This window comes from Azospirillum brasilense, assembly GCF_003349955.1.
In the GTDB taxonomy this organism is placed as follows: Bacteria; Pseudomonadota; Alphaproteobacteria; order Azospirillales; family Azospirillaceae; genus Azospirillum; species Azospirillum brasilense_B.
This window is the reverse complement of sequence record NZ_QLKQ01000007.1, coordinates 1-56,571: the sequence shown is the minus strand read 5'-3', so window position 1 is coordinate 56,571 and position 56,571 is coordinate 1. Positions and strand designations below refer to the sequence as shown.

Genomic DNA, 56,571 nt, shown 5'->3' with positions numbered 1-56,571 from the left:
CGCGCCTGCTGATGGGCGCCCTGGAGGTCGCCGGGACGATCATCGCGCTTCAGTCCGGCCTGTCGAACGCCCAGATGTTCAACCCGGCCATGGCGTCTCAGGGTTCGCTGCCCGGCGCCCTGCTGGGGTGGCTGGGTCTGCTGCTGATCTTCATCACCGACCTGCACCATCTGCTGATCATGGCTGTGGTGGACAGCTATCTGACTTTCGCGCCGGGAGCGGCGATCCCCATCGACGACATGGCGAACGTGGTCGGGCAGCTGGTCGGCAAGTCCTTCGTGCTGGGCGTGCAGATGGCGGCGCCGTTCCTGATCTCGGGCATGCTGTTCGCGCTGGCGCTGGGTTTGCTGAACAAGCTGGCGCCGCAGATCCAGGTGTTCTTCCTCTTCACCTCGCTCCAGGTTGCGCTGGGGCTGTTCATGTTCGCCCTGACGCTGGCGGCGATGATGATGTTCTGGCTGACCCATTTCGAGGCCGCCTTCGTCGATTTCCTGAGACCGGGCTGAGCGGGGAGAGATCCGGTGTCCGAAGACGCGGATGAATCATCCAAAACAGAAGATCCGACGCAAAAGAAGCTCGACGAGGCACACAAGCAGGGCCAGTACGCGATGACCCAGGAAATCGGCAACTGGCTGATGATCGCCGCGGCGCTGGTGATCCTGGTGACGATCCTGCCCGGAACGCTGAAGGGCATGGTGCCCCGCCTGAATTTCTTCTTCGAGAACCTGGACCAGATCCCCATGGACCAGGGCGGGGTCGGCGCGGTGCTGATGCGGGTGATGAAGGACATCCTGTGGGCGTTGTGGCTGCCCATCCTGTTCCTGCTGTTCGCCGGGGTGATCGGCACCATCGGGCAGAAGGGCTTCAACGTCTCCTGGCAGTTGATCGCGCCGAAATTCAGCAAGCTGAACCCGATTTCCGGCATCGCCAACCTGTTCAGCGCCCAGAAGGGCGTCGATCTGCTGAAGAGCCTGGCCAAGGTCGCGGTGGTCGGCGTCGTCGCCTACATCGCGCTCCAGCCGATGATGCTCACCATCGGGCATTTCATCGGCATCGACATGATGCTGCTTCTGCGCGAGATGGACGGCCTGACCTTCCGGCTGCTGGCCGGCGTGCTGGCCATCCTGACCCTGATCGCCGGGGCCGACCTGTTCTGGCAGCGCCACAGCTTCGACAAGAAGATGCGCATGACCAAGCAGGAGGTGAAGGACGAGCACAAGCAGGCCGAAGGCGACCCGCATGTGAAGGGCCGCATCCGCCAGTTGCGGTTCGAGCGGGCGCGCAAGCGCATGATGGCGGCGGTGCCCAGCGCCGACGTGGTGGTGACCAACCCGACCCACTTCGCCGTCGCGCTGAAATACGACGCCCAGACCATGGGGGCGCCGATGGTGGTGGCGAAGGGCGCCGACGCCGTCGCCTTCAAGATCCGTGAGATCGCCGAGGAGAATGGCGTGCCGGTGATGGAAAATCCGCCCCTCGCCCGTGCGCTCTATGCCGCATGCGATATCGACGAGGAGGTTCCGTCCGAGCACTATCGCGCGGTGGCGGAAGTCATTACCTATGTCTTCAAGCTGAAAGGACGCGCGGTGCGGAACTGAGGACCGTTCCCGGACCTTTCCTAGCGGTGAACGGCGCGGCGAACGGCTGACCTGGAGTTCCGGTGGACGACACGACCTCTTCCTTTGCCGACAGCGCTCCCGCCGGACGGCGCACCGATGGTGCCGCAGGGGTGGGGGAACGGCCGGGCGGCGCCTTCGCCACCGGAATTCTGGCGGTCCTTCTTCTGGCCGGTCTGGTCGCGGCCGGGGCCGGGGTGGTTCTGGACCGCGACCCGCTGGCCTGGGCCGGCCTGACCACCGCGGGCGCGGGGGCTCTGGCCCTGGCGATCCGCATGGTCCGCTCGCGGCGGCGGGTGGCCCGCGTCGGTTCCCTGCTGGGTAGCGCGCTTGAGGGGCTTCCGTCGGGCCAGCTCGTCTGCGATGGGGGCGGGCATGTGGTGTTCGTCAACAGCACCTTCCGCTCGCTGACCGGCTGGAGCGAAGGGGAGCCGCCGTTGCGCGCGCTCGAACGCCAGTTCGCCGACGATCCGGACAGCGCCGACGCCTTCCGCCGCCTGTGCGAGCGGGTGAAGGGCGGCTATTCCGGCTCCATCGAACTCGCCATCCGCCAGCAGGGGCGCGCCGCCGAATGGCGCCGCATCCAGGGCCAGCCCATCGACGGGCACGCCGGGGCGGTGATGTGGCGTGTCGAGGACATCACGGCGCGGCGCGAGCTGGAGCAGGTGACCCGGCGCGAGCAGACCCAACTCGTCGATTTCATGGACCACGCGCCGATCGGCTTTTTCTCGGTGGACCAGGACGGGCACTTCCAGTTCGTCAACGCGACCCTGGCGAAGTGGCTGGGCTGCACGCCGGAGGATCTGGTCGAGGGCGGGCGCCGCCTTCACGACGTGCTGGCCCATCCGCCCGCCGCCGCCGCTCCCTACGACCTCCTGGAGGGCGGCGGGCTGGAGCAGCGCGGCGAGATCGCCATGGACGGGCTCCAGGGCCGCCGCTTCCAGGCCTATGTCGCGCAGAGCGTGGTGAGGGGCGAGGACGGGCGGATTTCGCACACCCGCTCCGTCGTGCGCGACCTGACGCCGGAACGCGAGTGGCAGGAGGCCCTGCGCCTGTCCGAGCAGCGCTTCCAGCGCTTCTTCGAGGACGCGCCCATCGGCATCGCCCTGGTGGACGAGGGCGGGCGGCTGGCCGAGTGCAACCAGGCCTTCCTGGCGCTGATCGGCAGCGAGGCCGGCAACGTTCTCGGGCGGGGCATGGCCGACCTGATCGTCCCGGCGGAACGGGCCATGGTGACCGAACGGCTGACCGCCGTGCAGGGCGGCTCCGACCCCGCGGCCCCGCTGGAGGTGCGGCTGACCGGCGGGCGCGAGCTGGTGGCCCAGCTCTACGCGCGGCGGCTCGGCGGGGTGGGGCCGGAGGGAGCGGCCGGGCTGATCCTGCATTTCATCGACATGACCGAGCGGAAGGGGCTGGAGGCCCAGTTCGCCCAGTCGCAGAAGATGCAGGCGGTCGGCCAGCTGGCCGGCGGCGTCGCCCATGATTTCAACAACCTGCTGACCGCGATGATCGGTTTCTGCGATCTGCTGCTGCTGCGGCACAAGCCGGGCGACCAGTCCTTCAGCGACATCATGCAGATCAAGCAGAACGCCAACCGCGCGGCCAACCTCGTGCGCCAGCTCCTGGCCTTCTCGCGCCAGCAGACGCTGCAGCCGCGCATCCTCAGCGTGACCGACGTGCTGGCCGAACTGGGCAACCTGATGCGCCGGCTGATCGGCGAGAACATCGAGCTGAAGATGCTCCACGGCCGGGACATCGGCTATGTGAAGGTCGACCAGAACCAGCTGGAGCAGGTTATCATCAACCTTGTGGTCAACGCGCGCGACGCCATGGCCGGGGGCGGGCGGCTGACCATCGTCACCTCCAACCATGTGGTCGAACAGGCGCAGCGCCGCGAGCACGAGACGATTCCGTCCGGCGAGTATGTGTCCATCGAGGTGATCGACACCGGCTGCGGCATCCCCAAGGAAAATCTCCAGCGCATCTTCGAACCCTTCTTCACGACCAAGGGCGTGGGGTCGGGCACCGGGCTGGGTCTGTCCACCGTCTATGGCATCGTCCGCCAGACCGGCGGCTTCGTGCTGGTCGAGTCGGAGAAGGGGGAGGGGACGACCTTCACCATCCTGCTGCCCCGCCACAAGGGCGAGGCCCGCCCCGACCAGGGCGAGCCGCGCGAGCGGCGCGGCAGCGACCTGACCGGCTCCGGCACCATCATGCTGGTCGAGGACGAGGACGCCGTGCGCGTCTTCTCCGCCCGCGCGCTGCGCAACAAGGGCTATCAGGTGCTGGAGGCCAAGAACGGCGAGGCGGCGCTGCAGCAGATCGGCACGGACGGCAACCGCATCGACCTGCTGATCACCGACGTGGTGATGCCGCAGATGGACGGCCCGACCCTGGCCCGCCACGTCCGGCGGATGCGGCCCGACATGCGCGTGATCTTCATCTCCGGCTACGCCGAGGACCGGCTGGGCGAGATCGACGGAGTCGAGGTCGCCCACTTCCTGCCCAAGCCCTTTTCCCTGAAGCAGTTGGCTTCCAAGGTGAAGGAGGTCATCCGCGACGGGAAGTGACGGGGTGGGTGGAATAGGGCGGGGCCTTATCCGGCCCGCCAGCCGTGATAGGGCCAGCGCTCCGATCCAATGGCGGGCGCCGCCCAAGCACGGACGCCGCCATAGCACGGACATTGCGCAACGCCGGATCGTTCCTGACCTTCAATGAGAACATTAGCGGAACTTTGGGCTTTGCGCCGAGGAACAAAGCTGGTACATTCCCTCTCACCGAATGACCGTTGGTGAGATCGTTGGCCCTGGGGCCGCGGATGTGATCTAAACAAGGGGAGACGGGCATGTCGTCCGCACAGCTTCGTTTGGTCGAGAAGGATTCCATGGATAAGCAGAAGGCCCTGGATGCCGCTCTGGCGCAGATCGAGCGCGCCTTTGGCAAGGGCTCGATCATGAAGCTCGGCGCCCGCGAGAACACGGTCGAGACGGAGGTCGTTTCCACCGGCTCGCTCGGCCTCGACATCGCGCTGGGCATCGGCGGCCTGCCGCGCGGCCGCATCATCGAGATCTACGGGCCGGAAAGCTCGGGCAAGACGACGCTGGCGCTGCACGCCATCGCCCAGGCCCAGAAGGGCGGCGGCACCTGCGCCTTCGTGGACGCCGAGCACGCCCTGGACCCGTCCTACGCCCGCAAGCTGGGCGTGAATGTCGACGAGCTGCTGATCTCCCAGCCCGACGCCGGTGAGCAGGCGCTGGAGATCGCCGACACGCTGGTGCGCTCCGGCGCCATCGACGTGCTGGTGGTCGACTCGGTGGCCGCCCTGGTGCCGCGCGCCGAGCTGGAAGGCGAGATGGGCGACAGCCACGTCGGCCTGCACGCCCGCCTGATGAGCCAGGCGCTGCGCAAGCTGACCGGCTCCATCGCCAAGTCGAACTGCCTGGTGATCTTCATCAACCAGATCCGCCTGAAGATCGGCGTGATGTTCGGCAACCCGGAGACGACGACCGGCGGCAACGCGCTGAAGTTCTACGCCTCCGTCCGTCTGGACATCCGCCGCATCGGCGCGATCAAGGACCGTGAGACGGTGGTGGGCAACCAGACCCGCGTGAAGGTGGTGAAGAACAAGATGGCCCCGCCGTTCCGCGTGGTCGAGTTCGACATCATGTACGGCGAGGGCGTGTCGAAGGTGGGCGAGCTTCTCGACCTCGGCATCCAGGCCGGGGTGGTGGAGAAGTCGGGCGCGTGGTTCAGCTACGACGGCACCCGCATCGGCCAGGGTCGCGAGAACGCCAAGAACTACCTGCGCAACAACCCGGCCACGGCCGACGCCATCGAGGCGAAGATCCGCGGCAACGCCGGCCTCGTCGCCGACGCCATGATGGGCACCCCGGAAGCCGACGGCGAGGCCGCCACGCCGGAGTGATCCGGGGCGGCAAGCCGGTTTCTCTGTGTGAAAGCCCCTCTCCGGTCCACCGGAGAGGGGCTTTTGTATGCATGCAAAGACTAAATTATTTGTGATATCATTAATCTTATTTTGGCTAATCTCTTGAATCTGGAAATGCCTTTCTTAAATTATTGGGGCTACGTATTTTTAGGAGATCATTATGAATGCTATTCCACCAAAAGCCTTTATCAGCCATTCCTCTCTTGATAAAGAGAGATTTGTAATGGGATTTGCAAATAGCCTTCGGCTGAATGGCGTGGATGCATGGCTTGATAAATGGGAAATGTTGCCAGGTGATAGTTTGGTTGATAAAATATTTGAATCTGGCATTAAGGATGCGTCGGTATTTATTGTTGTTATTTCTATTAACAGCTGTGACTCTCAGTGGGTTAAAGAAGAGTTAAATGCGGCGGTAGTGAAGAAAATATCGGGTAAATGTAAGCTTGTTCCAGTTTTAATCGATGATTGTGAAGTACCTGAAGCGCTCAAGTCGACTCTTTATGAGAAAATTGAAAACTTGGCAAACTATGAGGCATCACTGCAAAGGATTTTGATATCAATATTTGATGCCTCGTCCAAGCCTCCAATCGGTCATGCTCCTTCGTATATACATAACCGCATGAACTTAGGGGCTGACCTCAGTGAATTTGATGCGCATGTTTTAAAAATTTGCTGTGAGGTGGAAATTGACAACGACTCTAGCCTCGTTCAAGGAAAAAACCTTGTGGACTATGCAGAAAGAGAAGGCATGATAATTGATAATGTCATCGATTCTCTCGATGTTCTTCAGCACTGTGGATACGTTGAATTAAAAAAGTTCATGGGGGGAGGGGTTCCTCTTGTAAGTGTAAGCGTAAGTGGATATCTTGCGTTTTGCAGGAGTTACATCAGTGATTTTGACGAAGTTCTTCGTGATGTCTGTGTCTGCATTGCATCTGGTGAATTAAGTGATAGTATTTCTGTTGCTAGTAAATTCAATATACCGCATAGAGTTTCGGTATTTGTAATTGACTATTTGGAAGATCGAGGGTATGTGCGCACTTCCAAAGAAATTGGTCGGGTCCGCAGGATTTGGCAAGTCACGCCAATGCTGAAAAGGGCTGTTTCATGATTTGGTGGGCTGGGGGTCGTCAAAATTCTCCGAAGCAATGATGCGTTGATTCTTTTGCCAAGCACCTCACATTCAAGCTGGGCGGACGGGTGTTCCAGCACCCGTCCGCCGGCCCGGTCTTAGCGGTTCAGGATCTCAAGCGGCAGCTTGAGCGCCCGCAACAGCAGGATCAGGAGTTCGAGGATTTTCCGCATCCTCTCATCTCCTTATGAACGCCTCATAAAGATTGGACGGGCGGTGGCCTATTCCACCGCCCGTCCGCGCCGACGATCATGCAAATGTGTGGCGCTCCGTCCTCGCGGCCTGTCGCCGCGCGGGGGCCTGTCGCGGGCACTCTGTGGACAGCCACCGCAAGTCACGTTAAAAGCACGGTTCGGCCGCGAACAAGGCCGCGCCGCCGATTGTAGCCGACCGTAGCCGGAGCCTGGACCGCTTATGAAGACCGCCAACGACATCCGCCGCACGTTCCTGGACTTTTTCGCGAAGAACGGCCACCAGATCGTGGAGTCGTCGCCGCTGGTTCCGCGCAACGACCCGACGCTGATGTTCACGAACGCCGGCATGGTGCAGTTCAAGAACGTCTTCACCGGGGCGGAGCAGCGGCCCTATTCGCGCGCCACCACCTCGCAGAAGTGCGTGCGCGCGGGCGGCAAGCACAACGACCTGGACAATGTCGGCTACACGGCGCGGCACCACACCTTCTTCGAGATGCTGGGCAACTTCTCGTTCGGCGACTACTTCAAGGACGACGCGATCGCCTTCGCCTGGAACCTCGTGACGAAGGAGTTCGGGCTGCCGGCGGACAAGCTGCTGGTTACCGTCCACAGCTCCGACGAGGACGCGGCGGGCATCTGGCGCAAGGTCGCCGGCCTGTCGGACGACCGCATCATCCGCATCCCGACCGACGACAATTTCTGGCGCATGGGCGACACCGGTCCCTGCGGTCCGTGCTCGGAGATCTTCTTCGACCACGGCCCGCACATCGCCGGCGGTCCTCCGGGCTCGCCCGACCAGGACGGCGACCGCTTCATCGAGATCTGGAACCTCGTGTTCATGCAGTATGAGCAGCGCGGTCCCGACGACCTGATCGCCCTGCCGAAGCCGTCGATCGACACCGGCATGGGGCTGGAACGTCTGGCCGCCGTGCTCCAGGGCAAGCACGACAACTACGACATCGACCTGATGCGGGCGCTGATCGTGGCCTCCGCCGAGGCGACGAAGACCGCGCCGGACGGCGCGCACGCCGTCTCGCACCGCGTCATCGCCGACCATCTGCGCTCCTGCTGCTTCCTGATCGCCGACGGCGTTCTGCCGTCGAACGAGGGCCGCGGCTACGTGCTGCGCCGCATCATGCGCCGCGCCATGCGCCACGCCCACATGATCGGCGCTTCCGAGCCGCTGATGCACCGCCTCGTCCCGGCGCTGATCCAGCAGATGGGCGACGCCTATCCGGAGCTGAACCGCGCCCGCGCCCTGATCGTCGAGACGCTGAAGCTGGAGGAGACCCGCTTCAAGCAGACCCTGGAGCGCGGCCTGCGCCTGCTGGAGGACGAGGTCGGCCGCCTGGGCGAGGGGCAGCCGCTGCCCGGCGATGTGGCGTTCAAGCTGTACGACACCTACGGCTTCCCGCTCGACCTGACCCAGGACGTGCTGCGCACTCAGGGCCGCCCGGTCGATGAGGCCGGTTTCAAGACGGCCATGGACGAGCAGCGCCGCAAGGCCCGCGAGTCCTGGGCCGGCTCGGGCGAGGCGACGACCGAGAAGCTGTGGTACGAGCTGAAGGACGAACTGGGCGCCACGGAATTCTTCGGCTACGACACCGAGGTCGCCGAGGGCAAGGTGACCGCCATCGTCAAGGGCGACGCCCGCGTCGAGCAGGCCGCCGCCGGGGACGAGGTGCTGGTCATCGTGAACCAGACGCCCTTCTACGGTGAATCGGGCGGTCAGGTCGGCGACGCCGGCGTGATCTTCTCCGCCGAGGGCACCGAGGTCGCCGTCTCCGACACCCAGAAGAAGCTGGGCGCCGTCTGGGCCCATGTCGGCACGGTCACCAAGGGCACGCTGAAGGTCGGCGACGTGGTGGAACTGCGCGTCGACACGGAGCGCCGCTCGGCCATCCGCGCCAACCACTCGGCCACCCACCTGCTGCACGAGGCGCTGCGCCGCCGCCTGGGCGAGCATGTCACCCAGAAGGGCTCGCTGGTCGCCCAGGAGCGCCTGCGCTTCGACATCAGCCAGCCGGTCGGCCTGACCCCGGCGGACATCGCCGCGGTCGAGGACGAGGTGAACCGCCGCATCCTCGGCAACAGCGAGGTCGTCACCCGCCTGATGTCCCCGGACGAGGCCCGCGCGTCCGGCGCCATGGCCCTGTTCGGCGAGAAGTACGGCGACGAGGTGCGCGTCGTCTCCATGGGCGGCCCGCATGGTGAGCTGGACCGCGACTACTCGATCGAGCTGTGCGGCGGCACCCACGTCCGCCGCACCGGCGACATCGGCCTCTTCAAGATCGTCGCCGAGGGTGCCGTCGCCGCTGGCGTGCGCCGCATCGAGGCGCTGACCGGCACCGGCGCCAAGGCGTGGCTGTCGGAGCGTGATCATCTCCTGACCGAGGCCGCGTCCGTCCTGAAGGTCCGTCCGGAAGACGTCCCGTTGCGCCTCGCCGCTCTGGTCGACGAACGCAAGAAGATGGAGCGCGAGCTGGCCGAACTCCGCCGTCAGGTCGCCATGGGCGGCGGCGCAAAAGCGGACGGTGGCAACGAGGCCAAGGACATCGCGGGCGTCAAGTTCGCCGCCCGCGTGGTCGAGGGCCTGCCGGCCAAGGACCTGAAGCCGATGGCCGACGAGCTGAAGAAGCAGGTCGGTTCCGGCGTCGTCGTCCTGATCGCCTCCAACGAGGGTAAGGCGTCCATCGTCGTCGGCGTCACCGACGACCTGACCGCCAAGATCAGCGCCGTCGATCTGGTGCGCGTCGGCGCGGAGGCTCTGGGCGGGAAGGGCGGCGGCGGCCGTCCGGACATGGCCCAGGCCGGCGGTCCGGACGCCGCGCTGGCGCCCGCCGCCGTCGAGGCCATTGAGAAGGCGGTGGCGGCGAAGGCCGCCTCCTAACCGCGTCCTTCTTCCGAGCGCACCGCCTCCAATGCGGGGGCGGGTGCGTTCGGTGGATGCCGGCGGATGACGAGGCCGGGGCGGTCGGGAATGCCGTAGCGCCGGTATTCCCGCGCCAGTTGGCCGGTCAGGGCGAGCCCGGCCATGCGGACGTCCGCGGCCAGCGAGGCCAGCGGCGCGTCCAGCGTCTTGGGGCGATTGCGCTCCACCAGGAAATGGCCCAGCCACGCCGCTCCGTACCCGACCAGCGGCGCCGCCACCAGCGCCCGCCAGTCGCGGCGGGCCAAGCCCACCCCCAGCAGGGCCGCCGCCGTCAGCGTGCCGGCGACGTGCAGCGCCCGGTTCGTCGGGTCGCGGTGCTGTTCCAGATAATCGGGCCAGAAATTGGGATCGGTCGAATTGGGATCGGTCGCCATGGCGGTCTCCTTCCGCGGGGGAACGCGGGGCGGCCCGCGGCGGTTCCGTCTTGCATGACGCCCGCCGTGCTGGAAGGATGCGCGGGTCAACGAACAATACCGCGGAACCGACTGGCATGCGCTTCACCGGCACCGACTCCTACGTCGCCACCGACGACCTGATGGTGGCCGTCAACGCGGCCATCACGCTCGAGCGCCCGCTGCTGGTGAAGGGGGAGCCGGGCACCGGCAAGACCGTGCTGGCCCAAGAGGTCGCGCGCGCCCTGAACAAGCCGCTGCTCGCCTGGCACATCAAGTCCACGACCAAGGCGCAGCAGGGCCTCTACGAATACGACGCGGTCAGCCGCCTGCGCGACAGCCAGCTCGGCGAGGAGCGGGTGCACGACATCGGCAACTACATCGTGCGCGGCAAGCTGTGGGAGGCGTTCGAGGCGCCGGAGCCCCCCGTGCTGTTGATCGACGAGATCGACAAGGCCGACATCGAGTTCCCCAACGACCTGCTGCTCGAACTCGACCGCATGGAGTTCCACGTCTACGAGACGCGGCAGACCGTCAAGGCGGCCCGGCGCCCCCTCGTCATCATCACGTCGAACAACGAGAAGGAGCTGCCGGACGCCTTCCTGCGTCGCTGCTTCTTCCACTACATCCGCTTCCCCGACCGCGACACCATGGAGCGGATCGTGGACGTCCATTATCCCGGCCTGAAGCAGGGCCTGCTGCGCGAGGCGATGACGCTGTTCTACAGCCTGCGCGAGGTGCCCGGCCTCAAGAAGAAGCCCTCCACCTCGGAGCTTCTCGACTGGATCAAGCTGCTGATGGTCGAGGACGTGGACCCCGAGACCCTGCGCGCCAAGGACGCCCGCAGCCTGATCCCGCCGCTGTGCGGCGCGCTCCTGAAGAACGAGCAGGACGTTCACCTGCTGGAACGGCTGGCTTTTCTCGCCAAGCGGGAAGGGCGCTAAAGCGGATTGCGATCCGCTTTGGACCGCGACGGCGGTCCCGGTCGCACATGCGACCGGAGCCCGCCGGCAAGTGAGGCAATATGAATCTAAAGCGAACGAAAATTCGCTTTAGGAAGCGCTTGACCGCGGCCGCCCTTCTGGGGCAGCCTGACCCCATGCAATCGACTCCGCCCCTGAACCGAATGCGAATTACCGCCCCGGCGCTCTGACAGAGGGCGCCGGACCGCGAGCGTTCGTTTTCGCAATCTGGTGTGGAGTGTGGCGTGTCCGTGCGCCCTGGGTCTTCCGGAACCCGCAATCCGGTTCATCACTATCCCCTGACCCGCTGCTTCACGCGTGCGCTGCGCCATCCGGCGGAGCGAATGCGGGGCTCCGCGCGAATTATCGTCCCGGTCCGCTGACGCGGGCCGGGTTTCGCGCCTTCCTTTTCCGCCCCCGTTCGTTCCCTCCGCCCGAGGACTCCCGCGATGCCGTCCGCGCACGCCACCCGTCTGCCTGCCGTTTCCTGCCGCCGCGACACCGAAGACCGCCAAACCAAAGACGGCCAAACCAAAGACGGCCTGCCGCCCTGGCTTCCCCTCTCCGCCATCGAGGACGCCGCCGAGCGTCTGCACGGGCGGATCGTCCGCACGCCGCTGCTGCCCGCCCCGGTGCTGGGGCGTGACGTCTGGCTGAAGGCGGAGACCTTCCAGGCGACCGGTGCCTTCAAGGAGCGCGGCGCCCTGAACCGCCTGCTGCGCTTGACGGCGCTGGAACGCGCGGCGGGTGTCGTCGCCATGTCGGCGGGCAACCACGCCGCCGGGCTGGCGCTGCACGCCCAGCGGCTCGGCGTGGCGGCGACCATCGTCATGCCGGTCACCGCGCCGCGCTGCAAGGTGGAGCGGACCGAGGCGCTGGGTGCCGAGGTCGTGCTGTCCGGGGCCACTGTGGGAGAGGCGAAGTCACGCGCGCTGCAACTGGCGGCGGAACGGCGGCTGACCTTCGTGCACCCCTACGACGACCCGGACGTGATCGCCGGACAGGGGACGGTGGGGCTGGAGGTGCTGGCCGACCGTCCGGACCTCGACAGGCTGGTGGTTCCGGTGGGCGGAGGCGGTTTGCTGGCCGGGATGGCGGCGGCTGTGAAGGCGCGCAAGCCCTCCGTCACCGTGGTCGGGGTGCGGCTGGCGCGCCGGCGGGGGCCGACCTTGGCCGACGGGATCGCGGTGGACGCGCTGGGCAAGCTGCCGCAAGCGCTGCTGGCCGGCTTCGTCGACGCCCTGGTCGAGGTGGAGGAGGGCGAGGTCGCGGCGGCGATGCGAACCCTGCACGCCTCTTTCGGCATGGTGGCGGAAGGCGCGGGTGCTGCCGCCGTGGCGGCGCTGCTGGCCGGGAAGGTGCCGGCGGAGGGGCGGACCGTCGCCGTGCTGTCCGGCCGCAACGTGGATTCCGACACGCTGGTGCGGACGCTCGCCGCCGCTTGATCGGCATCAACGACCGCGGGCCGGGACAGGCCCAGGATCATCCTGCGAGCGCACCGTCCGGAGGACGGTGGCCTTGCAGGCAAAAGGCCGGTTGTCCCCGTGGCTCGTCTGGTGTCCCTCCTCGCGCTTGTGGCTCTGGCCGTCGGGTTTCTCGGCGGTGCCGCACCCCTGCGCATGGCGGACCTCCCGGCATCGCACTGTGAATCCGCCGCGGTGCCGGATGCCATGGACTGCGACACCCACCATCCGACGGACAGCCCGGTTCCGGGAAAGACCCACGCGCATGGCACCGCCGGGTGCGTCTGCCTGAGCGGGGCCTGCGACCTGACCGGTCTGCCGGCCCCGATCGGTGTGCCCTTCGGCCACCGCCTCGCGACCCTGCTTCCCGGCGCGGACGCCGAGCCCGCCGCCCACGCCTATGCGCCGCCGCTGCCACCGCCGCGCGCCTGATTCCCGCCGTTCCGTCGCTTTTTTTCCGACCTGCGGACGCGCCCGGTCTTACGCCCATCGCGGCATCGGCGCGCCCGCCGAACACGCGCGAGTCACCCCATGACCATGACCCACTATATGGAACTGCTGGCCGTCAACCAGCCCTGGAACCTGCTGATCTTCATGGCGGTCCCCGTCATCCTGGCCGAGACGGTGGCGATCAGCGAACTCTACCTGCTCTACACCCGCGACTATGACGGCCCGGTGCGGCGGCTGAACCGCTGGGCCGGCATCACCGTCGGCATCTATTTCACGGGCGTCTTCATCCATCTGATGCAGAACGCGGTCGTTCCATTGACCGCGTCCGGCGGCTGGCGCGGGCCGGCGGACGTGCTGGCGGTGGGCTTCTACCTCGCCGGCATCGTCCCGCTCGGCGGCATCGCATTGCTGGACCTCGGGCTGATCGGCCGGGGTCGTGGCGAGCATGGCCGCATGGCGATCCATGCCGCCCTGGTCGGGCTGTTCCTGATTGTCGCCCACATCGCCATGATCTTCGGCATGCTGGACCCGACGATCCTCACCGGTGCCGCCGCGGCCGGCGGGCACACGATGCACTGAACGGGTGCTGACAGTCCCTTCCCCGTCCCGGGGGAGGGACGCTCAGGGCGCCATGAACACGCTGCGGTGCCGGCCGATCTCGCCGCTGGTCAGGTCGCACGCCAGCACCGTCACGTCGGTGGAGCCCGGCATCGCGGCGCCCCGCGGCACGCGGACGAAGATGCGGTAGGTCGCCACCGAATCCGCCTCCGCGTTCAGCGTCAACGACCTCCCCGACTGGGCATCCACGCTGGCCACAGACAGGTCGGCGTTCGCCAAACCCTCGATCGACAGGCGGTAGGTCCGCGCCTCGTGGGTCTTGTTGAGAATCTTGATGGTGTAGGCGTTCTGCACGTCGCCGTTCGACTGCTGCACGTAGAGCGGGGCGCGGTCGCGCAGCACGCTGACGTCCAGCGTCGGGCGCAGCGCCAGGGAGATCGCCATGGCGCCGGCCACCACCAGGATGATCAGGGCGTAGATCACCGTGCGCGGGCGCAGCAGCCGCACCGGGGCGGCCTGACCCTCGGCCTTGGCGACCTGGTTGGAGCGGGTGTCGAACAGGACGAGGTCGCCGGGGCGCCCGATCTGGGCCATCACGTCGTTGCAGGCGTCCACGCACAAGCCGCAGCCGATGCAGGAGATCTGCTGGCCCTTGCGGATGTCGGTGCCGGTCGGGCAGACATGGACGCACAGCTTGCAGTCGATGCAGTCGCCCAGACCCTCCGCCGTCCGCTCCTCCCAGCTCTGCGATTTGCGCAGCGGCGCGCGCCCTTCGCCGCGCCAGTCCTGATAGGTGACGACGTAGGTGTCCTCGTCGACCATCGCCGCCTGGAAGCTGCGCCACGGGCAGACATAGATGCAGATCTGCTCGCGCGCCCAGCCGGCGAAGAAATAGGTGGTGGCGGTGAACAGCCCGGCGAAGGCCAGCACCTTCCACGACACCTCGCCCGTCGCGATCTCACGCAGCAGGGTCGGGGCGTCGTTGAAGTAGAAGATCCAGGCGCCGCCGGTGACCAGGGAAATCACCAGCCAGATGGCGTGCTTGGACGCCTTCAGCCCGAGCTTGCGCGCCGAGAAGGGCGCCTTGTCGAGCCGGATGCGCTCGGTGCGCGGGCCTTCCAGCTTGCGCTCCACCCACATGAACAGGTCGGTCCAGACGGTCTGCGGGCAGGCGTAGCCGCACCAGATGCGGCCGAGCAGGGTGGTGGCGAAGAAGATGCCGAAGGCGCCGATGATGAGCAGGCCGGTCAGGTAATAGACCTCCTGCGGCCAGATCTCGATCCACAGGAAGTAGGCGCGCCGGCCCACCATGTCGACCAGCACCGCCTGGTCGGGAATGCCCGGCCCGCGATCCCAGCGCAGCCAAGGCGTGACGTAATAGACGCCGAGCAGAACCGCCAGCGCCAGCCATTTCAGGCGGCGGAAGCGGCCATGGACGTCGGCGGCGTAGACCTTGGGGCGTTGCACGAACCAGCGCTCGCGCGGCTGGTCGGCATCACGGGCGGCGGGTGCCGGAGAGGTGAGGGACATGGTGTGCGACCTTGCTTTGACGCGGCGGTCAACCTAGTCCCTCTTTTATAAGCCTTCCGTGATGTAGTCACACTGCGGTAAATCAGCCGCCGCAGCGGCAAAATGGGTCAGACCGCGTCGCCGCGCAGTTCGGCCAGACCGTCCTCATAGGCGCGGTCGAACAGCGATTCCAGCCGCGCGTCGGTGCCGCGCAGCCCGGCGACGACCGCGTGCGCCCACTCGAAATACTCGACCTTGCGCTCCAGCGGCCAGTCGGCGGGCGGGCTGTGCGCCATGGATCGCAGGTTGGACACCTTGTCGGCCAGCTTGACCAGCTTGGCGCGGGCCGACGCGGTCGGGGCGGCGTCGATCTGCCGCTGCTTGCGCTCCGCCTTGCGCAGGCGCTTGTCGTCGGTGGTCTCGGCCACGACGCCAGCGACCTCCGCCCCGAAATGCTGCTCGATCTCCTCATAGGAGGCGTCGGTGTCCTCCAGCGTGTCGTGCAGCAGGGCGGCGATGACCACCACCGGGTCCTTGCCCGCCGTCGCCTCGGCGCACAGGAACGCCACTTCCGACAGATGGTTGAGGTAGGGCTCGGCGCGCACGCCCTTGCGGCGCTGGTCGATGTGCTTGTGCGCGGCGAACTCCAGCGCGCGGGCGAAGTCGAGAAGGGCTGTCATGGCGTTCCTGGCGGGTCGGCGCTACGATGAGGGCGGATGGGGGCGAAACCCCACGGGGGGAGGCGGCATGTTCACGGGTTTCTTCTTCGAACTGCGCAAGGCGGGCGTGCCGGTCTCGCTGAACGAGTACCTGACGCTCATGGAAGCCATGAAGCGCGGCGTCGCCGACTTCCGCGTCGAAGACTTCTATTACCTCAGCCGGGCCTGTCTGGTGAAGGACGAGCGCAATCTCGACCGCTTCGACCGGGTGTTCGGGCAGGTCTTCAAAGGGTTGGAAGGGGCGGAGGGCGCCGGGGGCGACGAAATTCCCGTGGTCGATCTGCCGGAGGAATGGCTGCGCAAGCTGGCCGAACGTTTCCTGACCGACGAGGAGAAGGCGCAGATACAAGCCCTGGGCGGCTGGCAGAAACTCATGGAGACGCTGGCGGAGCGGCTGGCCGAACAGAAGGGGCGGCACCAGGGCGGCTCCAAATGGATCGGCACCGCCGGCACCTCGCCCTTCGGCGCCTACGGCTACAACCCGGAGGGCGTGCGCATCGGCCAGAAGGAATCCCGACACCGCCGCGCCGTGAAGGTGTGGGACAAGCGGGAGTTCAAGAATCTCGACGATCAGGTCGAGATCGGCACCCGCAACATCAAGGTGGCGCTGCGCCGCCTGCGCAAGTTTGCCCGCACCGGAGCGGCCAGCGAACTGGACCTGCCCGGCACCATCCGCGCCACCGCCAGCAACGCCGGCTGGCTGGACCTGAAGATGGTGCCGGAGCGGCACAACACGGTGAAGGTGCTGCTGTTCCTCGACATCGGCGGCTCGATGGACGACCACATCCGGCTGGTCGAGGAGCTGTTCTCGGCGGCGCGGGGCGAGTTCAAGCATCTGGAGCACTTCTACTTCCACAACTGCGTCTATGAGAGCGTGTGGCGCGACAACCGGCGCCGCCACGACGAGCGCACCCCGACCTGGGACGTGCTGCACACCTATCCCGCCGACTACAAGCTGGTCTTCGTCGGCGACGCGGCGATGAGCCCCTACGAGATCGCCTATGCCGGCGGCAGCGTCGAGCATTGGAACGAGGAGCCGGGGCAGGTCTGGCTGCAGCGGATGCTGTCCGTTTACAGCCGCGCCGTCTGGCTTAATCCCACGCCGGAATCGCGCTGGGGCTATACGGAGAGCACGCGCATGCTGCAGCGGCTTCTGGGCGGCCGCATGTACCCGCTGACGCTGCAGGGGCTGGACGCGGCGATGCGCGAACTGGTGCGCTAAGCGTCCTCCGACAACCGCGCCTCTCAAAAATCCAATCCAAATCTGCGGATTTTCAATCCATCGGCGTGCGCCGAAATGGATGATATGTGTTGATGATTTCAGATGGGATGGATTATCAATCGCTGGCTGAGAAGAGCTTGCCAATATCCGTACACTCGAACTGATTTGTTTTGAAAACGGAGCGAGTTTGCGGCTTCCCCAGATCAAGATATCCGAGTCGCAAAGTTAAGTATCTGAACATTATTTGGATTTGTATTACTATATGATACAATCGTGGTTATGTTTTGACTGGTTTTAAACATTGATCGTCATTTCTGCGGCTTCCCAGCAACATTCATGACCAAAGACCTGCTGAGAATCGTTCTGCCTTGAACGCATACGATTGCATTACGAAGCATGAGGCTTCCCGTTCACAGCATGCAGTCGATGAGGGTCAGGGAAAATGGAGGGTGTTCTTGCGCGCATCAGCATCAGCGGCAAAATCTACAGCGTTGTCGCGATCCTGGGTGTGGTGGCCGCTATCATTGGTGGCGTCGGCTCGTTTGGAATGCAGGCCTACGACGACAAGTTCGACCAGATTCAGAACTGGTCCCGGCGCGCCCTGATCAACGAGCAGATCAACAGCCTGATTTACAAGGTCGTCATGGACAGCCGCGGCATCTACGCCGCGGACGGAACGGCCGACGCCACGCCCTACGCCAAGAACATACTCGGCGCCACCGGCGAACTGGAAAAGCTCATGGGCAAGCTGGAGGCGCTGCAGCCGCCGGAAAACAAGGTGGCCTTCGGCGAGATCCAGCAGACGGCCCGCGCCTTCGTCCTGCACCGCAACGAGGTGGCCCGTCTCGGGATGGAGGCCGGTCCGGACAAGGCGCGTGCCCATGGCGACACGCCCGAGGCCCGCGCGCTCCGCAGCAAGCTCGGCCAGTTCATGGACAAAGCCTCCGAACGCAACATGCAGGGCATCGCTCAGGCCAACGACGAACTGAGCGCCGTCAACAGCCTGATGACGACGCTGATGATGGTCGTCGGCATCGGCGGCGGCCTCGGGGCGCTGGCCTTGAGCGTCCTGGTGGCGCGCGTCGGCATCTCCCGCCCGATCGCCGGAATCACCGGCGTCATGGCCCGTCTGGCGACCGGCGACACCTCGGTGACGGTGCCGGGCCTCGGCCGTGGCGACGAGATCGGCGGCATGGCCAAGGCGGTGGCGGTCTTCAAGGACAACGCCGTGGACCGCGAGCGCATGAGGGTTGCCGAGGAGGCGGAGCGCCAGGCCAAGGAGCGGCGCACCCACGCCGTCGAGGAGCTGGTGCAGTCCTTCGACCGCAACGTCTCCGGCATCCTGCGCACCGTCGCGTCGGCCGCCACGGAGCTGGAGGCCACGGCGCAGAGCATGCTGACGACCGCCGACCAGACCAAGGGGCAGGCGGCCAGCACGGCCGCCGCGGCCGAACAGGCGTCGGTCAACGTGCAGACCGTCGCCGCGGCGACCAACGAGCTGAGCGCGTCGATCAACGAGATCAGCGGTCAGGTGACGCGCTCCACCACCATCGCCAGCCACGCGGTGGGCGAGGCGCAGCAGACCAACGAGCGCGTCCAGGGCCTCGTCGCGCAGGCGCAGCGGATCGGCGACGTGGTGAAGCTGATCACCGACATCGCCAGCCAGACCAACCTGCTGGCCCTCAACGCGACGATCGAGGCGGCGCGCGCCGGGGAGGCCGGCAAGGGCTTCGCCGTCGTGGCCTCGGAGGTGAAGAACCTCGCCAACCAGACCGCCAAGGCGACGGAGGAGATCGCCTCCCAGATCGCCTCCATGCAGGAGGCCACCGGCGGGGCGGCGGCGGCCATCAACGGGATCGGCGACACCATCGGCACCATCAGCGAGATCGCCACGATCATCGCCTCGGCGGTGGAGGAGCAGGGGTCGGCGACCGGCGAGATCGCCCGCAACGTGCAGCAGGCCGCTCAGGGCACCCATCTGGTGACCACCAACATCACCGAGGTCAGCGACGGCGCCACCCAGACCGGCTCCGCCGCCACCCAGGTGCTGGGCGCCGCCGGCGAGTTGTCCCGCCAGTCGGAGGTCCTGCGGTCCGAGGTCGAGCGCTTCCTGGCCGGCATCCGCGCTGCGTGAGGGGCGGGGCGGGCGGGAGGCGCCGGACGCCTCCCGCCCATTTCCTCCTGAACGGACCGAACGGCGTTTGCCGGACCGAATTCCCGTTTCTATCGTCACGGCCAACCAGCGTTCGAAGGGAGAAGGCCGTGGCGAAATCCTATCTGGAGTCCTGGAAAAAGGCGAAGGACCGCTTCGAAAAGGCAACGGGCAAGAAGAAGCCCGACCCCAAGAGCCGCTTCGGCAAGCTGTTCAGCAAAATCAGCTCGACCGGCTTGGAAAGCGCGCTGAAGAGCTACGACGCCGCCGCGACGATCAAGGACGCGCAGAAGCACGCCCGCGCCTTCCAGAGCGCGGCGGGCAACTACATCCCGACGCTCGACGCGGCCGGCAAGGCCGCCAAGCAGGACGGCGACACGGTCTACGCCGAAGCGTGCGCCGCCATGGTGGCGTCGCTGAGCAAGATCGCCGCCAACGTCGTGACGGATCTGGAGCGGTTCGACGATCTGCCCAAGGACGTCGACGGGTACTTCAAGTCGCCTTACTGGTTCAAGCTGCTGCAGAAGCAGGCCAAGAAGGAATTCTCGATGGAGAACATCGAGCTGTACGACTTGATCCTGAAGCGCAAGCTTTCGAAGGAGGACGCGTCGGAAAAGGCCTATAAGGAATACGTCGACAGCAAGGCGCCCAAGGAGGTGAACATCAAGTCGGCAACCCGCAAAGCGTGCAAGCAGGCGGCCGATCAGGGCAAGTGGAAGGCCATCCCGTGGGATGACGTCTTGTTCGATCTGGGCATCAATCTGGCCGACACCATCGGACGGCTGCACAGCGATCTCGCCAAGGGCGAGGTCTGACGGCGGGCGGTTGACGGGGCGGGCCTCCGTCGTCACCTTGAAGGCTCGGGTCGAAGGGTCCGCTTTCAGGGACGGCATCGGGAGGCTCCGCCATGTACATCGCCATGAACCGTTTCCGCGTGCGTCCGGAGTCGGAGCAGGACTTCGAGGACCTCTGGCTGAACCGCGAGGTCCATCTGAACAAGGTCCCCGGCTTCGTCGAGTTCCACATGCTGCGCGGACCGCGCCATGAGGACCACCGCCTGTACTCCTCCCACACCGTCTGGGAGTCGGAGGCGCATTTCCAGGCCTGGACCCGCTCGGAGGAGTTCCGCGCCGCCCATCGCGGGGCGGGCGACCGCAAGCCGCTCTATCTCGGCCCGCCGCAGTTCGAGGGCTTCGAGGTGATCCAGACCGTGGTGGGGCAGACCGTGGAGCGCGAGGGCTGAGCCGCCGGGTGCGCTCAGCCTTTCAAAGCGTCCTCGTCGCCGATCAGGCGGTGGGCGATGGCGACGGTGATGAGGCCGGCGAGCAGAAGGCCGTACTGCCACAGGCTGGACCAATCGCCCGTCTGCACGTCGCCCGCCACCGCCTGGACCGGGCGCACGATCAGTTGCCGCAGCAGCGTGATCATCGCCACCTCCAGGAAGACCCGCAGGTGGAAGCGGTTGGTCCGCACATAGTCGACCTCGGCGGAGATCAGCGCGGACAGCGTCCAGACGATGAACAGCACGCCGAGCGCGTGCAGGAAGCCGTGCGCCAGCTGGTCCTTCTGGAAGGCCGCCCAGGCTTCGATGAAGAATTCCCAGACCACCATGGCGCTCGCCGCGACCAGGGCGATCGCCAGGACGACGTGCAGCAGCCCGTTGAAGGACTTCAGGGCGCGGATCAGGCCCTGTTCGAGAAGCGAGTTGGGTGCGGTGCGGGGGAGCGATTGCAGCATCGTGGCGTGTCGCAAGGTCGAAGGGTGCGGGAAGATAGAAGCCCAACCCGGCGGACGCCCCCGCCGTTTTGCCATTGCCGCCATGGGGAAAACGCAAGCATTGCAGATCAGCGTCAAGTCGCCGCATCAATGGTCCCGGCTTTGCAGGTGGAAAAAAGCACCGGCCATTGAACTCCGGGCCTGATTTCGTCTAGGGTCGCCGCGGTCCCTCCGGCGTCGTTCCTTCGAGGGTTCCCCCAGGAGTGAATGGATGCGCGAAACCACCCCCATCACGGTCGCCCGCGGCGACGGCATCGGTCCGGAGATCACCGACGCGGTGCTTCACGTGATGGAGGCCGCCGGCGCCCGCCTGAAGGTGGAGGAGGTGCCGGCGGGCGAGCAGGTCTACCGCCGCGGCCATCTGGGCGGGCTGGACGCCGCCGGCTGGGGCTCGATCCGCCGCACGCGCGTCTTCCTGAAAGGGCCGATCACCACGCCCCAGGGCTATGGCAACAAGTCGCTGAACGTCACCGCGCGGACCACGCTGGGGCTGTTCGCCAACGTGCGGCCCTGCGTGTCGCACCATCCCTATGTCCGCACGCGGCACCCGCGCATGGACGTGGTGATCATCCGCGAGAACGAGGAGGACCTCTACGCCGGGATCGAGCACCGCCAGACCGACGACGTGATCCAGTCGGTCAAGCTGATCTCCCGGCCGGGGTCGGAGCGCATCGTGCGCTACGCCTTCGACTACGCCCGCGCCAACCACCGGCGCAAGGTGACGGCCTTCGTCAAGGACAACGTCATGAAGATGACGGACGGGCTGTTCCTGAAGATCTTCAACGAGATCGCCGCCGAATACCCGGAGATCAAGGCCGACCATCTGATCGTCGACATCGGCGCCGCCCGTCTGGCCGACCAGCCGGAGCGGTTCGACGTGATCGTGACGCTGAACCTGTACGGCGACATCGTGTCGGACATCGCCGCCCAGATCACCGGCTCGGTCGGGCTGGCCGGCTCCGCCAACATCGGCGACGCCTGCGCCATGTTCGAGGCGATCCACGGCTCGGCGCCGATGATCGCGGGGCAGGGGATCGCCAACCCGTCGGGCCTGCTGATGGCCGCGGTGATGATGCTGGTCCACATCGGGCAGGGCGATGTCGCGGCGCGCATTCACAACGCCTGGCTCAAGACCGTCGAGGACGGCGTCCACACCGTGGACATTTTCAACCGCGGGGTCAGCCGCCAGCGCGTCGGCACCCACGCCTTCGCCGACGCGGTGGTGGAGCGGTTGGGCCAGATGCCGGTGACCCTGCCCACCGTCGGCTACGCCGTCACCGCGCGCCCTGCCTATGAGTCCGGGGTGCGGCTGTCGCCCCGTCGCAAGGCGGTGAAGGAACTGGTGGGGGTGGACGTGTTCCTGCACTGGCCGGGCGGCAATCCGGACGAGCTGGCCGGGCTGGTCCTGCCGGTGGCGACACCGGCGCTGCGCCTGTCCAGCATCTCCAACCGTTCGCAGAAGGTCTGGCCGGAGGGCAACATCGGCGTCTTCTGCACCGACCATTGGCGCTGCCGCTTCCTGGCGCCGGAGGGCGTGGCGGTCGGCCACCCCGACATCGTCGAGCTGCTGTCGGGCCTCGCCCGCGCCGGGCTGGACTTCACCCAGACCGAGAATCTCTGCAACTTCGACGGCAAGTCCGGCTTCTCGGCCACCTGAGGCGCGAGGAGGCGGAATAATCCGCCGCGGCCGGGCGTCCAGACGGGCAGGACATCCTTCCAAGGGGAGCGCCGCCGCATGCCTCTGCCAAAGCCGCCTCCCGATCCCCCGCCAGCGATTGGCCCGTCAGCGAATGGCCCGTCAGCGAACGGAACGGTGGACGAGCGGGCCATCGCCGCGCAGGTGCCGCGGCTGCGCCGCTATGCCGCCGCTCTGGCCGGCAACCTGTCCGACGCCGACGACCTCGTGCAGGACTGCGTCGAGAAGGCGCTGGCCAACCGGCACACGCTGCGGGACGTCACCCGGCTCGGCGGCTGGCTGCTGTCGATCCTGCACAACCTGCACGTCTCCGGCCTGCGCTGGCGCCGTCGCCGCGGGCCGGAGGTGCCGGTGGAGGATCTCGCCAACGATCTGGCGCTCAGCGCCGCCCCCGCCGACCGGGCGGAGGTGCGGGATTTCGTGCGCGCCTTCAACCAGTTGTCGGAGGAGCACCGGGCCGTGCTTCTGCTGACCGGACTGGAAGGGCTGTCCTACCGCGAGGCGGCGGAGGTGCTGGGGGTTCCGGTGGGAACCGTCATGTCGCGGCTGGCCCGCGCCCGCGAGAAGCTGCGCGTCCTGCTGGACGGCGGGACGGAGCAGGCGGTGAGGAGGATCAAGTGATGGACACCGAACCCGACAGCCCGGTGACCGAGGCCGAACTGCACGCCTGGATGGACGGCGAATTGCCGGAGGAGCGGCGCGGCGAGGTCGAACGCCATCTGGCGGGCAACCCCGATCTGGCCCGCCGTTTCGACCGCTACCGCGCCCAGCGGGCCATGCTCAAGAACACCTTCGGCCCGCTGATCGACCGTCCCTTGCCGGCGGCCCTGGTGCCGCCCTACGCCCGCGCGACGGGCCGGCCGGCGGTGCGCCCGCGGCGCTGGCTGCCGGCGCTGGCCGCGGCGGCGGTCCTGCTGGTCTTCATCGCCGGCGGGGCGGGGGGCTGGTGGCTGCGCGGCTGGTCGGGCGGAGCGGGCGGCGGCGGTGCGGCCTTCGTCGCCGACGCGGTGGCGGCGCACCGGGTCTTCGCGGTGGAGGTCCGCCATCCCGTCGAGGTCGGCGCCGACCAGGAGGCGCATCTCGTGGGCTGGCTGTCCAAGCGCCTGGGCAAGCCCCTGCGGGCGCCCAGGCTGGCGGCGACGGGCTATGATCTGGTGGGCGGGCGGCTGCTGTCCGATGCGCGGGGGCCGGCGGCCCAGCTCATGTACCAGGATGCGGCCGGTCGCCGCATCACCCTCTACATCCGGCCGGCCTCGGATGCGCCGGACACCTCCTTCCGGTTTGCCCAGGACGGCAACGTCCAGGCTTTCTACTGGCGGGACAACGGTTTGGCGTGGGCGGTGACGGGCGACCTCGACCGCGTGACCCTTTCGGCCATAGCCGAGGAGGTGTACGGCGCGTTGAACTCATAACACCCACAGACTTATGCACAGGAATGTTGCTCAAGCCCCCTATCCCTCTATCCGGCCATCTGGTAGGTTGGCCGGCGTTGGGCACAAAATATTGCGCCTTATGGAAAACGGCCGTCTGGTCGGAAGGTATATTGGTTAACCAAGTCACCGGTTACCGGACCACGGGAGACAGGGGATGAGTTGGACGGACGAGCGGGTTCAGCAGCTTAAGGACCTCTGGGCCCAGGGGCTGAGCGCGAGTGAAATCGCGGACATCCTGGGCGACATCACCCGCAACGCGGTGATCGGGAAGGCGCACCGCCTTGGCTTGTCGGGGCGCCCGTCGCCGATCAAGAAGAAGCCGACCCGCGGCGCGACGATCCTCGCCTTGACCGAGCGCATGTGCAAATGGCCGGTCGGCGACCCGAAGCACCAGGACTTCCATTTCTGCGGCAAGCCCTCGCTGCCGGGCCTGCCTTACTGCGCCGAGCACGCGGCGGTGGCCTACCAGCCGGCGTCCTCCGGCAAGAAGCGCGACGAGGACCGCAACACCGGCGACCGCACCGTCGGCGCCGCCTAGACTCTGTCGGCTTTCTCCGCCGGATTTCCGGATTTCGGGCGCTCTTCACGCGGGCGCCCGCCCGATGCGATCACCGGCATGACCGGTTTCAGATCGGCGCCGAGGCGATCGCCCACCAGCTCCCGGCGATCAGCATCGCCGACACTCCCGCCGCCGCCACGCCCAGCCCCAGACCGGCGGCGACCGCCAGACCGTCCTTGACGATCAGCCCCAGCGCGATCACCAGCACCGCCAGACCGGGCAGGGTGTTGCCGAACGGAATGGGCAGGGCGATCAGGATTCCCATCACCAGCACGAAAAGGCCCAGCGGCCGCAGCACCCCCTGATGGGTCAGCGACGGCCAGCGCCTGCGCAGCCGGGCCTCCAGCCGCTCCACCAGCGGCGTTCCCTTCTCGACGATCTTTTCCAGGGTGGTGCGCGCCACACGGCGGCGACCGATCCAGCCCGGCAGCTCCAGTCGGTCGCGGCCGACGATCATCTGGATCGCCACCAGAACCAGCACCGTGCCGAAGATCAGACCCGCCGGCAGCCCCGGCGTCGGCACCACGGCGGGGATTGCCAGTGCCAGCAGCAGAAAGCCCGGCGCCCGGTCGCCGAGATGGCCCAGCACCTCGCCCAGCGAAGGCTTGTCGCCGGTCATGCGCCCGTGCAGCCTTTTGAGCAGCGCGGACGCCCGTGCCGGGTCTGTCGTCTCCATGACCTGTCCCAATTCCCTGTTCCATCGTCGCCGCGTGGATGTGGGGGCGCGGCGGCCCGTAGGAAAGGGGAAGGGGGACAAAGGCGGGGGTCAGTACTCCTCGACCTCGTGCTTCACCTGCACCAGACGGCCGCTGAGCAGCGACAGCATCAGTTGCACCAGCATCTCGTGGACGATCAGCGTGTGGCTGTTGCCGCTGTCCTGCATGTGCTGGCGCAGCGCCTCGCGCACCTTCGGCACGCCGGTCACGTCGATCAGCACGTCCACCGCCTCGCCGAGCCGGGCGAGGTCCATGAAGTCGGTCGTGGTGGCGACGCCGCGATCACGGGCGAGCCGCATGCCGGGCGCCTCGGCGTCCAGGTCGGCGACGCCGAGGATCTCGACGAAGGGCGCGTCCAGAAGCTGCGTCAGCAGGGGCGTTCCGGTTTCGCCGGCGCCGATCACGGCGATGCGGAAGATGTCCTTGGCCATGGTAAAAGTCTCGAATTCCGGTTCGTCGGGTCCGCGCTGCCGCCGTGGCCGCGCGGGCAAGAAAAAAGCGGGGAGCCGAAACTCCCCGCCGCAACCTTACATCGACCCGGCGTCCCGTTTGACCGGGACGCGTCGTCGCACCTGACGCGGAACCGGCGTTACGCCCAGGCGGCCATCTTCTTCTGCAGGTTCTCGTCCAGCTTGTCGAGGAACTGCTTGGTGGTCAGCCAGGGCTGCTCCGGACCGATGAGGATCGCGAGATCCTTGGTCATGAAGCCCGACTCGACGGTCTCGACGCAGACGCGCTCCAGCGTCTCGGCGAACTTCACGACGTCCGGCGTGTTGTCGAACTTGCCGCGGTAGGACAGGCCCTGCGTCCAGGCATAGATCGAGGCGATCGGGTTGGTGGAGGTCTCCTTGCCCTTCTGGTGCTCGCGGTAGTGGCGGGTCACCGTGCCGTGGGCGGCCTCCGCCTCGACGGTCTTGCCGTCCGGCGTGATCAGCACCGAGGTCATCAGGCCCAGCGAGCCGAAGCCCTGCGCCACCACGTCCGACTCCACGTCGCCGTCGTAGTTCTTGCAGGCCCACACGAAGCCGCCTTCCCACTTCAGCGCCGAGGCGACCATGTCGTCGATCAGGCGGTGTTCGTAGACGAGGCCCTTGGCCTTGAACTGGGCGGCGTAATGCTCGTCGAACACCTTCTGGAAGATGTCCTTGAAGCGCCCGTCATAGGCCTTGAGGATCGTGTTCTTGGTGGACAGGTAGACCGGGTAGCCGCGCTCCAGGCCGTACATGAAGCTGGAGTGGGCGAAGCCCTCGATCGACTCGTCCAGGTTGTACATGCCCATGGCGACGCCGCCGCCCGGGAAATCGTACACCTCGTGCTCGATCGGCTCGCCGCCGCCCTCCGGCACCCACTTGATCGTCAGCTTGCCCTTGCCGGGAACGACGAAGTCGGTGGCCTTGTACTGGTCGCCGAAGGCGTGGCGGCCGATGATGATCGGCTTGGTCCAGCCCGGAACGTAGCGCGGAACGTTGGAGCAGACGATCGGCTCGCGGAAGACGGTGCCGCCCAGGATGTTGCGGATCGTGCCGTTCGGCGACTTCCACATCTTCTTGAGATTGAACTCCGTCACCCGCGCCTCGTCCGGGGTGATGGTCGCGCACTTGACGCCGACGCCGTACTGCTTGATCGCGTTGGCCGATTCGACCGTCACCCGGTCGTCCGTCTTGTCGCGGTTCTCGACGCTGAGATCATAGTATTTCAGGTCGATGTCGAGGTACGGCAGGATCAGCTTGTCCTTGATGAACTGCCAGATGATGCGCGTCATCTCGTCGCCGTCGAGTTCGACGACCGGATTGGCTACCTTGATCTTCGTCATGGGTGCGAGTTCTCCCCGAACGGGTAGGGGTTGTCTTATGCTTGGACGCCGGGCGCGCTGTGCGAGGGCACGGGCCGGGGCGTCCATCCGAAGACGGGCCCCGGTTCCCCGGACGGAAACGGATGGCGGTTATATAGCACCGGGGCACCGCCGAAAGAAAGGACCGCGGGGCATCAAAACAGACGATATCGCGCTGAAAACGGCGCAATTTGCGCGATCTGGTCCTACCACTTGGCCTTTTCAGAGCTTTTGTGTGGGAATCTTCAGCGCGGGCTCCGGTTCATAGGCCAGCGCGTCAAACACGTCGTCCACGTCATCGACGACGGTGTACAGCGCGCGGTGCGCCGGCTGGGTGAAGCCCTGCGCCACCGTATGGTCGATCAGGCCGAGCAAGGGGCGCCAGTAGCCATCCACATCCGCGATCACCACCGGCTTGTCGTGCAGGCCCAGCTGCTTCCAGGTCAGGATCTCGAACGCCTCGTCCAGCGTGCCGAGTCCGCCCGGCAGCACCACGAAGGCGTCGGCGCGGTCCACCATCATGCGCTTGCGGGTGTGCATGCTGTCGACGACGTGCAGCTCGGTCAGGCCGGTGTGCTCGATCTCGGCGGACTGGATGTGCTCCGGGATGATGCCGACGACCTGACCTCCGGCCGCCAGCGCCGCGTCGGCGGCGATTCCCATCAGCCCGACGCGCCCGCCGCCATAGATGAGCTGAATGCCCCGCCGGGCGAGCCCGTCGCCCAACATATGGGCAGCCTCCTTGTGGACGGCGGCGACGCGGCTGGATGAGCCGCAATAGACGCAGACGGAATTCAGGGCTTTCATCGCTCACCCTTTCTCGTCGGTTGGGTACACGTTCCGGTGACTGTTCCGGTGCGTCCGGCAGGATCACCTAAAGCAAGGGAATAGCAAAGCCGGGGCGACGTCTACCCGGACATCGGACTTCAGCCCATCGGGAGGGATCATTATGGATTCGCGCGTCGTCAACGCCCTGGCCGCCATCTCGGTGGCCACGTTCCTGTTTCTCGGCTTCGGCGGCGGGATCGGTTTTCTGACCGGCGGGGGCAAGGCGAACGCGGGCGGCGCCACGGCGGTTCAGGCCACGGAAACCAGCGTCTCCGCAGCCGATGTTTCTCCAGGGGACCTTTCCTCGGGCCGCCATTCCGAGACGGTCGCCAAGTTGGAGAAGTGAGTCCGCCGTTGCGGACGGGGGCCCTGCCGCCGGCGGCGCGAAGGCGGTGCGCGGGTCCCGATGCGGCTATGCGTCTGCTCCATCGGCGGTGTTCAGTTCCACCGTCGCAATCTGCTATCCTTCCGCAGGCCGGCGTGTCCGCCGGCAATGATGCGGCGGTGCTCCGGTGAAGCAAGCTCTCCTGTTCGGCGGTGCGGCGACGGTCGCCGCGGCCGCCGTTGTCGCGTATCTGGCCTTCGATCCGGCGCCCGCGCCGGGCTCCCGCGCCGGAACGGCCGGGTCCGGAACAACCGTCGCGCTGGGCAGCGTGTCCCCGGCCAAGCCGCCGGCAACCGCCCCCGCCCCGGCGAAAGCCGCGGAGGAGCCCGCCGGTCCGCGCTTCGACATCGTGCGCGTCGCCCCGGACGGCGCCACTGTGATGGCCGGCCGGGCCACGCCGGGCTCGTCGGTGACCGTCCATGACGGGGAGCGCGCGCTCGGCTCCGTCAGCGCCGACGCGCGGGGCGAGTGGGTCCTGCTTCCCGACCAGCCCCTGGCCCCCGGCGCCCGCGAGCTGAGCCTGTCGGAGAAGGCGACCCCCGCCGCCGAACCGACGCCGTCGGAGCGCGTCGTGGTGGTCGTGGTGCCCGACCCGCCGCCGGCCACCGGCGGGGCATCCTCGGAAGCGCCCACAGGTCCGCTGGCAGGTCCGCTGGCCGTCGCCATGCCGCGCGATGGGCTGGGCAGCACGATCCTGCAGGCTCCGAAGGGGCCGGCCGCTCCGACGACCCGCGGCGTTGCGGCCCCGCCGCCGCCGGGCGGCGTGTCTTTGGAAAGCATGGATTACGACGCCGCGGGGCAGGTCGCCATGGGTGGGCGGGCGCAGCCGGGGAGCGCCGTGCAGCTCTATCTCGACAACCTGCTGGTCGGGAGCGCCCACACCGACCCGAACGGCCAATGGCGGCTGCGCCCGGAACGCGCCGTGGCGCCGGGCGTCTACACGCTGCGCGCCGATCAGGTCACCGACTCGGGCAAGGTCACCGCCCGCGTCGAACTGCCGGTGCAGGTGTCGGAGGTTCCGGCCAACCTGCCGGACGGCCGCTCGATGGTCGTCCAGCCCGGCAACAGCCTGTGGCGGATCGCCCGTTCCACCTACGGGCACGGCGTGCAGTACACGCTGATCTACGAGGCCAACCGCGGCCAGATCCGCGACCCGGACCTGATCTATCCGGGCCAGATCTTCGCGCTGCCGGTCTCGAACTGAGTTTTTCCGAACTGAGTTACAGGTAAGGGGCGAGCAGGCGCAGGAAGGGCCGCGCCTGCTGGAGCGCGACCACGGTCTGGTGGATCAGATCCTCCGGCGTCGCCTGCCCCTCATACTCCGCCTCGGAGAACAGCAGGATCTTCTGGCCTTCCTGGATGAGGAAACGCGTTCCCCGGCGGTCCTGGATGCCCCGCAGGATCGCCAGGAGCTGGCGCCGTCGTTCCGGCGACTGGGCGGTGTAGGGGATGTGGCCGATCTCCGCCCACACCTGCGAGCGCGACGTTTCCCCGTCGAAGCTGACGGCGATGCTGAAGGGCAGCCCGTCGGCCATGAAGTGCAGCCGCGCCGGGCGCGGCGGCTGGGCGATGCCCAGCACGCCCTCGGGAGTCATCACGAAGGTGTCGGGGCTGAAGGGCAGGGCGGTCTGCGAGACCTGCGCGAGCGACGGCATGGCCTGAAGGCGGGCGGCGGGAACGGACACGGGGGCTCGCTCATTCCTGTGGTGTCGGTGGCGTCACTCTGCTCCTTCCCTGCTAAAATTCTGTAAAGGGCGGGGGATGCTGTCTAGAATGCGCCGCTCCAACGATCCGAGGCTGAAGTAACCGGCGATGTCCGCCCTCAACACCGTAGTCGTTCCGATCCACCGCGCCGGCTGGCCGTTCATCGCCGCCTTCGCCGTGGTCTCCCTGATTCTCGGGCTTGCCGTGGCGAAACCGCTGGGCTGGCTGGGTCTCGTCCTTACCCTGTGGTGCGTGTATTTCTTCCGCGATCCCGATCGCGTGACGCCGACGCGGCCCGGCCTGCTGGTCAGCCCCGCCGACGGGCGCGTGACCATGATCGTTCCCGCGGTTCCGCCGCCGGAGCTGGGCATGGGCGACACGCCGCTGACCCGCGTCAGCATCTTCCTCAACGTCTTCAACGTGCACGTCAACCGCGTGCCGGCGGACGGCACGGTGGTGGCGGCGGAGTATCACAAGGGCACCTTCGTCAACGCCGCGCTGGACAAGGCCAGCGAGGAGAACGAGCGCGCCGCCTTCCGCCACCGTCTTCCCGACGGGCGTGAGATTGCCTATGTGCAGATCGCCGGCCTCGTCGCCCGCCGCATCCTCTACTGGGTGAAGGCCGGCCAGGAGGTCAAGGCGGGCGAGCGGTTCGGCCTGATCCGATTCGGCAGCCGCACCGACGTCTATCTGCCGGACGGCGTGGTTCCGCTGGTCTGCGTCGGGCAGACGGCGATCGGCGGCGAGACCGTGCTGGCCGACCTGACCGCCACCGAACCGCAACGGCAGGGGGATGTCCGCCGATGAAGCGTCCGGTCTTCAAGCCGGCAGTGTTCCGCAAGCGCCGGGCGCGCCGCCCGCATCCGCGGTTGAAGGGGTTGTCGATCAACCATCTTCTGCCCAACGTGCTGACGGTGCTGGCGTTGTGCTCCGGCCTGACGGCCATCCGCTTCGCCATGCACGAGCGGTGGGAGCAGGCGGTCGTCTGCATCGTCATCGCGGCGATCTTCGACGCGCTGGACGGGCGGATCGCCCGCCTGCTGAACGGGCAGAGCAAGTTCGGCGCCGAGCTGGACAGCCTGTCCGACGTCATCAGCTTCGGCGTGGCCCCCGCCTTCATGATGTATCTGTGGGCGCTGAACGGCGCCGGCAGCCTGGGCTGGATCGCCGCCATGGCCTACGCGGTCTGCGCGGCGCTGCGGCTGGCCCGCTTCAACTCCCGCCTGGACGTCGACCTGCCGCCCTGGGCCTTCAACTACTTCACCGGGGTTCCCGCCCCGGCGGGCGCCGGTCTGGCCGTGCTGCCCATGGTCATCGGCTTCGAGGCCGGGCCGGACATCGCCGGCCACCCGGCCGTCGTCGTGCCCTGGACGCTGGCGATGGGCGGGCTGATGGTCAGCACGCTGCCGACCTTCTCCTTCAAGGGCATGCGGGTGCCGACCCAGTATGTGGTGCCGGGTCTGGTCGGCGTCGGCCTGCTCGCCGCCTCGCTGGTCAGCCAGCCCTGGTGGACGCTGGCCTTCCTCGGGCTGGCCTATCTGGCGAGCCTGCCTTTCTCGGTGGCGCAGTTCCGCAAGCTGCAGCAGGCCGCCCAGCTGATGAAGGAGACGGAAGAGACCTCGGCCGAGGAGGCAGTCGTCGCCGCTTCGGACGTGCCGCCCCCGTCGCCTGAGATGGTGTCTGAAAAGACCAGGACGCCGCCGTCCGACTGACGCCGGACGCCCGCCGTCGCCGTCACTCGGCCGCGGCGGGCAGGTCCAGCGGGACGGTCCGCTCGGTCACGGCGACCGCCAGGACCATCGGGATCTGGCGCAGGCAATTGCCGACATGGTTCGACTCCGCGGCGACCATGCCGGTCATTTCGACCTCGACGGTGAGCGTCTCGCCCAGCAGGCGGCTGTTCAGCGACAGGGGGACGAGGCCGCGCTTGGCGAACAGCTCCAGCACGCGGGGCAGGGTGCCGGGATCGGCGTCGGCCTGCACGGCGAAGCGGACGAGACGGTTCGGATCGGTCGGACGGGATTCGGCGGCGGGCGCCGCCAGCGTGACGGCGGACAACGTGACGGTGGACATAGCTCTTACCTTGGTCTTGAGTCGATTGAGTGCAGGGTCAGACCTGCAGACGCGCGAAAACCCCGGCTCTCACAGGAGAACCGGGCTGCTAATTCGCAGACCCAGGGTAAGGGGACGGTCCATCATGGGCGTCAGGATAGGGCGATGGGCGGCCACGGTCAATGGAGTCGGGGAGTGAAGCCCATTAACCCTCTCCCCTCCGCTCACGCGCAAACTTCGTTTGCGCTGACGCGACAGGCGGACCTCCGGTCCGCCGAAAGCGGGGAGAGGGTGGCCCCAAGGGCCTCTCGCGCTGGCCGAAGGCCAGCGCTGACGGCGTCAGGCGGATGCCTATGGCATCCGCTGAGAGCCGGTTAGGGGATGCGCGTTTCCAGCACGTCCGGCAAAAGCGCAACCCCCTCACCCTAGCCCTCTCCCCGGAGGGGAGAGGGGATATAGGCGGCGGCAACCAATAAATTCCATCCGACAGGACACGCGAAGCCATGAACGACAACGGCATCCACATCCGTTCGGCCGAGCCGGACGACGCGCCGGAGCTGGCGCGGCTGATCGACATGGCCGGCGGCGGCGTCTACGAGTTCCTGCTCGACGGGCTGGTGCCCGGCCAGACGGCGGCGGAAATGCTGGTGCCGGGGCTGGCGGGCACGTCGGGATCCTTCTCCCACCGCCATTCGGGCGTGGCGGAGGTGGCGGGGCGGATTGTCGGGGTCGCCCACGCCTACCCGGTGGATTGGATCAAGACCCAGGATTACAGCGGGCTGCCCGTCGACCGGCTGGCCCACATGGAGGATTTCAACCGGGTGCACGACTGGGGCAGCTACTTCCTGTCGGCGCTGGCCGTCGATCCGGCGTGGCGCCGCCGCGGCATCGCGGGCCAGCTCCTCGCCTGGGTCTATGAGCGGGCCCGCCGAGGCCGGTTCGACCGGGTGACGCTGCATGTCTGGGCCGACAACGCCGACGCCCGCCGGCTCTACGCCAAGGAGGGCTTCGCCGAGATCGGCCGCGCCGACATCCCCTGGCACGAGCGGCTGCCGCACCAGGGGGGAAGCGTGCTGCTCCGGCGCCCGGTCTAGCTTACTTTCCCGGCTTCAGCTGGTCGCGGGTCAGCCAGAAGACCTCGCCGAAGCTGTTGGCGGTCTCCACCCAGAAGAAGTCGAGGTCCGGATACTCGGCCTCCAGGATCTCGCGGCCCGTGCCGAACTCGCAGAGCAGACCGCCCTCCGGCGTCAGGTGCTTGGGCGCCTCCTTGAGGATGCGGCGCACGATGTCCAGCCCGTCGTCGCCCGAGGCCAGGGCCATCTGCGGCTCGTGGCGGAACTCCGGCGGCAGGTTGGCCATCGCCTCGGCGTCCACATAGGGCGGGTTGGTGATGATGACGTCGTACTTGCGGTTCTTCAGCGGCGCGAACAGGTCGCCATGGTGCAGGGCGATGCGGTCCTCGAACCCGCTGTCGGCGACGTTGCGCTTGGCCACCTCCAGCGCGTCGGCGGACAGGTCCACCGCGTCCACATGGGCCTCCGGGAAGATCTGGGCGGCCAGGATGGCGAGGCAGCCGGAGCCGGTGCACAGGTCGAGCACCCGCTCGACCTCCGTCGGGTCCTCGACCAGGGTGAAGTCGTCGCCGCCGATCAGGTCGGAGAACAGGATCTCGCCGATGTAGGAGCGCGGGACGATCACCCGCTCGTCCACATAGAAGGGGATGCCCTGGATGTAGGCCTTGTTCAGCAGGTAGGAGGCCGGCTTGCGCGTCTCCACGCGGGCGTGCAGCAGGTCGGCGACCTTGCGGCGCTCCGCCAGGGTCAGCCGGGCGTCCACATAGGGGTCGAGCTGGTCGATGGGCAGGCTCAGCCCCTCCAGCACCATGAACACCGCCTCGTCATGGGCGTTGGTGGTGCCGTGGCCGTAGTCGAGGTCGGCCTCGGTGAAGCGGCTGACGCCGTAGCGGATCAGGTCGCGGACGGTGCGCAGCTCGGTCGCCGCGTCGGCGGGGGTGAGGTCCAGGGAGGGCTTGGTCACTTACAGGATCTCCAGAACGCTTTCCGGCGGACGGCCCACGCGGGCCTTGTCGCCCGTGACGACGATGGGCCGCTCGATGGCGGCGGGGTTGGCGGACAATGCGTCGATCAGGGCGTCGCCGTCGAGATCCTTGGCGATCCCGGCCTCCGCCGCCTCCTTGGCGCGCAGGATGTTGCGGGGGCCCTTGCCCAGCTTGGCCAGGATGGCCTTCAGCTCCGCCGGGGCGGGCGGGGTCTTCAGATACTCCACGACGGTGGGCTCGACGCCCCTGGACCTCAGAAGCTCCAGCGTCTGGCGCGACTTGGTGCAGCGCGGGTTGTGGTAGATGGTGACGTCGCTCATCCCGGTGTTTCCCTCGCTCGTCCCAGCCATGACCTTGTCGGTGGCAGGAATACACCCGCTCCGCGTGCGGCGCCAACCCGCCATGCGGAATGGCGGCGGCGGCGCAACATCCCTCGCGTGACAAGGCCGGCGCTTGGCATTACCTTGCGCGCTCGCATTATTGGCGGCCCGCCGCGCGCGGGGCCATTCATTTCGACGGATTCCGGCCGTGACGAAGCTCTCGCTCTCCAAGGACAAGATCAACATCCTGCTGCTCGAAGGCGTTCACGACAACGCCATCAACGAGTTGGCGCATGGCGGCTACGCCACCGTGGAGCGTCTGCCGCACGCGCTGGACGAATCGGAACTGCTGGAGCGCATCGGGTCCGTCCACATGCTGGGCATCCGCTCGCGCACCCATCTGACCGCCAAGGTGCTGGAGGCCGCGACCCGTCTGTTCAGCGTCGGCTGCTTCTGCATCGGCACGAATCAGGTCGATCTGAAGGCCGCCCGCCGACTCGGCATCCCGGTCTTCAACGCGCCCTATTCGAACACCCGGTCGGTGGCGGAGCTGGTGATCGGCGAGGTCATCATGCTGATGCGCGGCATCTTCCCGAAGTCGAACCTCGTGCATGGCGGCGGCTGGATGAAGTCGGCCAAGGACAGCTATGAGATCCGCGGCAAGACGCTGGGCATCGTCGGCTACGGCCACATCGGCACCCAGGTGTCGATCATGGCCGAATCGATGGGCATGAAGGTCCGCTACTACGACGTCGTGAACAAGCTGGCGCTCGGCAACGCGCAGCCCTGCCACTCGCTGGAGGAGCTGCTGGCGGTGTCCGACGTGGTGACCCTGCACGTCCCCGACACGCCGCAGACCCGCGACATGATCGGCGAGGCGCAGATCCGCGCCATGAAGAAGGGCGCCCACCTGATCAACGCCGCCCGCGGCAAGGTCGTGGTGATCGAGGCGCTGGCCGCCGCCCTGAGGGACAAGCATCTGCTGGGTGCGGCCATCGACGTGTTCCCGAAGGAGCCGGGCGGCGACAAGGAGGTGTTCGAGAGCGCGCTGCGCGGGCTCGACAACGTCATCCTGACCCCGCACATCGGCGGCTCGACGATGGAGGCGCAGGCCAACATCGGCACCGAGGTGTCGCAGAAGCTGATCGAGTATTCGGACAACGGCTCGACCCTGGGCGCCGTGAACTTCCCGCAGGTCGGCCTGCCGGTGGTCCACGCCGGCTGCACCCGCTTCCTGCACGTTCACGAGAACCGTCCGGGCGTGCTGCGCAAGATCAATGAGGTGTTCTCGGGCCGCAACCTGAACATCGCCGCTCAGTATCTCCAGACCGACCCGGAGCTGGGCTACGTCGTGGTGGATGTCGACGGCGACGTGGAGGAGAACGAGGTGGCGAACGACCTGCGCGCCATCGAGGGCACGCTGAAGGCGCGGTTCCTCTATCCGGGCAAGCGCTGAGACGTTGCGGCCCTTGCCCTCGGCGGGGGCCGCACCGACATAGGCGGAATGACCTTCCGCCCGTTTCGACCGCGTCTGCGCGCCGGCCTCCTGACGCTCCTGTGCCTGGGTGGCGGGGGGCTTGGCTTCGCAGCGCCCGCGGCGGCGCAAACCGCTGTTGCCCAGAGCGGAGTCGCCACCTGTCCGGACTTCGCGCCGGGCCGGGTGATCCTCGATCTGCAGATCGCCCCGCTGCGCACCGACTACAGCCAGTCGATCCGGCAGCTGGCCCAGAAGCCGGGGCGGCGGCCGGTCGCGGGGCGGACCGCCAACTCCCACACGCTGGGTCTGGCGGCCATCCAATACAATCAGCAATGGCAGGCCGGCGTCATGACGGCGTCGCTGGGGCAGGGCCGCTACTGCGGCGCGGCGCAGACCCTGACCGTCACCTTCGGCTACGACGAGCGGACCGTCTATGTGGCCCGCGAACTGCCGCAGGGCAGCTGCATCCACGGCGAGGTCCTGGCCCACGAGATGCGCCACGTCGCGGTGGACGAGCAGCTTCTGCGCGAGTATGTGCCGGTCCTGAAACGCCGGCTGGAGGATGTGGTCGGCCGCTCCCGCCCGGTCCAGGGGCGCTCCGAACGGCAGGTGATGGCGGCGATCGAGCAGCCGATCAAGGCGGCGATGCGTCAGCTGATGGACGAGTTCGGGCGCGAGCGCAACGCGCGTCAGGCCCGCATCGACACCCCGGCCGAGTACGAGCGCATCGGCCAGTCCTGCGACGGCGAGATCAACCGCTACCTCGGGCGCGTGTGAACCTATCGAGCGGTGCGTCACCGACGGCGCCCGCGCCCGGAGGCGTGGCGGTCGATGAATTCCGGCGGCTTGCGGGACACCCAGCGCAGGAAAGCGGCGATGTCCGGGTGGGCGCGCAGGCTGGCGATGGTGTGGTAGTGGTCGCGCAACTCCGCCTCGCTCAGCACCGCGTGGATCTTGGCGTGGCAGATGCGGTGCATGGTCACGGTGTCCCGTCCCCCGTAGGTGCGCGGGATCAGGTGGTGCTCGTTCAGGCTGGGCCCGGGCACCATCGGACGTCCGCAGAGCGGGCAAGGCGGATGGGACGGGGCGGCAGGCGGCATGGAGCGTCCGGTCGGGCGGCGGCCGTCAGGTCGGGGGCGCCGGGGGCAGGGCGGCGCGGATGCGCGCGACCAGCTCGTCGGCCTGATAGGGCTTTTGTAGGATGGGCAGCCCGTCCAGCGCCGAGGCCCGCTGGATCTCCGCATAGCCGGTGACCATGAGGACCGGCAGGCCGGGGCGCCGGGCGCGCAGCTCCCGCACCAGCTCCAGCCCCGTCATGCCGGGCATCGCGTAATCGGTCAGCACGAGGTCCACCTCCGGTTCGCGGGCGAAGGCGTCCAGCGCGTCGGGGCCGCTGGACGCCTCCATGATGCGGAAACCGGCGTGCTCCAGGACCGTTGCGGTCGCCATGCGGACCAGCGCCTCGTCTTCCACCAGCAGGATGGTGGCGGGGCGGGGTGGGGACTGGACGGCGGCGGGCGGCTCGGCATCGTGGCCCGCCTCCTCTTCGGCGTCGGCGCGCGGCAGATAGAGCGTGACCGTCGTTCCGGTGCCCAGCCGGGTCGTCAGGACCACCGTCCCGCCGGACTGCGCGGCCAGACCGTGCACCATCGACAGGCCCAGGCCGGTGCCGTGCCCGACGCCCTTCGTCGTGAAGAAGGGCTCGAAGGCGCGGGCCGCCGTCTCCTCGCTCATGCCGCTGCCGGTGTCGGTGACGGCGATGGACACGCAGTCCCCGGCGGCGAGGTCGAGCGGCCGTCCCTCCATGTCGTCCGGGCAATTGCCGGTGCGGATGGTCAGGGTGCCGCCCGCCGTCATGGCGTCCCGCGCGTTGATGGCGAGGTTGAGGATGGCCATTTCGAGCTGGTTCGGGTCGACCCGCGCCGGCCACAGGCTGGGATCGGTCTCGGTCACGATGCGCGTGGTGCCGCCCAGCGTGCGTTCCAGAAGCCCGCCCATGCCGGTGACCAGGGCGCCGACGTCGACCGTCTTCGGCTCCAGCCGCTGCCGGCGGGAGAAGGCGAGGAGATGCTGGGTCAGGGTGGCGCCGCGCTCCACCGCCTTCTCCGCCATGTCCAGGGCCTGGGGGTGGCTGGCTCCACCGCTTTCCCCCGCGGCGCGCAGCAGGTAGAGCGAGGTGCCGATGGCCTGGAGCAGGTTGTTGAAGTCGTGGGCGATGCCGCCGGTGAGCTGGCCGATGGCCTCCATCTTGCGGGCTTGGTGCAGCGTCTCCTCGATCTCGCGCAGGGCTTGGCCGGTGCGCTCCCGCTCCTCGACGTCGCGGCCGACGTGATAGGCGCCGATGCGCCGGCCGCTGGAGTCCAGGATGGTGCCGAAGGCCAGCTCGTAGCGCTTGCGCTGCAGGGTGGGGTCGCCCAGCTCCTCCACGATGGTGAAGCGTTCCCCGCCCAGCGCGCGGTTCCAAAGGGATTCCGCGGTGGCCTGCGCGGTGGGCAGATGCTCCAACATCTCCAGCAGGCGCTGGCCGATGGCCGGGCGGTGGCCGTACAGCGCCTCGACCTCCCGCTGGTAGGCGCCGTTGAACAGGATGTAGCGGCACTCCTGGTCCACCGCGACGATCAGGTCGGTGGAGCTTTCGATGATCGCGGCGAACAGGCGGCGGTCGGAGGCGTGGCGGTCCACCAGCTCGCCCAGCTGCATCTCATGGGCGCGCCGCCGCTCCGTCACGTCCTCCAGGATGCCGACGGCGCGGGTGGTGCCGTCCGGGTCGGTCAGGCAGGACCCGCGCATGGCCAGCCAGCGCACCTGCCCGTCGGGCGAGCCCACGGGGAACTCCGCCTCCAGCTCGCCCTTCGACGGGTCGTCGCGGAAGAGGGCGGCGCGGATGGCGTTGCGGTGGTCCGCCGCGACGTTGCGGATCCAGGATTCGACCGAGGCGCCGTCGAGCACCGGCACGCCCAGGAGGGCCGCGGTGTGATCCGAGCCGTGGAAGCGGCGGCTGCGCGTGTCGAAGCGCCAGACGCCCAGCCCGACGACCTCCATGACCAGCCGCTGCTGCGCCTCGCTGTCGCGCAGGCGGCGGGCCGCCCGGTTCAGCGCGCCGGCCACCGCGTTGACCTCGCGGATCGGTGCGGGGGCGGTCATCATCGGCGCGGCGTGCGGGCCGTCCCGCCCCAGCGCCAGGGCGGAGCCGGCCAGCGCCGCGACCGGATCGGCGATGCGCCGCCCGACCACCAGCGCCATCGCCAGACTGACCAGCAACAGGATGCCGCCGCCGCACAACACCAGCGCGACCGAGCGGCGCATGGGCTCGGCGATCAGCGCCTGCGGGACTCCGACGGCGACGGTCCAGCCCGACAGCTCCGATCGGGCGAAAGCGTTGAACAGCGGCGTGCCGTCCCGCGCCACGATGTCGAAGGAGCCGAAACTGGTCGAGGCGGTCCGGCGGAACACGTCCGCCGAAATCGGCGTGCCTGTGAAGGTGTCGTGCGAGGCGGTGCGGGTGATGACGATGCCCTGCCGGTCCCACAGCGCGGCGATCCAGCCGTCCGGGAGGCCCTGCTGGCGCAGCACCTCGATGAACATCTCGGTTGGGACGCTCATGGTCAGCACGCGTTCCGAAGGTCCGTTCCGCGTGATCGGCAGCGCGACGGCGACCAGGGGGCGCTGGGCGACGGCGCCCGTGAAGATTTCGGAGATCTGGGTCTGGCCACTGTCCGCCGTCCGCCGGATCAGGCCGGTCACCGCGGCACGGGGAAGCGGTTCGCCGAACGGGCGACGGGTGTTGATCAGTTGCTGGCCCTGGGCGTTGCTGAGCACGATGTGGACGCCCTCGCGCCGGCTGCCCCTGTGCTGAAGCACCTCGGTCGCCTGCCGGTGGAAGGCGGCGAGATCGCCCTTTTCCAGGTGGGGGGAGGTGGTCAGAACCTGGAGCGCCGTCTCCATCGCCATGAGTTCGCGGTCCACGGCGACGGCCAGCGTCCGCGCCAGATCCTGGCCGGATCGCTCGATGGCGGCGCTCTGCGTCTCGGCCATGCGGAAGACCGTCCAGCCGGCGAAGCCCAGCATCGGCAGCAGCGCCGCCATGACCAGCAGCACCAGCCCGGTGCGGAGCGACAGGCCGCTGGCTTGGGACTGGTCATCGCCCGCCACGCCGTCGTTCACGGCGGGTGCGTTGTCATCCTGAGCGTGCACAGGCAAGGGATGTCATGCTCCGGTATGCATAGCGATGGACGCGTCCGTAACCATCGCAGAGTCCGGCAGCAAAGGACACACCTTTGACGGAGCAGGGTTTTTATCGAAGGGGGTGGAAATCCGGCTAACCCCTTCGATCGATTGGGGCGGCCGCCGGCGAGGAGGGCAGGGAGGGCGAGGGTCCCGCGTGGACGGCGTGCCTGAAAAGAAAAAGGAGCCGCAAGCGGCTCCCTTCTCGTCATCGGCGGGTGTGTCCGTCAGGGGTCAGGCCGGCTGCTTGCCGTCCATCAGCGCCACGAAGCGGTCGAACAGATAGTGGCTGTCCTGCGGGCCGGGCGAGGCTTCCGGGTGGTACTGCACCGAGAAGACCGGCTTGTTCTTCAGCCGGATGCCCTCGTTGGTGCCGTCGAACAGGCTGACGTGGGTCACCTCGGCGTCGGCGGGCAGGGTCTCCTCCATCACCACGAAGCCGTGGTTCTGGCTGGTGATCTCCACGCGGCCGGAGGCCAGGTCCTTCACCGGATGGTTGGCGCCGCGGTGGCCCAGCGGCATCTTCTTCGTCTTGGCGCCCAGCGCCAGCGACAGCATCTGGTGGCCCAGGCAGATGCCGAACATCGGCAGGCCGGTGTCCAGCAGGCCCTTGATCGTCGGCACGGCGTATTCGCCGGTGGCCGCCGGGTCGCCGGGGCCGTTGGACAGGAAGACGCCGTCCGGCTTGTGGCGCATCACGTCCTCGACGGTGGCGGTGCCCGGAACCACGGTCACCTTGCAGCCGGCCGCGGCGAGGCAGCGCAGGATGTTGCGCTTGGCGCCGAAATCGATCGCCACGACGTGGAAGCGCGGGCTCCCCTGCGTGGCGTAGCCGGCGCCGAGCGTCCAGGCGCCCTCGTCCCAGCCGTAGGTCTGGCGGCAGGAGACGTCCTTGGCGAGGTCCATGCCCTCCAGCCCCGGCCAGCCCTTGGCCTTGGCGACCAGCGCGTCGAGGTCGAATTTGCCGTCCGGCGCGTGGGCGACGACGCCGTTCGGCGCGCCCAGGTCGCGGATGCGGCGGGTCAGGCGGCGGGTGTCAACCCCGGCCAGACCGACCAGCCCGTAGCTCTTCAGCCAGTCGTCGAGGTGGCGGGTGGCGCGCCAGTTCGACGGGTCGGTGACGTCGGCGCGCAGGATCAGGCCGCGCGCGGCGGGGGTCACCGTCTCGATGTCTTCCGGGTTGGCGCCGGTGTTGCCGATGTGGGGGAAGGTGAAGGTGATGATCTGCCCGGCGTAGCTGGGGTCGGTCAGGATTTCCTGATAGCCGGTCATCGAGGTGTTGAAGCACACCTCGCCCACCGAATCCCCCACCGCACCGATGCCTCGGCCCTTGAAGACGGTGCCGTCGGCCAGAACCAGGACACCGGTGTAAGCGCCGGCATCGCCCGCCGGGAGAGTCGATTGAGCCATCCTTCAGACCTTATCAAGAGCCGCCGCGGGCCACATATTCCTGCCTTGCGGAGCGTCGGCGCCGCGTCCCGCCCCGCTGGGCGCACGCGTCGTCGTCGGTCCGTGCCCCGCCATCCCGGTTCCTTGCGGTTCGGGTGTCTGAGCCTGGATCGATTAGTCGGGACGGGTGAGCCGGTCAACCGTATATGACGATTGGTACCCCGATTTCCAGCGGCGCGTTTGCATAATCGCCGTGCTTCACCGGTGGGGCTTGACGGTTGGCGGGGGAAAGGCGGCCCTTCGGAATTGACGTGGCAATCCGGCGCAAATTTAGGAATATTGCCGGTTCGCGCCGCGTCACCCGCGCCATCCCACGGATGGGCGCGCTGCGGATGCCGCCGAGCGGCCGTTGATCGTTTCGACCTGACGAACACACCTGACGAACACGAAGGACACACGCAATGCTGCGCACGCGCCTGAACGAGGCTTTGAAGCAGGCGATGCTCGCCAAGAACCAGCGCGCCGTCTCGACCGTGCGCCTGATCCTGGCCGCGCTGAAGGACCGGGACATCGCGGCGCGCTCGCGCGGCGTCACCGACGGCATCGACGAGGCCGAGATCCTCTCCATGCTGCAGACGATGATCAAGCAGCGCGGCGAGTCGATCAAGCTGTACGAGCAGGGCGGCCGCCTGGAGCTGGCCGAGCAGGAGCGCGAGGAGATCACCATCATCGAGGGCTTCCTGCCCAAGCAGATGTCGGAGGAGGAGGTGGCCGCCGCCGTCAAGACGGTGGTGGACGAGATCGGCGCCACCTGCATCAAGGACATGGGCAAGGTGATGGCGGAGCTGAAGACCCGCTACGCCGGCCAGATGGACTTCGCCAAGGTCAGCGGCACCGTGAAGCAGCAGCTTTCGGCCTGCTGACCTTGCGGTTTCCGATCTAGAACGGGGGCCTCCCGCCCATGGCCTTCCCGCCGCAATTCCTGGAAGAGCTGCGCACCCGTCTCGCCTTGTCGGACGTGGTGGGCAAGCGCCTGCGCCTGATCCGCGCCGGCCGCGAGTACAAGGCGCCGTGCCCCTTCCACAACGAGAAGTCGCCATCCTTCTACGTCAACGACCAGAAGGGCTTCTTCCATTGCTTCGGCTGCGGGGCGCACGGCGACATCATCGGCTTCGTCATGCGCCACGACAACCTCGCCTTCCCGGAGGCGGTGGAAGCGCTGGCCGGCGAGGCGGGGCTGCCGGTCCCCCGCGCCACCGAGGAGGACAAGCAGCGTTACGAGCGGCGCAAGACGCTGCACGATCTGGTGGAGCAGGCCGCCCGCTGGTTCGAGCAGCAGCTCCACGCCCCCGCCGGCCGGGCCGGGCTGGAGTATTTCCAGCGCCGCGGGCTGGACACCGACGGCATGGCGCGCTTCCGCCTGGGCTTCGCCCCCGGCGATTCCGGCGCGCTGCGCAGCCAGCTCCTGAAGCAGGGCTTCTCGGACGAGGACATGGTGACCGCCGGTCTGCTGAAGCGGCCGGACGACGGGCGCGCGCCCTACAGCTTCTTCCGCAACCGGGTGATCTTCCCGGTGACCGACCGGCGCGGCCGGGTGGTCGCCTTCGGCGGGCGCATCCTGGAGGGCGACGGCCCGAAATACGTCAACACCGCCGACACGCCGCTGTTCCACAAGGGCACGCTGTTGTACGGCCTGTCGCGGGCGCGGCAGGCGGCGGCGGACGGCAAGCCGGTGATCGTCGCCGAAGGCTACATGGACGTCATCGCGCTGGTCCGCGCCGGCTTCGAGGGCGCGGTGGCGCCGCTCGGCACCGCCCTGACCGAAACACAGGTCCAGGAGCTGTGGAAGCTGATCCCCGACGCGGAGAAGGTCCCCTTCCTCTGCTTCGACGGCGACAACGCCGGACGCCGGGCGGCGTGGCGGGCGGTGGAGCGCATCCTGCCCCACCTCGCGCCCGGCCATTCCGCCCGTGTCGCCTTCCTGCCGGAGGGGGAGGACCCCGACAGCCTGATCCGCCTGCACGGTCCCCGCGCCATGCAGGAGGTGCTGGGCGAGGCCATCCCGCTGTCCGAGGCGGTCTGGCGCATGGAGACCGAGGGCAAGCCCACCGGCACGCCCGAATCGAAGGCGGCGGTGAAGGCCGCCCTGGACGCGCGGGTGGCGCAGATCGCCGACCGCGACGTGCAGGTCTTCTACCGCACGGAGATGCGCCGCCGCGTCGACGAGGCCTTCGCCCCGCCGCCGCGCCAACGCAACGAGCGCGGCCCCTGGGTCCCGGGAGGCTCCTGGCAAGGCGGGGGGCAAGGCGGGGGGCGTTTCGGCCAGCAGACGCGCCGGCACACGCCGGGCCTGCCGGGCCTGCGCACCGCGCCGCCGCCCGGCCACCGCCGCCGCAATCCCGGCAATCTCGCCGCCGCGCGGGAGCGCGTTCTGCTCGCCGTGATCATCAACCACCCCGACCTGTTCGACGAGTTGGGCGAATCGCTGGGCATGCTGCCGTTTCCCGACCAGGAATTGGAGGAATTGCGCCAAGCGGTCATTGGATTGCTTGCCGAACGGCGGGAAAACGACTCGGGACTTGACGCCGCATCGCTTTGTCGCCACTTGTCTTCCGCCGGCTATGATACCATTGTCCGCTCTCTGCTCAGCGAGTCGACCTATGTCCATGCCGGCTTTGCACGCCCGGACGCGTCCTCCTTGGACGCGAAACGGGGGTGGTGGCCGACATGGCATCACCTGCATCACAGGCAGGTGATGGCCGATTTGAGAGAAGCGGAGGCGGCTTTGGCCCGTGACAACAGCGAGGCGAACTTCGCGCGGGTCGTGGCCCTTCAACAGGAGGTCATCAGGTCCGGAATGGGTATGACGGATGACGAGGATCTCGACGATGCATAGCGACCGGCGCCGCCGGGCGTGGTGCGGAAGGGAAGGGCCGGAGGGAATGAGACCTGGAGGGGTCTGTCCGGACACGGTCCGGAACGGTTCACAACCGGTTTAAGCAGGTGCGGATCGACAGCGGGGGGCCGCTGCGATGCGTGCTATGGGTTTTTATAATGGGGTAATGCGGGGGCATCGATCGCATGGCCACGAAAGCTGCGAACAGCGTTGAAGTTTCCGAAGCCCGGGACGAGGCCGGCGACGGCCCGCTCATGGACGGCATGGGTCTTGCCGTCAAGAAGATGATCGCCCGCGGCAAGGAGCGTGGCTACGTCACCTATGACGAGCTGAACGCCGCCCTGCCGCAGGATACGTCGTCTTCCGAGCAGATCGAAGACACGATGGCCATGCTCTCCGAGATGGGCATCAACATCGTCGAATCGGAAGAGCAGGATTCGGAAGGCAACGCCAACGCCGACGGCGAGGGCGAAGGCCGGTCCGCCGGCAATCTGGACGATGACGACATCGGCCGCACCGACGACCCCGTGCGCATGTATCTGCGTGAGATGGGCTCGGTGGAGCTGTTGTCCCGCGAGGGCGAAATCGCCATCGCGAAGCGCATCGAGGCCGGACGCGAGATGATGATCGGGGCGATCTGCGAATCGCCGCTGACCATCCGCGCCATCCTCGAGTGGCACGACGCCCTCATGGAAGGGAAGATGCTGCTGCGCGACATCATCGACCTGGACGCCACCTATGGCGGCGGCCCGGACGGTGAGGAGATCCCCGAAGGTCTGGCCGAGACGGTGGAAGCCGCCCCGGAGGAGACCGAGGAGGAGCGCCCGCCGCGTCCCGAGGGCGAGAGCGAGGAAGAGGGCGACGAGGACGGCGAGAACAGCCTGTCCCTGTCGGCCATGGAAGCCGCGCTGAAGCCGCAGGTCATCGAGACCTTCGAGAAGATCAAGACCACCTACGACAAGCTGCACAAGCTGCACGAGGGCCGCATCGCGGCCATCCAGCGCGGCGAGGACGTGGCCAAGCAGTCGGACAAGAAGTACGACAAGCTCAAGACCGAGATGGTCGAGCTGATGAACACGGTGCGCCTGAACAACCAGCGCATCGAGCAGCTTGTCGAGCAGCTCTACGCCCTGAACCGCAAGCTGACCGGCTTCGAGGGCAAGCTGCTGCGCATGGCGACCGACTGCCGCGTGAAGCGCGAGGACTTCCTCAACCACTATTTCGGGCACGAACTCGACCCGAACTGGCTGGAGCGCATCCGCGGCCTGAACCCCAAGACCTGGGGCAAGTTCTACGACAAGTACGAGGCCGACATCCGCAAGACGCGCGACGGCGTGTCGAGCATCTCGGACGAGGCCAAGCTGCCGATCAGCGAATTCCGCCGCATCGTCTCCACCGTCCAGAAGGGCGAGAAGGAAGCGAGCCGCGCGAAGAAGGAGATGGTCGAGGCCAACCTGCGTCTCGTGATCTCCATCGCGAAGAAGTACACGAACCGCGGCCTGCAGTTCCTGGACCTGATCCAGGAGGGCAACATCGGCCTGATGAAGGCGGTGGACAAGTTCGAGTACCGGCGCGGCTACAAGTTCTCGACCTACGCGACGTGGTGGATCCGTCAGGCGATCACCCGCTCGATCGCCGACCAGGCGCGGACCATCCGAATCCCGGTCCACATGATCGAGACGATCAACAAGCTGGTCCGCACCAGCCGCCAGATGCTGCACGAGATCGGCCGCGAGCCGACCCCGGAAGAACTGGCGGAGCGTCTGATGATGCCGCTGGAGAAGGTCCGCAAGGTCCTGAAGATCGCCAAGGAGCCGATCTCCCTCGAAACGCCGATCGGCGACGAGGAGGATTCGCATCTCGGCGACTTCATCGAGGACAAGAACGCGGTGCTGCCGCTCGACGCCGCCATCCAGGCGAATCTGCGCGAGACGACGACCCGCGTCCTGGCCTCGCTGACCCCGCGCGAGGAGCGTGTGCTGCGCATGCGCTTCGGCATCGGCATGAACACCGACCACACGCTGGAAGAGGTCGGCCAGCAGTTCAACGTGACGCGCGAGCGCATCCGCCAGATCGAGGCGAAGGCCTTGCGCAAGCTGAAGCACCCGTCGCGGTCGCGCAAGCTGCGCAGCTTCCTGGACACCTGAGGGTTTCGGGGCAGGCTCGATACGGACTGCGATCGTATGGAAAGCGGGGACCTTCGGGTCCCCCTTTTCATTTCGGGCCCCTTCATTTTGGCGGCGGCCTCTATCGAACGGGGTTGCATAAGCTCCCGGTTCTGGGCACATTCGGCATCCCTTGGTGGGGGCCTGTAGTTCAGCGGTTAGAACGCGCCGCTCATAACGGTGTTGTCGTCGGTTCGAATCCGGCCGGGCCCACCAAGCTTTCCAATGGGTTGCCGCGCCGACAAGCCGTCCGGAAAACAGCAATCACCCTAGGTTGCTCTGATCGGCCAAGGTGCGCGCGGGGGCTTCTCCATGGCGACGGTGCAGGAAGCGCTGGGGCTTGCGGTCGAGTATCATCTCCAAGGTGCATTGACGGAGGCCAGGGAGCTTTACGGACGAATCCTCGCCGTCGAGCCGGACCAGCCTCACGCGCTGCATTTGCTGGGTGTGCTCGACGGGCAGCAGGGCCGCCCTGGGGAGGCGATGGCGCGGATTCGCCGCGCGATCGCCAGCGCTCCGGACATCGCCGACTTCCACGCCAACGCCGGCAAGCTGGTCCTGGCGATGGGCCGGACGGACGAGGCGGCCGCGCTCCACCGCCGGGCGCTGACGCTGCGCCCCGGCCACCCGGATGCGCTGGCGGGCCTGGCGCCGCTGCTCGCTGAAGGACCTCCGACCGACGAGGCCGTGTCGGTGCTCCGGCAATGCCTGCGCCTGAGGCCCGAGGATGGCGGCCTGTGCTTCACCCTTGCGCGGATGCTGCGGGCGCGGGGGGAGGGGGGGAACGCGGCGGCGGCCTATCGCCGTCTCATCGCGCTCGACCCCAGCCATGGCGCGGCCTGCAACAATCTGGGCAACCTCCTGCGCGCCGGCGGCGCCGTGGCCCAGGCGGTGATCGCCTTCCGCTGCGCCGCGCGGCTCTCGCCCGGCTCCGCGACGCTGCTGGTCAATCTCGGCGCCGCGCTCGCCGATCTGGGGCGCACCGAGGCGGCGATGGCGGCGTTCCGTCGGGCGGTCGCCTGCCAGCCCGACAACGGCGACGCTTATGTCGGGCTGGGCGGCGCGTCATCCGGGCCTTGCCCGGCCGACCGTCTGCGGGTGTTGAGCCACGGGGTGCGCGCCGCTCCCGACCATGCGGGGCTGCTTTACGCCTTGGGGGTGCTCCACGCCGGTCGCGACGAAGACGCTTTGGCCGTCGGCTTCCTGAGCCGAGGGGTGGAAGTCGCGCCGTGGGACGCTGCGTGCCGGATGGCCTTGTGCGTCGCGCAACTCCGCCACGTCTACGCCGACGAGGCGGAACTGGACTCCAGGCGGAAGGCCTACGCGCACCATCTCGCGGCGCTCGACGGGCTGATCGGTCCGGGCGCTCCGGCCGAGGCGCGACGGAACGCCGCGGACCTCGCGGGCGCGCATCTGCCTTTCCTGCTGGCTTACCAGGGCTTGGACAACCGGGCTTTGCAGGAAACCTATGGCGGCATCATGGCCGGGCTGATGCAGGCGCGATTGGGGAGCCGCATCCCGGCCATCCCGGAAAAGGCCCGCCCCCGGACGGTCCGGGCGCGGTTGCGTATCGGCATCGTCTCCTCGTATTTCCACGACCATTCGGTGTGGCGGGCGATCCTGGCCGGCTGGCTCACCCAGCTCGATCCGGAGCGCTTCACCCTTCTGGGATACCATGTCACCGGCGAGGAGGACGCGTGCACCGCTCTGGCCGCGTCGCGGTGCGCGGTGTTCCGTCGCGGCCTCGGCACCGTGGAGCGCTGGGCGGAGACCATCGTCGCCGACCGGACCGACGCGCTGCTGTTCCCCGAGGTCGGCATGGAGCCGATGACCCATCGGCTCGCGGCGCTGCGCCTTGCCCCGCTGCAGGCCGTGGCCTGGGGGCACCCTGACACGACGGGACTTCCCACGCTCGACCATTACCTGTCGGGAGACCTGCTGGAGCCGCCGGGCGGAGACGCCTTCTACAGCGAGCGCCTGCACCGCCTGCCCAACCTTGGTTGCTACGTCGAGCCCACGCGGCGGCCCGCCGCGTCGGTCACGCGTGGACGGTTCGGCCTGTCCGACGGGGCGCCGGCCTTCCTGTGCAGCCAAAGCCTGTTCAAGTACCTGCCGCAGCACGACCATGTTCTTGCCGCCATCGCCGCCGCCGTGCCGAGCGGCCGGTTCCTGTTCTTCCGGCACAGCCAGCCCGCCGTCACCCGCGTCTTCGAGGATCGGCTGGAGCGGGCCTTCGCTCTCCAGGGCATCGACAGCCGGGAGCGCTGTGTCTTCAGCGACCCGCTCGACCATGACGCGTATCTGGCGACGCTGCGGGCGATGGACGTCTATCTCGACAGCATCGGCTTTTCCGGCTTCAATACGGCCCTGCAGGCGGTGGAGGCGGGGCTTCCGGTGGTCACCCTGCGGGGGGGCTTCATGCGCGGACGGCTGGCCGCCGCCCTGTTGGAGCGCCTCGGCATGGCCGATGTGGTCGCCCAAGGTCCGGACGACTTCATTGCCGACGCCGTTCGCCTGGGGCTCGACCCGGCGGCGCGGGCCACCCGCGGATCCCGCCAGTCCGCCGCCCTTCCCGTCGTCTATCGCGATCGGGCGACCATCACCGGACTGGAGCGATTTCTGACGGGATAGCCGCAGCGGCGTCATTCGCGGCGCTTTCCGCCAGCGGCGACGCAAGGTCGCGACGCAGGCAGACGGCGCTGCCGGGGCAGAGGCCGGCGAATTGCGCGCTGGCCCGGATGCCCGGCGGTGCCTCGCTCCGTTCCGCGCGCGCGAATCCGATGCGTTCGAAGAAGCCGGCGGCGCCGATGGTCAGCAGCCACAGCCGCTCCAGACCAGACGCCGTCGCCTCCCGCGCGATCGCGTCCACGACCGCTCGACCATTGCCCTTGCGGCGCCGCTCCGGCAGGACCACGACCGAGCGGAGCAGCCCATCGCGCCCATGGACCTCCAAGCCGCCGTAGCCCAGGAGCCCATCGGGGGCGTCCACGCGCCAGAAGCGCCGCCCGGCCTCGGCGATGTCCTGATTCGGCAGATTTTCCGCGGCGAGAAGGGCCGCGAGGGCCGGCAACGCCGGCTTCGCCAGCGGCGTGACCGTCCATGGTCCCGTCATGGTGGCTTCCTCCCCTTCGGCCCGCCCGCGGAGGGTGCGCCGGATTCCCGAAAATTCCCCAAAACAAGAATAACGCCGTCGGATCATCGGATCCAACCGCGTTCATCGAAAAAGTAGGGAGCATTCCCTTGGGAAGAGGAGAGTGGCGCGCCCGAAGAGATTCGAACTCCTGACCCCCAGATTCGTAGTCTGGTGCTCTATCCAGCTGAGCTACGGGCGCTTCTCTCTGCCGCGGCGTCGGCGGGGCCGTCGTCTGCGGTGGCGCGGTTTTTAATCGGGCCGTGGCCGGAAGGCAACCAAAATCGTCCGGCCCGTGAAATTTTTCCGGCAAGCGGATGTCAGCCCTTTGACGGACTACAGAATGGCGGCGGTTGGGCTTACCTTGGCGTGGAGAACGACCAGCCAGAAGGGCATTCGAGAACAGCTATGGGCATGACGTTTCTGAGCCGCGCCGTTATGGGGCCGGCGGGGTTGCTGACGGCGCTTTCCGTGACGGCAACGATCGGGGCGGCGGCAATCGCGACGGCGCAAGCGGCGGACGACCGGTCCGGCGCCGCGGTGCTGGTGTCCGCGGCCATCGGCAACGAGGTCGTCCAGATGGTCGAACTCGGCCCGAAGGTGATCCAGGTGACCGTCAACGACCGCGTCGTCTATGAGGACCGCGAGGGGCGCACCCTGTCCTTCGTGAACGCCTACAACATGGAAGGGCGCTGGCTGGTGCTTCTTCAGGAGAGCGTGGACGGCAAATGCGCCGCGCGCTTCCGCGTGCTCGACCTCGGCGGGACCAAGGCCTCCGTCTCGCTGCCCTTCGGGACCTGCAGCGACGCGCCGAAGGTGGAGCAGGCCGACCGCACGCTGACCGTCTCGCTGCCGGCGACCGACGGAAAGAGCACGGCGGCCTGGAACTACCGGGACGGAATGCTCGTTCGCATGCGCTGAATGGAAAGGGAGCCGCGAGGACCGTGGGACATCTGAACCTCTGGCACGTCAACAAGGCGATCTCGCTTCTTGGCAGCACGTCCTTCGTGCTTCCGGTGGCGGGAATCCTGATCGTGATGCTGTGGCGCCGCCATTCGGCGGTCTCGGCGGCGCGCTGGCTGGCGGTGCTGGCCATGCTGATGGGCTCGGTGGCGCTTCTGAAGATCCTGGGACACGCCTGCGGCATCCGCCTGTTCGACGACCGGCTGACCAGCCCCAGCGGCCACGCCGCCCTCGCCGCCGCCGTCTACGGGGCGGTCGGGGTGATGGCGGCGCGCTCGCTGGACGGCTGGCGGCGCGGCGTGGTGGTCCTCGGCGCCCTCGGTCTGGTGGTGGGGGTGGCGGCCTCGCGCATCCTGCTGCGCTACCATTCGGTGACGGAGGTGGTGGTCGGCCTCGTCCTCGGCGGGCTGGCGGTGGCCGCCTTCGCGCAGAGCTTCAACCGGCTGACCCCGTCGCGTCTGAACCTCAGCCCGCTGGTCCTCGCCCTGGTCGTTCTGTTCGGCGTCGCCACCTACGCGCTCGGCGACCGCACCAACGCCGAACCGATGCTGAAGCATTTCGCCTATCTGCTCCGTGAGGAATCCCCGGTCTGCGGCCCGATGCTGCCGCTGAACAGTTTCCTGGAACGGCTCTGACCGGTGTTTGTCCTTCCGGACGGCGCCGTCGGCCGTGTCTGGTCTTCCCGGCACTTGGCAACCGGAATGTTTGCCTTGGGGAGTCGGTTGAGGGTTGAGAGCGGGCTTGCGACGGGGCATGGTGTGGGCTTATACCGACGCCCCCGTTCCTGACCCGTTCTGCCATCTCGGTATCCCTTCCGGCCCATGTCGCTGTTCGGTTCCCTTCCTCGCGCCGCCGCCACCGCCAGCGCGACGGTCTCCTTTTCGCAGGAGGACTTGGCGCGCGTCTTCGATGCGAAGACGCTGCAGCGCGGCCGCACGCTCATCCTGACCGGGGCGGTGACGCTGCACGAGGCGGAGGCGCGGATTGCCGCGACGGTGACCGACCTCGGGCGGAGCCTGTCGGTGACCGTCGTCCCGGTGCGCGGGCGCAGCCGGGTGGTCTTTGACAAGAGCTGCGCCTGCGGGCGCAACGCCTGCGCCCACATGGCCGCGGCGGCGCTGATGACGCTCGACGCCCGTCCGGAAGGGCGCCAGATGTCCCTGTTCGACGCGCCTCCTGCCGCGGTGGCGCCGGGTCTCCAGGCGGTTCCGAACGCGCCCCTCGCGCCGCAACCGGTCCCGGAGCCACCTCCGCCGCCACCGCCACCGCCGCCGCCGCCTGCCCCCGATCCGGTGCTCAGCGTCCGCTGGACCCTGGAGCCGGGCAAGGACGAGGCGGCCATGTTCGTGTCCGCCGTCATCGCGGTCGAGGGGGCGGGGGAGGGCGACGACGTCTCCACCCCGGCCAGCCCGCGTGACGTGCTGGCCCGCGCGCCGCGCAGCCTGGACGGCGACGTCGACCGCGCCATCGCCCGGCTGCTCGGCGGCGGCGGGGTGGTGCGCACGCCGGTCGCCAAGAGCCGGGGCGACGTGGTGGACCGCATCCTGCGCCGGCTGCTCGGCTGCGGGCGGCTGCGCTGGCGCGGCGGCACGGTGCTGGGGGAGGGGGCGGGGATCACCGTCCGCGCCTTCCGCGACCCGGCGACGCGCAAGCTGCGCCCGACCGGCCTGCCGCCCGGCGCCGCGCTGATCAAGGGGCTGGGCTACTGGTGCGTCGACCCGAAGGCCGGCACCGTCTGCCCCGTCGAGTTGCAGGTTGTCGAGGTGCCGAAGCCCAAGGCCGCGGTTCCCCCGCCCGCCGCAAAGGCGGGTTCCTCGAAGGCGGTGGCCCCCAAGGCCTCCGCCCGGCCGGCGCCGTCCCGCGCCGCTCCGGAGCGACCGGACTTCCCGGCGGCCTCGGCCTTCGCCGCGGGAATGCCCGGCGGCGTGCGCATGGGCTCCGACCCCGCCGCGACCATCGTCGAACGCGACCCGCGCGTCGTCGCCCGGCTGGGCCGGGTGGTGTCGCCGGACGGCGGTCTGGTGGACGTGCTGCGGCTGGCCTTCGACTATGGCGAGGAGGATTCGCCCTCGGAGATCGAGCCCGACGACCAGCGCCAGTTCGCCCGCGTCGAGGAACCCGCCGGCGCGGTCTTCGTCCGCCGCGACAAGGCGCTGGAGCAGGGAGCGCTGGAAAAGCTGGCCGCCTTCGGCTTCGCCCAGGCGCGCATCGAGCCGCCCAAGGGTCAGTTGAACGCCCGCGGCACCCGCGTCCACTGGCTGACCGGCAAGGACGCGGAGGAGCGCTGGGCGGCCTTTCTGAAGACCGAGGTGCCGGCCCTGCGCAAGGACGGCTGGACCGTCGAGATCGGCGCCGACTTCGGCACCCGCGTCGTGGAGGCCAACGAGGAGGTGGCGGTCGCCGTGCGCGATTCCGGCGACGGCTGGTTCGACCTCGACGTCGGCGTGGAGATCGACGGGGAGCGCCGCGCCCTGCTGCCCATCCTGGCGACGCTGATCGAGCGCGGCGGCATGGAGGCGACCCGCGTCATCGACGGGCGCGCCCATCTGGTGCTGGACGACGGCAACGTGCTGGCCCTGCCGGCGGAGCGGGTCGAACGGCTGATGAGCGTCCTGGAATCCATGCTCGACAGCGGGCGGCGGCTCGACGACACGCTGAAGGTGCCGCTGACCGAGGCCGACGGCCTGCTGGACATCGACGACCTGATCGCGCGGCGCACCGAGGACACCGGCCAGATCGACCGCTACCTGCGCACCATCCAGGAGCAGGAGATGCCGGCGGAGATGGACCCGCCGCCGGGCTTCCAGGGTACGCTGCGCGACTACCAGCGTGTCGGTCTGGCCTGGATGCAGGGGTTGAGGGCCAACCGGGTGGCCGGCATCCTGGCCGACGATATGGGCCTGGGCAAGACGGCCCAGACGCTGGCCCACATCGCCCTGGAGGAGAAGGAGGGCCGGCTGACCGATCCCTGCCTCGTCGTCGTGCCGACCAGCCTCGTCCCCAACTGGGTGGCCGAGGCGCAGCGCTTCACGCCGCATCTTCGGGTGGTCGTGCTGCACGGTCTGGACCGGCACGAGAAGCTGGGCGACCTCGACCGCGCCCACATCGTGGTGACCACCTACGGCGTGGTCGGCCGCGACGTCGAGGTGCTGAAGCGCCGGGACTGGCACATGCTGATCCTCGACGAGGCGCAGGCCATCAAGAATCCCGACAGCAAGGCGACCCGCGCCGTCTGCGCGCTCAACGCCCGCAACCGGCTCTGTCTGTCCGGCACGCCGGTTGAGAACAATCTCGGCGAGCTGTGGAGCCAGTTCGCCTTCCTGATGCCCGGCCTGCTCGGCGACCGCAAGGAGTTCGGGCGCCGCTACCGCACGCCCATCGAGAAGCGCGCCGACGGCACCCGCGCCAAGCAGTTGATGCGGCGCATCCGCCCCTTCCTGCTGCGCCGCACCAAGGAGGCGGTGGCGAAGGAGTTGCCGCCGAAGACCGAGGTGGTGGTGCGCATCGACCTGGAGCCGGCGCAGCGCGACCTTTACGAGACCATCCGCCTGTCGGTGAACGAGACGGTGCGGGCGGCGCTGGCGGTCAGCGGCGTGTCGCGCAACGCCATCACCATCATCGACGCGCTCCTGAAGCTGCGTCAGGTCTGCTGCGACCCGCGTCTGGTCAAGATCCCCGCCGCCGGCAAGGTGAAGGAGACCGCCAAGCTCGACGCCCTGACCGACATGGTGCTGGAGATGGTGCCGGAAGGCCGGCGCATCCTGATCTTCTCGCAGTTCACCTCCATGCTCGACCTCATCAAGCTGCGGCTTGAGGAGGCGAAGGTCGGCTATGTCGAACTGACCGGGCGCACGCTGGACCGTGCGGAGCCGGTCAACCGGTTCCAGAACCGCGAGGTGCCGGTCTTCCTCATCAGCCTGAAGGCAGGCGGGCGCGGCCTGAACCTGACGGCGGCGGACACGGTGATCCACTACGATCCCTGGTGGAACCCGGCGGCGGAGGATCAGGCGACCGACCGCGCCTACCGAATCGGGCAGGACAAGCCGGTCTTCGTCTACAAACTGATCGCCGCCGACACGGTGGAGGAGCGCATCCTCGACTTGCAACGGCGCAAAGGAAACCTGTCCGACGCAACCATCGAGGGCACCGGTCTCATCAGTGCCCTTGAAGGCGGAGACATCGACTATCTGCTGGGTAGGGCGGCGGACTGACCGCACCCTCGGGATTACCGCCCTTCCCGGTCTGGCCTTTGCGGCGCCATGGCATAGATCCTTGACGACGAAAGCATCGCGTTCGTTTCCCTTGCAACGGGGAGGGCCATGGCATCGACGAAGCGGGACACCGCACCCGATCCGGAACGGCTCATCGGCGCGTGGCGCGACGCCGCCGCGGACGCCCGCCGTTGGCGTGACGATCCGGACCGCGTGGCCGCCCTGAGGGCGGCGCGCACCCGGCTGCACCAGCCGCCGCCGCCGCCGCCGCGCCCGCCCCAGCGGGTGCTGGCCGACGAGCTGCACGCCGCCCGCGCCGCCTGGGAGGGGGGGCAGGGGCTGGACGGCACCGCCCGCGCCCTGGCCTACGCCAACCTGAAGCGCTGGGAGCCCGGCCTGTTCGGCTACAGCGAGACGCAGCGGTCCACCGCCGGCAAGATCGCCGCGTCGGAAGCGGCGGAATCGCGACGCGACGCGCAGGAGCGGGCGGAGGCCCAGGCCCTGCTCCGCGCCTTCCGCCGCGTCCAGGAGCGCGCCCGCTGCACCGCGCGCGCCGTGCAGGCCGACCCCCGCGCCCGCGCCATGGCGGCGGACGAGGGGCTGATGCTGCCGGACGGCGGCCGATCGGGCGGCGTGACCGCCCCGTGAACCGCCGTCTCAAGGCCAGCGACGATCAGGCGTCCTTCGCCCTGTCGCCCATAGCCTTGCCCGATGAGAAGCTGCTGGAGATCCACCGCCGCCTTTGCCTGATCTTCGGCTGCCCGATCGCCTATTTCCGTGCGCTCGACCCGCTGAGCGAGTTGGTGTCGTCGCTGCTGTCGCACCGCACGCGCAACGCGGCGTCCGGGGCGGCCTTCCGCGCCTTGCGGGCGCGCTGGGGGGAGGACTGGGCGGCTGTCCGCGACGCCGATCCGGCCGAGGTCGAGACGGTGATTGCCGGCGTCACATGGCCGGAGCAGAAGGCGCCGCGCATCCAGGCGATCCTTCGGCGGATCACCGAGTTGCGCGGCGAGCTTTCCCTGGATTTCCTGGCGGAGATGACGGTGCCGGAGGCGCGGGCCTGGCTGCAGGCGCTTCCCGGCGTCGGCCCCAAGACCAGCGCCGCGGTGATGAGCTTCAGCAGCCTGCGCCGTCCCGCCCTGCCGGTGGACAGCCACCATCACCGCGTCGCGGTGCGCACCGGGCTGATCCCCTCCAGCGTGGCGGTCGGCCCGTCGCACAGCGTGCTGGAGGCGCGCTTGCCTCCGGAATGGACAGCCCAGCAGATCTACGACCATCACGAGGTGATGATGCTGCACGGGCAGCGGGTCTGCTTTTACCGCAACCCGGCTTGCGAGCGTTGTGTGCTGCTGGAGTTGTGTCCGGAGGGGCAGGGGCGAGTGGCGGGTGGGGCGTCGGCTGAGCAAAAGTCGGTCGAAGAAAAATAGGCGACCTCTGCCCCCTCCCTAACCCTCCCCCTCTGCGAGGTGGAGGGAACTGCCGCCGCGTCGCGGAAGGCACCCTCTCCCGC

The 56,571-nt window shown here is 68.1% G+C and carries 50 protein-coding genes and 2 tRNA genes (1 of these 52 only partly in view); 35 read left to right on the top strand and 17 right to left on the bottom strand.

The annotated features are described in order from the left end of the window. From fliR to alaS, 6 genes are all read left to right on the top strand, one after another. A protein-coding gene (gene fliR, locus DXK32_RS04920; RefSeq protein WP_114857525.1) for a flagellar biosynthetic protein FliR crosses the window boundary here: on the top strand, positions 1-506 show its 3' portion. Its footprint begins 265 nt before the window's first position; only the last 506 of its 771 coding nucleotides appear in the window; its start codon lies beyond the left edge, outside the window; it ends in the stop codon at positions 504-506. 15 nt (positions 507-521) lie between these two features. Continuing rightward, positions 522-1,598 carry a flagellar biosynthesis protein FlhB gene (gene flhB / locus DXK32_RS04915; RefSeq protein ID WP_114857524.1) on the top strand — a complete coding sequence of 359 codons (1,077 nt, stop codon included), beginning with the start codon at positions 522-524 and terminating at the stop codon, positions 1,596-1,598. 62 nt (positions 1,599-1,660) lie between these two features. After that, the gene (locus tag DXK32_RS04910) at positions 1,661-4,186 is read left to right on the top strand and encodes a hybrid sensor histidine kinase/response regulator (protein ID WP_114857523.1); all 2,526 of its coding nucleotides are present in this window, start codon (positions 1,661-1,663) and stop codon (positions 4,184-4,186) included. A gap of 275 nt (positions 4,187-4,461) precedes the next feature. Next, the gene (gene recA / locus DXK32_RS04905) at positions 4,462-5,541 is read left to right on the top strand and encodes a recombinase RecA (RefSeq protein ID WP_114857522.1); all 1,080 of its coding nucleotides are present in this window, start codon (positions 4,462-4,464) and stop codon (positions 5,539-5,541) included. 181 nt (positions 5,542-5,722) lie between these two features. Next, on the top strand, positions 5,723-6,673 hold the full coding sequence (locus tag DXK32_RS04900) for a toll/interleukin-1 receptor domain-containing protein (RefSeq protein WP_114857521.1): 951 nt from the start codon (positions 5,723-5,725) through the stop codon (positions 6,671-6,673). Positions 6,674-7,108: 435 nt separating this feature from the next. Further along, the gene (gene alaS, locus DXK32_RS04895; RefSeq protein WP_114857520.1) at positions 7,109-9,778 is read left to right on the top strand and encodes an alanine--tRNA ligase; all 2,670 of its coding nucleotides are present in this window, start codon (positions 7,109-7,111) and stop codon (positions 9,776-9,778) included. On the opposite strand, the gene DXK32_RS04890 is transcribed toward alaS, so the two are convergent. After that, complete coding sequence (locus DXK32_RS04890) at positions 9,775-10,194, bottom strand: DUF962 domain-containing protein (protein WP_114857519.1); 420 nt, start codon at positions 10,192-10,194, stop codon at positions 9,775-9,777. The genes alaS and DXK32_RS04890 overlap by 4 nt on opposite strands. Before the next feature lie 116 nt (positions 10,195-10,310). Between DXK32_RS04890 and DXK32_RS04885 the strand changes: the two genes are divergently transcribed. The 4 genes from DXK32_RS04885 to DXK32_RS04870 all read left to right on the top strand — a co-directional run bounded on the left by DXK32_RS04885 (position 10,311) and on the right by DXK32_RS04870 (position 13,666). Continuing rightward, complete coding sequence (locus DXK32_RS04885) at positions 10,311-11,156, top strand: AAA family ATPase (RefSeq protein ID WP_114857518.1); 846 nt, start codon at positions 10,311-10,313, stop codon at positions 11,154-11,156. Between the two features lie 467 nt (positions 11,157-11,623). After that, positions 11,624-12,619, top strand: a complete 996-nt coding sequence (locus DXK32_RS04880; RefSeq protein WP_114857517.1) for a threonine ammonia-lyase — start codon at positions 11,624-11,626, stop codon at positions 12,617-12,619. Positions 12,620-12,718: 99 nt separating this feature from the next. Next, entirely contained in the window at positions 12,719-13,069 is a 351-nt protein-coding gene (locus DXK32_RS32005; RefSeq protein WP_162801082.1) for a hypothetical protein, read from the top strand. A gap of 99 nt (positions 13,070-13,168) precedes the next feature. After that, positions 13,169-13,666, top strand: a complete 498-nt coding sequence (locus DXK32_RS04870) for a DUF6803 family protein (RefSeq protein ID WP_114857515.1) — start codon at positions 13,169-13,171, stop codon at positions 13,664-13,666. A gap of 42 nt (positions 13,667-13,708) precedes the next feature. Here DXK32_RS04870 and ccoG read toward each other — a convergent pair whose 3' ends face one another. Together ccoG and DXK32_RS04860 are read right to left on the bottom strand one after the other, a co-directional pair. Beyond that, positions 13,709-15,175 (bottom strand): cytochrome c oxidase accessory protein CcoG, encoded by a 1,467-nt coding sequence (ccoG, locus tag DXK32_RS04865; RefSeq protein WP_114857514.1) that lies wholly within the window; start codon positions 15,173-15,175, stop codon positions 13,709-13,711. A gap of 107 nt (positions 15,176-15,282) precedes the next feature. Next, a complete protein-coding gene (locus tag DXK32_RS04860) occupies positions 15,283-15,834 on the bottom strand; it encodes an HD domain-containing protein (protein ID WP_114857513.1) in 552 nt (183 codons plus the stop codon). A gap of 67 nt (positions 15,835-15,901) precedes the next feature. Between DXK32_RS04860 and DXK32_RS04855 the strand changes: the two genes are divergently transcribed. The 4 genes from DXK32_RS04855 (at position 15,902) to DXK32_RS04840 (ending at position 20,490) form a co-directional block, all read left to right on the top strand. Continuing rightward, positions 15,902-17,095: a vWA domain-containing protein gene (locus tag DXK32_RS04855; RefSeq protein ID WP_114857512.1), complete on the top strand. Its 1,194-nt coding sequence runs from the start codon at positions 15,902-15,904 to the stop codon at positions 17,093-17,095. Positions 17,096-17,537: 442 nt separating this feature from the next. After that, entirely contained in the window at positions 17,538-19,229 is a 1,692-nt protein-coding gene (locus DXK32_RS04850; RefSeq protein WP_114857511.1) for a methyl-accepting chemotaxis protein, read from the top strand. Between the two features lie 128 nt (positions 19,230-19,357). Continuing rightward, on the top strand, positions 19,358-20,062 hold the full coding sequence (locus DXK32_RS04845) for a hypothetical protein (RefSeq protein ID WP_114857510.1): 705 nt from the start codon (positions 19,358-19,360) through the stop codon (positions 20,060-20,062). A gap of 92 nt (positions 20,063-20,154) precedes the next feature. After that, the gene (locus tag DXK32_RS04840) at positions 20,155-20,490 is read left to right on the top strand and encodes an antibiotic biosynthesis monooxygenase family protein (RefSeq protein ID WP_114857509.1); all 336 of its coding nucleotides are present in this window, start codon (positions 20,155-20,157) and stop codon (positions 20,488-20,490) included. A 14-nt stretch (positions 20,491-20,504) separates the two neighbouring features. Here the strand turns inward: DXK32_RS04840 and DXK32_RS04835 are convergent, their stop codons facing one another. Then, entirely contained in the window at positions 20,505-20,984 is a 480-nt protein-coding gene (locus tag DXK32_RS04835; protein ID WP_114857508.1) for a phosphate-starvation-inducible PsiE family protein, read from the bottom strand. Between the two features lie 250 nt (positions 20,985-21,234). On the opposite strand from DXK32_RS04835, the gene DXK32_RS04830 reads away from it, so the two are divergent. The 4 genes from DXK32_RS04830 (at position 21,235) to DXK32_RS04815 (ending at position 24,690) form a co-directional block, all read left to right on the top strand. Next, positions 21,235-22,680, top strand: coding sequence for an NADP-dependent isocitrate dehydrogenase (locus tag DXK32_RS04830; RefSeq protein ID WP_114857507.1), 1,446 nt, complete (start codon positions 21,235-21,237; stop codon positions 22,678-22,680). A 156-nt stretch (positions 22,681-22,836) separates the two neighbouring features. Continuing rightward, the gene (locus tag DXK32_RS04825) at positions 22,837-23,340 is read left to right on the top strand and encodes an RNA polymerase sigma factor (protein ID WP_114857506.1); all 504 of its coding nucleotides are present in this window, start codon (positions 22,837-22,839) and stop codon (positions 23,338-23,340) included. Next, the gene (locus DXK32_RS04820; protein WP_114857505.1) at positions 23,340-24,131 is read left to right on the top strand and encodes an anti-sigma factor family protein; all 792 of its coding nucleotides are present in this window, start codon (positions 23,340-23,342) and stop codon (positions 24,129-24,131) included. The genes DXK32_RS04825 and DXK32_RS04820 overlap by 1 nt, the downstream gene beginning before the upstream one ends. A gap of 175 nt (positions 24,132-24,306) precedes the next feature. After that, complete coding sequence (locus tag DXK32_RS04815) at positions 24,307-24,690, top strand: GcrA family cell cycle regulator (RefSeq protein WP_114857504.1); 384 nt, start codon at positions 24,307-24,309, stop codon at positions 24,688-24,690. 88 nt (positions 24,691-24,778) lie between these two features. Here the strand turns inward: DXK32_RS04815 and DXK32_RS04810 are convergent, their stop codons facing one another. The 4 genes from DXK32_RS04810 to DXK32_RS04795 all read right to left on the bottom strand — a co-directional run bounded on the left by DXK32_RS04810 (position 24,779) and on the right by DXK32_RS04795 (position 28,065). Continuing rightward, a complete protein-coding gene (locus DXK32_RS04810) occupies positions 24,779-25,387 on the bottom strand; it encodes an exopolysaccharide biosynthesis protein (protein WP_114857503.1) in 609 nt (202 codons plus the stop codon). 90 nt (positions 25,388-25,477) lie between these two features. Further along, positions 25,478-25,858: an oxidoreductase gene (locus DXK32_RS04805; protein WP_114857502.1), complete on the bottom strand. Its 381-nt coding sequence runs from the start codon at positions 25,856-25,858 to the stop codon at positions 25,478-25,480. Between the two features lie 158 nt (positions 25,859-26,016). Continuing rightward, positions 26,017-27,240, bottom strand: coding sequence for an NADP-dependent isocitrate dehydrogenase (locus DXK32_RS04800; protein ID WP_114857501.1), 1,224 nt, complete (start codon positions 27,238-27,240; stop codon positions 26,017-26,019). Positions 27,241-27,480: 240 nt separating this feature from the next. Then, positions 27,481-28,065, bottom strand: coding sequence for a TIGR00730 family Rossman fold protein (locus tag DXK32_RS04795; RefSeq protein WP_114857500.1), 585 nt, complete (start codon positions 28,063-28,065; stop codon positions 27,481-27,483). A gap of 142 nt (positions 28,066-28,207) precedes the next feature. Here DXK32_RS04795 and DXK32_RS04790 point away from each other — a divergent pair, with 142 nt between their 5' ends. Both DXK32_RS04790 and DXK32_RS04785 read left to right on the top strand, forming a co-directional pair. Then, entirely contained in the window at positions 28,208-28,432 is a 225-nt protein-coding gene (locus tag DXK32_RS04790) for a hypothetical protein (protein WP_114857499.1), read from the top strand. A 166-nt stretch (positions 28,433-28,598) separates the two neighbouring features. Beyond that, the gene (locus tag DXK32_RS04785) at positions 28,599-29,675 is read left to right on the top strand and encodes a LysM peptidoglycan-binding domain-containing protein (protein ID WP_114857498.1); all 1,077 of its coding nucleotides are present in this window, start codon (positions 28,599-28,601) and stop codon (positions 29,673-29,675) included. A gap of 16 nt (positions 29,676-29,691) precedes the next feature. On the opposite strand, the gene DXK32_RS04780 is transcribed toward DXK32_RS04785, so the two are convergent. Continuing rightward, the gene (locus DXK32_RS04780) at positions 29,692-30,156 is read right to left on the bottom strand and encodes a hypothetical protein (RefSeq protein ID WP_114857497.1); all 465 of its coding nucleotides are present in this window, start codon (positions 30,154-30,156) and stop codon (positions 29,692-29,694) included. 127 nt (positions 30,157-30,283) lie between these two features. On the opposite strand from DXK32_RS04780, the gene DXK32_RS04775 reads away from it, so the two are divergent. Next, entirely contained in the window at positions 30,284-30,982 is a 699-nt protein-coding gene (locus tag DXK32_RS04775; protein WP_114857496.1) for a phosphatidylserine decarboxylase, read from the top strand. Continuing rightward, positions 30,979-31,887, top strand: a complete 909-nt coding sequence (gene pssA / locus DXK32_RS04770; RefSeq protein WP_114857495.1) for a CDP-diacylglycerol--serine O-phosphatidyltransferase — start codon at positions 30,979-30,981, stop codon at positions 31,885-31,887. The genes DXK32_RS04775 and pssA overlap by 4 nt, the downstream gene beginning before the upstream one ends. 22 nt (positions 31,888-31,909) lie before the next feature. On the opposite strand, the gene DXK32_RS04765 is transcribed toward pssA, so the two are convergent. Next, a complete protein-coding gene (locus DXK32_RS04765) occupies positions 31,910-32,248 on the bottom strand; it encodes a hypothetical protein (RefSeq protein WP_114857494.1) in 339 nt (112 codons plus the stop codon). A 482-nt stretch (positions 32,249-32,730) separates the two neighbouring features. Here DXK32_RS04765 and DXK32_RS04755 point away from each other — a divergent pair, with 482 nt between their 5' ends. Beyond that, positions 32,731-33,321 carry a GNAT family N-acetyltransferase gene (locus DXK32_RS04755; RefSeq protein ID WP_114857493.1) on the top strand — a complete coding sequence of 197 codons (591 nt, stop codon included), beginning with the start codon at positions 32,731-32,733 and terminating at the stop codon, positions 33,319-33,321. 1 nt (position 33,322) lies between these two features. On the opposite strand, the gene prmB is transcribed toward DXK32_RS04755, so the two are convergent. Both prmB and arsC read right to left on the bottom strand, forming a co-directional pair. Then, entirely contained in the window at positions 33,323-34,264 is a 942-nt protein-coding gene (prmB, locus tag DXK32_RS04750; RefSeq protein WP_114857492.1) for a 50S ribosomal protein L3 N(5)-glutamine methyltransferase, read from the bottom strand. Beyond that, positions 34,265-34,606 carry an arsenate reductase (glutaredoxin) gene (arsC, locus tag DXK32_RS04745; protein ID WP_114857491.1) on the bottom strand — a complete coding sequence of 114 codons (342 nt, stop codon included), beginning with the start codon at positions 34,604-34,606 and terminating at the stop codon, positions 34,265-34,267. A gap of 208 nt (positions 34,607-34,814) precedes the next feature. Here arsC and serA point away from each other — a divergent pair, with 208 nt between their 5' ends. Continuing rightward, positions 34,815-36,062 (top strand): phosphoglycerate dehydrogenase, encoded by a 1,248-nt coding sequence (gene serA, locus DXK32_RS04740; RefSeq protein WP_114857490.1) that lies wholly within the window; start codon positions 34,815-34,817, stop codon positions 36,060-36,062. A gap of 48 nt (positions 36,063-36,110) precedes the next feature. Next, positions 36,111-36,860: a hypothetical protein gene (locus DXK32_RS04735; protein ID WP_162801081.1), complete on the top strand. Its 750-nt coding sequence runs from the start codon at positions 36,111-36,113 to the stop codon at positions 36,858-36,860. Between the two features lie 17 nt (positions 36,861-36,877). Here DXK32_RS04735 and DXK32_RS04730 read toward each other — a convergent pair whose 3' ends face one another. The 3 genes from DXK32_RS04730 to carA form a co-directional block, all read right to left on the bottom strand. Beyond that, positions 36,878-37,132 (bottom strand): restriction endonuclease, encoded by a 255-nt coding sequence (locus tag DXK32_RS04730; RefSeq protein WP_094302956.1) that lies wholly within the window; start codon positions 37,130-37,132, stop codon positions 36,878-36,880. Between the two features lie 76 nt (positions 37,133-37,208). After that, positions 37,209-40,247: a response regulator gene (locus DXK32_RS04725; RefSeq protein WP_114857488.1), complete on the bottom strand. Its 3,039-nt coding sequence runs from the start codon at positions 40,245-40,247 to the stop codon at positions 37,209-37,211. Positions 40,248-40,541: 294 nt separating this feature from the next. Then, positions 40,542-41,717 carry a glutamine-hydrolyzing carbamoyl-phosphate synthase small subunit gene (carA, locus tag DXK32_RS04720; RefSeq protein ID WP_114857487.1) on the bottom strand — a complete coding sequence of 392 codons (1,176 nt, stop codon included), beginning with the start codon at positions 41,715-41,717 and terminating at the stop codon, positions 40,542-40,544. 440 nt (positions 41,718-42,157) lie between these two features. Here carA and DXK32_RS04715 point away from each other — a divergent pair, with 440 nt between their 5' ends. From DXK32_RS04715 to DXK32_RS04695, 5 genes are all read left to right on the top strand, one after another. Further along, positions 42,158-42,619 (top strand): GatB/YqeY domain-containing protein, encoded by a 462-nt coding sequence (locus DXK32_RS04715; protein ID WP_014240919.1) that lies wholly within the window; start codon positions 42,158-42,160, stop codon positions 42,617-42,619. Between the two features lie 38 nt (positions 42,620-42,657). Next, positions 42,658-44,592: a DNA primase gene (gene dnaG, locus DXK32_RS04710; RefSeq protein WP_114857486.1), complete on the top strand. Its 1,935-nt coding sequence runs from the start codon at positions 42,658-42,660 to the stop codon at positions 44,590-44,592. Positions 44,593-44,777: 185 nt separating this feature from the next. Continuing rightward, complete coding sequence (rpoD, locus tag DXK32_RS04705; protein ID WP_103039999.1) at positions 44,778-46,739, top strand: RNA polymerase sigma factor RpoD; 1,962 nt, start codon at positions 44,778-44,780, stop codon at positions 46,737-46,739. Between the two features lie 158 nt (positions 46,740-46,897). After that, positions 46,898-46,973, top strand: a tRNA-Ile gene (locus DXK32_RS04700). A 96-nt stretch (positions 46,974-47,069) separates the two neighbouring features. Further along, a complete protein-coding gene (locus DXK32_RS04695) occupies positions 47,070-49,388 on the top strand; it encodes a tetratricopeptide repeat protein (protein ID WP_114857485.1) in 2,319 nt (772 codons plus the stop codon). On the opposite strand, the gene arsN2 is transcribed toward DXK32_RS04695, so the two are convergent. After that, positions 49,357-49,869, bottom strand: coding sequence for an arsenic resistance N-acetyltransferase ArsN2 (arsN2, locus tag DXK32_RS04690; protein WP_114857484.1), 513 nt, complete (start codon positions 49,867-49,869; stop codon positions 49,357-49,359). The genes DXK32_RS04695 and arsN2 overlap by 32 nt on opposite strands. Before the next feature lie 143 nt (positions 49,870-50,012). Continuing rightward, positions 50,013-50,089 (bottom strand) — tRNA-Arg (locus DXK32_RS04685). Positions 50,090-50,301: 212 nt separating this feature from the next. Between DXK32_RS04685 and DXK32_RS32000 the strand changes: the two genes are divergently transcribed. From DXK32_RS32000 to DXK32_RS04665, 5 genes are all read left to right on the top strand, one after another. Next, entirely contained in the window at positions 50,302-50,808 is a 507-nt protein-coding gene (locus DXK32_RS32000; protein WP_162801079.1) for a hypothetical protein, read from the top strand. A gap of 23 nt (positions 50,809-50,831) precedes the next feature. Beyond that, entirely contained in the window at positions 50,832-51,485 is a 654-nt protein-coding gene (locus DXK32_RS04680) for a phosphatase PAP2 family protein (RefSeq protein WP_162801078.1), read from the top strand. Positions 51,486-51,671: 186 nt separating this feature from the next. Further along, complete coding sequence (locus DXK32_RS04675; protein WP_114857482.1) at positions 51,672-55,061, top strand: DEAD/DEAH box helicase; 3,390 nt, start codon at positions 51,672-51,674, stop codon at positions 55,059-55,061. 108 nt (positions 55,062-55,169) lie between these two features. Next, positions 55,170-55,709 (top strand): hypothetical protein, encoded by a 540-nt coding sequence (locus DXK32_RS04670; protein WP_114857481.1) that lies wholly within the window; start codon positions 55,170-55,172, stop codon positions 55,707-55,709. Next, complete coding sequence (locus tag DXK32_RS04665) at positions 55,706-56,488, top strand: endonuclease III domain-containing protein (protein WP_247876980.1); 783 nt, start codon at positions 55,706-55,708, stop codon at positions 56,486-56,488. Before DXK32_RS04670 ends, DXK32_RS04665 begins: the two co-directional genes overlap by 4 nt. Positions 56,489-56,571: the final 83 nt, after the last annotated feature.

What these genes read in the sequence shown, in the direction of transcription:
- recA (WP_114857522.1), top strand. Translation starts at nt 4,462, where the DNA reads ATGTCGTCCGCACAGCTTCGTTTGGTCGAGAAGGATTCCATGGATAAG.
- DXK32_RS04900 (WP_114857521.1), top strand. Translation starts at nt 5,723, where the DNA reads ATGAATGCTATTCCACCAAAAGCCTTTATCAGCCATTCCTCTCTTGAT.
- alaS (WP_114857520.1), top strand. Translation starts at nt 7,109, where the DNA reads ATGAAGACCGCCAACGACATCCGCCGCACGTTCCTGGACTTTTTCGCG.
- DXK32_RS04890 (WP_114857519.1), bottom strand. Translation starts at nt 10,194, where the DNA reads ATGGCGACCGATCCCAATTCGACCGATCCCAATTTCTGGCCCGATTAT.
- DXK32_RS04885 (WP_114857518.1), top strand. Translation starts at nt 10,311, where the DNA reads ATGCGCTTCACCGGCACCGACTCCTACGTCGCCACCGACGACCTGATG.
- DXK32_RS04880 (WP_114857517.1), top strand. Translation starts at nt 11,624, where the DNA reads ATGCCGTCCGCGCACGCCACCCGTCTGCCTGCCGTTTCCTGCCGCCGC.
- DXK32_RS04870 (WP_114857515.1), top strand. Translation starts at nt 13,169, where the DNA reads ATGACCATGACCCACTATATGGAACTGCTGGCCGTCAACCAGCCCTGG.
- ccoG (WP_114857514.1), bottom strand. Translation starts at nt 15,175, where the DNA reads ATGTCCCTCACCTCTCCGGCACCCGCCGCCCGTGATGCCGACCAGCCG.
- DXK32_RS04860 (WP_114857513.1), bottom strand. Translation starts at nt 15,834, where the DNA reads ATGACAGCCCTTCTCGACTTCGCCCGCGCGCTGGAGTTCGCCGCGCAC.
- DXK32_RS04855 (WP_114857512.1), top strand. Translation starts at nt 15,902, where the DNA reads ATGTTCACGGGTTTCTTCTTCGAACTGCGCAAGGCGGGCGTGCCGGTC.
- DXK32_RS04850 (WP_114857511.1), top strand. Translation starts at nt 17,538, where the DNA reads ATGGAGGGTGTTCTTGCGCGCATCAGCATCAGCGGCAAAATCTACAGC.
- DXK32_RS04840 (WP_114857509.1), top strand. Translation starts at nt 20,155, where the DNA reads ATGTACATCGCCATGAACCGTTTCCGCGTGCGTCCGGAGTCGGAGCAG.
- DXK32_RS04835 (WP_114857508.1), bottom strand. Translation starts at nt 20,984, where the DNA reads ATGCTGCAATCGCTCCCCCGCACCGCACCCAACTCGCTTCTCGAACAG.
- DXK32_RS04830 (WP_114857507.1), top strand. Translation starts at nt 21,235, where the DNA reads ATGCGCGAAACCACCCCCATCACGGTCGCCCGCGGCGACGGCATCGGT.
- DXK32_RS04820 (WP_114857505.1), top strand. Translation starts at nt 23,340, where the DNA reads ATGGACACCGAACCCGACAGCCCGGTGACCGAGGCCGAACTGCACGCC.
- DXK32_RS04815 (WP_114857504.1), top strand. Translation starts at nt 24,307, where the DNA reads ATGAGTTGGACGGACGAGCGGGTTCAGCAGCTTAAGGACCTCTGGGCC.
- DXK32_RS04810 (WP_114857503.1), bottom strand. Translation starts at nt 25,387, where the DNA reads ATGGAGACGACAGACCCGGCACGGGCGTCCGCGCTGCTCAAAAGGCTG.
- DXK32_RS04805 (WP_114857502.1), bottom strand. Translation starts at nt 25,858, where the DNA reads ATGGCCAAGGACATCTTCCGCATCGCCGTGATCGGCGCCGGCGAAACC.
- DXK32_RS04800 (WP_114857501.1), bottom strand. Translation starts at nt 27,240, where the DNA reads ATGACGAAGATCAAGGTAGCCAATCCGGTCGTCGAACTCGACGGCGAC.
- DXK32_RS04795 (WP_114857500.1), bottom strand. Translation starts at nt 28,065, where the DNA reads ATGAAAGCCCTGAATTCCGTCTGCGTCTATTGCGGCTCATCCAGCCGC.
- DXK32_RS04790 (WP_114857499.1), top strand. Translation starts at nt 28,208, where the DNA reads ATGGATTCGCGCGTCGTCAACGCCCTGGCCGCCATCTCGGTGGCCACG.
- DXK32_RS04775 (WP_114857496.1), top strand. Translation starts at nt 30,284, where the DNA reads ATGTCCGCCCTCAACACCGTAGTCGTTCCGATCCACCGCGCCGGCTGG.
- pssA (WP_114857495.1), top strand. Translation starts at nt 30,979, where the DNA reads ATGAAGCGTCCGGTCTTCAAGCCGGCAGTGTTCCGCAAGCGCCGGGCG.
- DXK32_RS04765 (WP_114857494.1), bottom strand. Translation starts at nt 32,248, where the DNA reads ATGTCCACCGTCACGTTGTCCGCCGTCACGCTGGCGGCGCCCGCCGCC.
- DXK32_RS04755 (WP_114857493.1), top strand. Translation starts at nt 32,731, where the DNA reads ATGAACGACAACGGCATCCACATCCGTTCGGCCGAGCCGGACGACGCG.
- arsC (WP_114857491.1), bottom strand. Translation starts at nt 34,606, where the DNA reads ATGAGCGACGTCACCATCTACCACAACCCGCGCTGCACCAAGTCGCGC.
- DXK32_RS04735 (WP_162801081.1), top strand. Translation starts at nt 36,111, where the DNA reads ATGACCTTCCGCCCGTTTCGACCGCGTCTGCGCGCCGGCCTCCTGACG.
- DXK32_RS04730 (WP_094302956.1), bottom strand. Translation starts at nt 37,132, where the DNA reads ATGGTGCCCGGGCCCAGCCTGAACGAGCACCACCTGATCCCGCGCACC.
- carA (WP_114857487.1), bottom strand. Translation starts at nt 41,717, where the DNA reads ATGGCTCAATCGACTCTCCCGGCGGGCGATGCCGGCGCTTACACCGGT.
- DXK32_RS04715 (WP_014240919.1), top strand. Translation starts at nt 42,158, where the DNA reads ATGCTGCGCACGCGCCTGAACGAGGCTTTGAAGCAGGCGATGCTCGCC.
- dnaG (WP_114857486.1), top strand. Translation starts at nt 42,658, where the DNA reads ATGGCCTTCCCGCCGCAATTCCTGGAAGAGCTGCGCACCCGTCTCGCC.
- rpoD (WP_103039999.1), top strand. Translation starts at nt 44,778, where the DNA reads ATGGCCACGAAAGCTGCGAACAGCGTTGAAGTTTCCGAAGCCCGGGAC.
- DXK32_RS04695 (WP_114857485.1), top strand. Translation starts at nt 47,070, where the DNA reads ATGGCGACGGTGCAGGAAGCGCTGGGGCTTGCGGTCGAGTATCATCTC.
- arsN2 (WP_114857484.1), bottom strand. Translation starts at nt 49,869, where the DNA reads ATGACGGGACCATGGACGGTCACGCCGCTGGCGAAGCCGGCGTTGCCG.
- DXK32_RS32000 (WP_162801079.1), top strand. Translation starts at nt 50,302, where the DNA reads ATGACGTTTCTGAGCCGCGCCGTTATGGGGCCGGCGGGGTTGCTGACG.
- DXK32_RS04675 (WP_114857482.1), top strand. Translation starts at nt 51,672, where the DNA reads ATGTCGCTGTTCGGTTCCCTTCCTCGCGCCGCCGCCACCGCCAGCGCG.
- DXK32_RS04670 (WP_114857481.1), top strand. Translation starts at nt 55,170, where the DNA reads ATGGCATCGACGAAGCGGGACACCGCACCCGATCCGGAACGGCTCATC.